A 55786-nucleotide genomic window follows, 5' to 3' on the forward strand; every position below is an offset into this window, starting at 1 on the left:
TGGCCTCGGAACGCGTGGACCTGGGGGTGCTGGTGACGCACCAGTACAAGCTCGATGACATCGTAGCGGCCTATGACCTGTTTGCAAACCAGCGCGATGGCGTGCTGAAGATCGCCATCACGCCGTAATCCGGTCCGGGGATATGCATGCGCTCCTGCGTGCGCCCGATATACGGGGAGCACGCAGGACGGTACCGGGCAGGCGCGCTGTGAACAAGGCCTGCCTGCCGTTGCCGTCGCCTTGAGACAACGCCACGCTTGGCACCTGCAAAATCACTTGCAGGCAGTAGGTTCTTTCGCTAAAATAATCGCCTTGCTGGCAAACCCCGTCGGCCTGATCAACTGTAGACGGGGACATTTTTTGTGGGCTGTCCCGCAGGCCCGATCTTCCTGCGGCAAACTCCTGCATCTTTCGGAAACCATTAGCTAATGACCACTATCCGCGTAAAAGAAAACGAGCCTTTTGAAGTTGCCCTGCGTCGCTTCAAGCGCACCATCGAAAAACTGGGCCTGCTGACCGACCTGCGTGCCCGCGAGTTCTACGAGAAGCCCACCGCCGAGCGCAAGCGCAAGAAAGCTGCTGCCGTCAAGCGCCACTACAAGCGCGTGCGCTCCATGCAGCTGCCCAAGAAACTGTACTAATCCTGCAGCTTCGGCACTGATCAAAACCCGCCTCGGGACGCCGACGCGGGTTTTTTGTTTCCCCTTTCACCCGATACACGAAGGAAATTTCCCATGTCCCTCAAAGCACAGATTACCGAAGACATGAAGACCGCCATGCGCGCCAAGGACATGGAGCGCCTGGGCACCATCCGCCTGCTGCAAGCCGCCATCAAGCAGCGCGAGGTGGACGAGCGCATCGAGCTGGACGACGCTGCCGTGGTGGGCGTGGTGGACAAGCTGATCAAGCAGCGCAAGGACAGCATCACCGCTTTCGAGCAGGCCGGCCGCCAGGATCTGGCCGACAAGGAAAAGGCCGAAATGGCCGTGTTGCAGGTGTACCTGCCGGAGCGCATGGGCGAGGCCGAGATTGCCGCTGCCGTGCAGGCGATTGCCGCGGCGTTCGAAGCCGAGCAGGGCCGCAAGCCGGGCGCGCCGGACATGGGCAAGATCATGGGCGCAGCCAAGGCACAGCTGGCCGGCAAGGCGGACATGGGTCAGGTGTCTGCAGCGGTGAAGGCGGTGCTGGCGGGCTGACGCCCGCCGCGGGCACGCGAAGCACCAGTGGCTCTGGGGTTACCGCATGCCTGCTCTGGAATTGCGCCCGGGGGCGCCGGATAATGGCGCCATGCAATCCAACCCCTCCTCCCGGGACGCGTGCTGTGCTGCGTCCGGACATGATGAGTCGCCTGCTTCGTGCTGTGGACCGGCGCCCGCGGCTGGCGCGACCACGGGATGCTGCACGCCGGAATCGGCAGCTCCCGCTGCCACGACGTGCTGCGGCTCCAGTTGTGCTGCCCCCCGTGAAGAATCCGCGCCCCTGCCTGCTGGCAGCTCCGGCACCTGGGTGCGCATCGCCAATATGGACTGCGCCACCGAGGAAGGCGAAATCCGCCGTGCGCTGGCCAGGCTGGACGGCATCCGCAGCCTGCAATTCCGCCTCGGTCAGCGCCAGCTGCTGATCGATGCCGATGCCCCGGTGCTTGAACAGGCGCTGGCCGCCATCCGCAAGGCCGGCTTCAATCCGGTGCCGCTTGCCGCGACGCCCGCAGCGGGCTCCGTGACGGCAGAGGCCTCCTGCCAGAGTTGCGACAGCGATCATGACGAGCACGACCATGTCCATGGGAATGCAGGTGACAGCGTGTGGAAACTCGGCCTTGCGCTGGCGCTGGCCATCGCCGCCGAGCTGCTGCATCTGTGGGGAGAAGACATGCCGATGGCGCGCTATGCCGGCATGGGCCTGGCAGTGGCGGCCATTGCCCTGTCGGGTTTTTCCACCTACCAGAAAGGGCTGGCAGCACTGCGCCATGGCCGGCTCAGCATCAATGCGCTGATGACGGTGGCCGTGACCGGGGCCTTCCTGATCGGGCAGTGGCCCGAGGCGGCGATGGTGATGGCGCTGTATGCCATCGCCGAGCTGCTGGAGGCACGCTCGGCCGCGCGTGCGCGCAATGCCATCGGGCAATTGCTGGAACTGGCTCCTGAACAGGCCGATGTGCTGCAGGCGGATGGCCAATGGCTGACGCTGCCGGTAGCGCAGATCCAGCCGGGTGCAGTGCTGCGCGTGAAGGCTGGCGAGCGCATTGCGCTCGATGGCGTGATCACTGCGGGGAACAGTGCCATCGACCAGTCTTCGGTGACGGGCGAGAGCATTCCGGTGGACAAGGGCACCGGGGATACCGTGTTTGCCGGCACCATCAACGGCACCGGCGTGCTGCAGATGCGCAGTACTTCGACGGCCGGCAATACGACGCTGGCGCGCATCATCCATGCCGTGGAAGAAGCGCAGCACACGCGGGCACCTACGCAAGGCTTCGTCGATCGCTTCGCGGCGGTCTATACGCCGCTGATCTTTGCGCTGGCCGTGGCGGTGGCGCTGGGCGGCCCGCTGCTGATGGGCTGGAGCTGGCTGGATGCCATTTACAAGGCCCTGGTGCTGCTGGTGATCGGCTGCCCCTGCGCACTGGTGATCGCGACGCCGGTGACCATCGTGAGTGCGCTGACGGCGGGTGCCCGCCGCGGTTTGCTGTTCAAGGGGGGCATCCATCTGGAGCAGGCTCGGCTGCTGAAGGCCGTGGCGCTGGACAAGACCGGCACGCTGACGCATGGCCGTCCGCAGCTGATCCATAGCGAGTGGTTTGTGGCGCCCGAGCGTGAAAGCGAAGTGCGCGCACTCGCCCTGGCGCTTGCGGGCGAATCCGACCATCCGGTGTCGCGTGCGATCGCAAGCGGCTTGCTGGCACGGGGGGCGCATCGTTATCCCGGCGTGCTTCAGCAGATCCATACCGTGCCCGGCCATGGGGTGCAGGCGCAGCAGCCAGAGGGAGAGGCGCTGCTGCTGGGACAGTCCGGCTGGATCGAGCAGCAGCATGGCGGCATGGATGCCGTGGTGCAGCAGGCCGTGACGCACCAGCTGGCCGAGGGCCGCACCGTGACGCTGCTGGCCAACAGGCATCAGGTGCTGGCGCTGTTTGCGGTGGCCGACCAATTGCGGGCGCAGGCCGCACAGGCCGTGGGCGAGCTGCAAGGGCTCGGCCTGCATACCGTGATGCTGAGTGGCGACCACCAGGTGACGGCCGATGCCATTGCGCATCAGGCCGGCCTGGCGCAGGCGCGTGGCAATCTGCTGCCGGAGCACAAGCTGGAGGCCATCCGCAGCCTGCAGCGCAGTCACGGCCCGACCGCCATGGTGGGCGATGGCATCAACGATGCACCGGCGCTGGCCAGTGCCGACATGGGGATTGCCATGGGCGGTGCCGGTACCGATATCGCCATGGAAGCCGCCGACGTGGTGGTGATGAACGACGACCTGCGCCGCGTGCCTGAGGCGATCCGCCTGTCACGCTACACGCATGAAGTGCTGTGGCAGAACATTGCGCTGGCCCTGGGCATCAAGTTCGTGGTGTTCGTGCTGGCGCTGATGGGCCATGCCAGCATGTGGATGGCGGTGTTTGCCGATATGGGGGCCAGCCTGATCGTGGTGTTCAACGGGCTGCGGCTGCTGCGCTGGCGACAATGAGCTGGTGAAGATGGTGCCAGCCGGCAAGCGCTGGATGCTGATGGCTACGCAAAGTGCACAGGGCAAACGCCCTGACGCCCTGCTCCTAGCGCCCTGCTCCTAGCGCCCTGCTGCCGGCGGCTGCCGGAACCACTGCCAGACCCAGAACGCCAGGAACAGCACCAGCCACAGGCCGCCGAAGGTCATGGCATTGGGTGGCAGTGCCACCAGCGGCGCGCCACAGCTGAGCGCCTCGCGGTTCTGCAGGGCCAGCTTGAGCAGGATGGGAAAAGGCATGATGGAGATGCTCTCGCAGGCGACGATGGCCGGCGAGAACAGCGCCGCGATCAGACCGGAGCGCAGCAGCGAACGCCACACCGGCCGCCAGCCCGCCGTCAGCAGCCACACCAACGCCACGGCCAGCAGCCCTGCAGCCAGCCAGGCCCAGAGCAGCGGGGAATGCGTCCACCGCCCGTCGGCCAGATGGAAGGCCCAGTCGGGGGCGTGGCCCTCGGCCAGTACCAGCGCGTCCTGAGCGTTTGCCATGTCAGCTTCCTGCCACTTTCATGCGGTTGATCAGCACCGAGCCCGTGGTCTTGGCGCCCATGGTGTAAATATCGGAGCCGATGGCCTCGATGCCCATGAACATGTCCCTGAGGTTGCCGGCGATGGTGATTTCCTGCACCGGGAACTGGATCTGGCCGTTTTCCACCCAGAAGCCGCTGGCGCCGCGCGAGTAGTCGCCGGTGACGAGGTTGACGCCCTGCCCCATCAGTTCGATCACGAACAGGCCGGTGCCGAGCTTGCGCAGCATCGCATCGAGGTCGTCCTGTGCCTGGGTGAGCGTGCTGGTGAATGTCAGGTTGTGGCTGCCACCGGCGTTGCCGGTGGTGCGCATGCCGAGCTTGCGGGCGGTGTAGGCGCTGAGGAAGTAGCCCTGCACCTTGCCGTCTTCCACGACGTCGCGCGCCTGTTCGCGCACGCCTTCGTCATCGAACGGGCTGCTGCCCTTGCCGCCGATGATGAAGGGATCTTCGCGCATCCGGATATGTTTGGGGAATACCTGCTTGCCCAGGCTGTCGAGCAGGAAACTGCTCTTGCGGTAGAGCGAACCACCGCTGACGGCGTGCACGAAGCTGCCCATCAGGCCGGCGGCCAGCGGTGCCTCGAACAGCACCGGGCATTCGGTGGTCGGGATCTTGCGTGCGTGCAGGCGGCTCAGCGCGCGTTCGGCGGCGTAGCGGCCGATTTTCTTCGGGTCGGCCAGATCGGCCGGATTGCGCATGGAGCTGTACCAGTAGTCGCGCTGCATCTCGTCGCCGTGGCCGGCGATGGGAGCCACGGAAATCGAATGGCGCGAACTGGCGTAGCCGCCGCGGAAGCCGTGCGTGTGGGCACTGAAGAAGTGGCTCTGCTGCGCCGAGACGCTGGCGCCCTCGCTGTTGGTGATGCGCGCATCGCAATCGAGCGCGGCAGCCTCGCAGCGCAGCGCCAGGCGGGCCGCGCGGTCGCTGTCGATGGCCCAGGGATGGAACAGCTCCAGCTCGCGCGGTGTGGTTTCCACATCACGGTCGTCCGGCAGGCCGGCAGCCGGGTCCTGGGCGGTGTAGCGGGCCACGTCGTAGGCAGCCTGCACCGTCTGCTCGATCGCCTTGCGGGAAAAGTCGGACGTGCTGGCATTGCCGCGCTGGTGGCCGATATAGACCGTCACACCCAGCGATTTGTCGCGGTTGCGCTCGACGTTTTCCAGCTCGCCCTGCCGCACCGACACGGACAGGCCGCAGCCTTCGGAGGCTTCGGCGCCGGCGTCGGTTGCGCCCAGTTTTTTCGCATGGGCAATGGCGCTATCGACCAGTTCCTCGAAGAAGGCGCGGCTGTAGGCGAAGCCGGTGAGCGGCTGATCGGCCGCAGAGGCCTGCTCGGGGGCAGCGGATCGGGGGGCTGTCTTTTTCATAGGACAAGTATGATACTTGCCTATTTCCTTCCCCAAGAATTTTACGGACACCCATGTCACGCAAACCCAAACGCGGTTACTACGTCAAAGGCCATTTTGTGCACGAAGGCAGCGAGCTCGATCTGGAGCTCAAGCGCCAGGCCAAGGGCGACACCGACATCAGCAAGAGCGACCTGAAGCGCGAGAGCGAAGCCCTGCAGGAACTGGGCGAGGAGCTGCTCACGCTGCGCTCCGACCTGATGGCTCCGCTGGAGCTGCCGGACAAGCTGCTGGAGGCGCTGGCCGATGCCAGACGCATCAGCAACTTCGAAGGCAGGCGCCGCCAGATGCAATTCATCGGCAAGCTGATGCGCAAGCTGGATGACGAGGTCATCGAGGCGATCCGCGCGGCCCTGCAGGTGCAGCGCGATGGCAGCGCCAGCGAACTGGCGGCATTGCATCAGGCCGAGCACTGGCGCGAGCGCCTGCTGGCCGAGGACGGCGGCGATGCGGCACTGACGGAGTGGCTGCAGCAGTACCCGGCTACCGATATCCAGCAACTGCGCGCCCTCATCCGTCAGGCGCGCAAGGATGCGCAGGCGGCACCCAAGGAGCAAGCCGGTGCGGCACAGCGCCATGGCCGTGCCTATCGTGAACTTTTCCAGCTGGTGAAGGTCGAATTGCTGCATGCCAACTCTGCGGTCGCTCCGGCGGCAGAGCCGGATGACTCCGAACCCGATTGAAGCCCGTTGGCGTTACGGCTTGTTGGAAGAACCACAGTGGTACCACCGCCCCGTGCGTCAATCCGCTAGTGTTGCCCTCCTGTTTTTTCTACAATGGTTAGCCCTCCGCGACCCATGAACCCCGTCTGAACATGCCTGTATTCGCCCAGTCCACCCCTACTTTCGCTGCCCGGCAGCTCGCCGTGCTGTGCCTGGCCGGTGGCGCGCTGCTGGCCGGTGCGCCGGGCATGGCCGCTCCGGACACGGCGGCTCCTGCTGCCTCGCCGGCCCTGACGGCGCCGCTCACGCAGTTGCGTTTCCGCACCACGCAGGCCCATCTCACCCACACCGTGGGCGATGTGAAAGTGAACGGGCAGCCGGTGCATGCCGGCGTGCGCCTGGAGGAAAGTGCGCGCATCAGCACCGGCGAATACAGCTCGGCCGTGCTGGTGCTGGCCGATGGTTCGCAGGTGAAGCTGATGCCGCGCACCATTGCCGACATCACGCTGAACCGCTATTACATCGCCCCGGACCAGCACGGCAGTGGCCGCATGATGGACTGGTTCGCAGCCAAGATGCGTCTGGTACAGGGTGCGCTGGAGGCGGCGGTGAACAAGGTGGCGCCGCGTGCCAAGCCGCTGGAGGTGGAAACCACCACCTCGCTGATCGGCGTGCGCGGCACGCGCTTCCGTGTGGCCGCAGCCGATTCCACGGCCCGCCAGGACCGTGCCGAGGTGCTGCAGGGCGTGGTGAACAATGAAAACACCTGGAAGCGCTCGGCCATCCTGCTGCAACAGGGCCAGGGCGCTGCGGTGGATCCGAACCGTGCAGACATCACTGCCGTGCCGCTGCTGCCACCCGCCCAGCTTGGCACCACGGTTGAAACCCTGATGCAGCCCAATGCAATCTGGACCTTCCCGGCAGTGCCGGGGGCAAGCGCCTATCGCGTGATTGCCTCCAGCGATGCGCAGTTCGAGAGCGTGCACCTGAGCGACAAGCTGGCAGGCACGGCGGTCAATCTCAATGGGCTGTCTCCGGGTACCTGGCATGTACGCGTGCGTGGAGTGGATGCCTTCGGTCTGGAAGGGCAGGATGCCGATACGCGGGTCGTGGTGCGTGCGCCCGAATCGCTGCTGCTGCATCCCTCGCTGTTCCTGCAGCCGTCCGGACTGACGCTGCGCTGGACTGCGGTGAATTTCCGGCAGGCGAAACAGGCGCCGAAGGCCCCCAATACGGTCGATGCGGCGGTATTTGCCGATGCCGGCCTGTCCCGCCCGATGGGTGCTGGCCATTCCGACGGCGCTGGCGAACTGGCGTTGCCTGCCATGGGCCCCGGCACCTACTACCTGCGGGTGACGGCCCGCAACCCGGAACTGGCCCAGCCGGAGCAGCAGACCTACCGCATCCTGGTACCGGCCAATGTCGGCAGCCTGCCCTACCATGTGCTGCTGGAGCGGATGCCGGCGTCCTGATCGCCGTCGCGCCTCCATACAGAAAAGCCAGCGTGCTCACGCTGGCTTTTTCGTATGGGAGGGAAGCGGTCTTACTTGCCGAGCAGATCGTTGAGGCGCTGTACGTCGGAAGGCTGATCCTCGATGGCCGCCTCGTCCGGCAGGCAATCGCTTTCCTTGAGCTGCGTGGCCAGTTTTTCGACCGTCTGCCACAGCAGCGCGATCTGGTGTTCCTGGCTGGCCGCGCTGTCGATCAGGCCACGCATGGCCAGGCTGTAGGGGTCGTCGCTCTGCGTGACGCCATAGGCCGAGAAGCCCATTTGCGAAGCGGCTGCCTCGCGCTTGGCATCATCATCGGCCTGGATGATGCGGGCCGGGTTGCCGACGGCTGTGGCACCGGCCGGAACCGGCTTGGTGACCACCGCACCGGAACCCACCTTGGCGCCAGTGCCGACCGTGAAGCCGCCCAGGATACAGGCATGGGCGCCGACGATCACGCCCTCTTCCAGAGTGGGGTGGCGCTTGACGCCCTTGGCCAGCGAGGTGCCGCCCAGCGTCACGCCCTGGTAGATGGTGCAGCCATCACCGACTTCGGCCATTTCTCCGATCACCACGCCCATGCCGTGGTCGATGAAGACGCGGTCGCCGATCCTGGCGCCGGGGTGGATCTCGATGCCCGTGAGCCAGCGCCCCCAGTGCGAGATCCAGCGCGCCAGCCAGGTCCAGCCGCTGCTCCAGCAGCTGTGGGCCAAGCGATGCAGGATCAGGGCATGGAAGCCCGGATAGGAAAACACCACGTCCCATTTGCTGCGCGCAGCGGGATCGCGTTCGAGAATGCACTGGATGTCGGACCGGATACGGGAAAACATGAAACTAGTGTACTTGCAGCCGGTGCACCCACCGGGCTCAGGGTTTTGGAATGGCGGCGGTTTTCTGCATGGCACGCGCAATGCCGCGCAGGATGTGGATTTCTTCCTGGCGCAGCTCGGCGCGGTGGAACAGCTGCTGCAGGCGCGGCATGAGCTTCCTGGGCGCTTGCGGATCGAGGTAGCCGATCTGCACCAGCGCCTGCTCCCAGTGGGCCAGCATGCCTTCGACGTCGGCGGCATCGGCGCGCTGCTCCGGGCTGGACACGGCCGGCAGCGGGCTGGCAAAACCGCCCAGGGCCATGCGCAGCTCGTAGGCCAGCACCTGCGCAGCTGCAGCCAGGTTGAGCGAGCCATAGTCCGGATTGGTGGGAATGCTCAGGCAGGCGTGGCAGCGATAGACCTCCTCGTTGCGCATGCCGTAGCGTTCGCTGCCGAACACCAGCCCCAGGCTGCGTACGGGCAGTATCCGGCTCGTGGCTGGTGCCGGCCCGGCCTGGGCCGCAGCGGCAGCGCCGGCATCTGCGTCCGGCGGCTTGTCCACCATGCTGGCGCTGTGGGGAGCAGAGCTTCGGCCCCGGCTGACCAACTGCGCGAAATGCGTGCGCGGCTCGACGGTGGGCGGTCCGAAATCACGCGGCGTCATGGCAGTGGCGCACAGGTAGTCGATGCCCTGGACGGCCTCTTCCCAGCTCTGCACGCTGCGCGCCTTGCGCAGCACGTCATCGGCACCGCTGGCGCGCTCGATCGCCTCCTCGCGCTGCAGCACGTCATGCCAGCGCGGCTGCACCAGCACCAGGTCGTCAAAGCCCATCACCTTCATGGCGCGCGCGACGGCACCGACATTGCCGGCGTGGCTGGTCTGCAGCAGGATGAAGCGGACGTGCATGGAAAGAATCAGGTCGGCGCCAATGGCCGTTGGGTCAGCAAGGTTGATGCCCGTCATGGGCAGGGGGAAGGGAGATATTCTAGACTGCCCGCATCGCCACTGAAGGAATTGTCATGTCCGAGACCTCCCGCCACAGGCCCGAAGGCCCCGAACCCAACCCCTCTCCGTGGTGGCGCGCCACCCTGATCGCCACCTTTGTCTGGCTGTGCGTGGCCTACCTGATCGGCAACCGGTGCGGCGGCATGGGGCTGATCGGCCCTTGCAAGATGGTGATGTACGAATCCCCCCTGACCGCCTACATGGGCATTGCCTGGGTGGCGATGGCCATTTTCTTCATCCCGATCCTGGCGCTGGTGGCGCTGGTCAAAACCTACCAGCGCGCGGTACGGCCACTGCCGCCGGAGCGGCTGGAGGCCCCGCAGGAACGCTGAACCGGACTTGGTTACGGCAGCAGTCCCTTGAGCGCATAGAGCGCATCCAGCGCTTCGCGTGGCGTCATGGCGTCCGGGTCGAGCCGGGCCAGTTCGTGCTCGATGGCGCTGGGCACCGGCTCCGGCTCGGCTGCAGGCAGCGGCGGAGCTGCGAACAGATCGATCTGGGCGCGGCTTTCCAGCTGCTGGCTTTCCAGCGCCTGCAGCGCATGGCGTGCGTGGTGGATCACGGCCGCCGGCATGCCGGCCAGGCGCGCCACCTGGATGCCGTAGCTGCGGCTGGCCGGACCCGGCTCGATGGCATGCAGGAAGACGATGTCATGTCCTGCTTCGGCCGCACTCACGTGCACGTTGACGGCGGCGTGCTGCTGCTTGGGAAACTCGGTGAGCTCGAAATAGTGCGTGGCGAACAGCGTTAGCGCCTGCGTCTTGTCGTGCAGGTGTGCCGCAATGCCGCCCGCCAGCGCCAGACCGTCGAAGGTGCTGGTGCCGCGGCCGATTTCGTCCATCAGCACCAGGCTGTGCGGCGTGGCGCCGTGCAGGATCTGCGCGGCTTCGGTCATCTCCAGCATGAAAGTGGATTGGGCGTTGGCCAGGTCATCCGCCGCGCCGATGCGGGTGAGGATGGCATCGATCGGGCCGACGCGGCAACTGCTGGCGGGCACGTAGCTGCCCATGCTGGCGAGCAGCACGATCAGCGCCACCTGGCGCATGTAGGTGGATTTGCCGCCCATGTTGGGGCCCGTGATGATCTGCATGCGCTGCCTGGGGTTGAGCAGCGTGTCGTTGGCGATGAAGCTGGCGCCGGTGGTTTCCATCAGGCGCGATTGCACCACGGGGTGGCGACCGGCACTGATCTCGATGCAGGGCTCGATGGCGAAAGTGGGCGCGCACCAATCGAGGGCCAGGCTGCGCTCGGCGAGGGCGCACAGGGCATCGAGGGTGGCCAGGGCGGTTGCCAGCGTCTGCAACTGACCGACATGCGGCTGCAGCGATTCGATCAGCTGCTCGTACAGCCATTTCTCGCGCGCCAGGGCACGGTCCTGGGCCGACAGTGCCTTGTCCTCGAAGGCCTTGAGTTCGGGCGTGATGAAGCGTTCGGCGTTCTTGAGCGTCTGGCGGCGCTGGTAATCGGACGGCACCTTGTCGAGCTGGCCGGTGGTGACCTCGATGTAGAAGCCATGCACCCGGTTGTACTGCACGCGCAGGTTGGCGATGCCGGAACGCTCGCGCTCGCGCGCCTCCAGCGCCAGCAGGAATTCGGCGCTATGGGTCTGGATGCCGCGCAGCTCGTCGAGATCGGCATCGAAGCCGTCGGCGATGACGCCGCCATCGCGGATGTTGACGGCGGGGTCGGGTTGCAGCGTGGTTTGCAGCAGGCGCAGCACCTCGGCGGGCGGCTGCAGCTGGCTGGCGATGACAGGCAGCAGACCATCGCACTCCTCGCCCAACACCTGCTGCAAGCGGTTGCGCAGGCCTTCGGCCTGGCCCAATGTGCGCAGCAGGCCGGCCAGTTCGCGCGGCTTGCTCTGGCGCAGCGCCAGGCGTGCGCTGATACGCTCCACGTCGCTGATGCCATGCAGCGCGGCGCGCAAATCCTTCAGGCCGCGTTCGCGCAGCAGGCCGATGGCCTGCAGGCGCTGCTGCGCCGCAGTGCGGGCGCGCTCGGGGTGCAGCAGCCAGTGTTTGAGCGCGCGGCTGCCCATGCCGCTTTCACAGGTGTCGAGCAGGCTGAACAGCGTCGGGCTGGTTTCGCCGCGCAGCGTCTGCGTCAGCTCCAGATTGCGCTGGGTGGTGAGCGGCAGATTGATCAGCGAATCGTCGCGCTGCACCTGCAGGCTGTGCAGGTGTGTGACGGCGCGGCCCTGGGTGTGCTCGGCGTAGGCCAGCAGCGCGGCGGCGGCGGCGTGCGCCTGCGGCACGTCATCGGCCTGCCAGGCGTTGAGGTTGGGGCTGCGCAGCTGCTCGGTCAGCTTGCGAAGGCCGAGGCTGCTGTCAAAGGTGAAGCCGGGGCGTTCGGTGATGATGAAGCGCTGCATGGCGCCGTGCTGCTGCCATTGCTGCAGTTGGGCGCGCTGCGTGGTGCCGATGTCGGCGCTGTAGAGCACCTCGGCGGGCTGGATGCGGCTGATCCAGGCCTCGATTTGCTCAGGCGCGCATTCGACCAGCACCATGCGGCCCTGCGTCAGACTCATCCAGGCCAGACCGGCGTTGCCCGAAGCACCCCTGCCCGTGCGTTGCGGCAGATGCAGGGCCAGCAGCATGGCTTCGGTCTTGTCGCCCAGCAGTTCGATATCGGTCAGCGTTCCCGGCGTGACCACGCGCACCACCTTGCGCTCCACCGGACCCTTGGACGCCCCCACTTCACCCACCTGTTCGCCGATGGCGACCGACTCGCCCATCTGGATCAGCTTGGCCAGGTAGCTGTCCACCGCATGCACCGGTACGCCCGCCATGGTGACCGGCTGGCCGGCCGACTGGCCGCGCGTGGTCAGCGTGATGCCCAGCAGGCGCGCGGCCTTGGTGGCGTCTTCGTAGAACAGCTCGTAGAAGTCGCCCATGCGGTAGAACAGCAGCGTGGTCGGGTGCGCTTCCTTCATCTGAAGGTATTGCGCCATCATGGGCGTGTGGCCTGGCAGGTCGGAGCGTGGGGTGGAGGTGGCACTCATGCGGAAACTGGCAATGAAGGCCTCTTGCAGGGCGAGGTCAGTTTGACGCGCTCGCTTGCTTGGCCTGAAGGTCTGAGTCCTGCATTGTAGGATGCTGCCTTGCCGCAGGCAGGGTGCAGTTTCCGGCCTTCATGCGGGGGCACTTCGCACCCGGGCAAGGCCTCAGCGCCTCGACCCCACCCTCTGCGCCTCGCGCAAAGCCCGCGCGAACGGCCGGTGCTGCTCCAGCTCCTCGCAGATGTAGTCATGAAAACGCTGCGCCGCCGGAGACAGCGTGCGCCCGCGCCGCCGGAAGATGTAGAAACCGCGCAGCACCACCGGATCGACGACCGGGCGCAACACGAGGCCGTATTGCTGCACCATCTCTGCCGCATAGGGAATGCAGATGGTCAACCCCAGTCCCGCCGCCACCATGCTGAGCGCCGTGGACATGAAAGCCACCTCGTTCGCCGGCTCCAGCGTCACGCTGCGGCGTGCCGCGCCCAGATCGGTGGCCAGACGCTCGGTGAACTGCCCCTGCAGCGTGATCAGCGGATCGCCGGCCAGATCGGCCCAGCGCAACTCGCGCTGGCAAGCGAGCCGGTGATCCGCGGGCAAGGCCGCCATGAAGGGCAGCTCGAACAACTGGGTTGCCTCGATATCCGAATTGGGTGCCCGCTCCGGGCCCAGGCCGAAATCCACCTCCCCGGCAAACACGCGGTTGATCACCTGCTCCACCAGCGTATCCACCAGCCGCAATTGCACCTGCGGATGATCGTGGCGGAAGGATGCCATCAGCCCCGGCATCAGCGTGCAGGCCATCAACTGCGGCACCGCGACCCGCACCAGCCCGCGCTGCAGCGCCTTGAGCTTGCCCACCTCGTCGATCACGCCATCGAGATCGAGCAGAATCTTCTCGATATGCGTCACCAGGTCGCTGCCGGCGTCGGACAGCTGCAGCCGCCGCGTGCTGCGGTCGAACAGGCGCAGCCCGAGCGCCTGCTCCAGCTCCTTGATCAGCCCGCTCAGCGCCGACTGGGTGATGAACAGGCTTTCAGCCGCAAGCGTGAAGCTGCCGGTGCGCGCCACGGCCACGAAGGCGCGCAATTGCCGCAGGGTGACATTCATCAGTTAATCCGATAAATACATGGATAAATACTGCTTGCATGATAAATCCCTTTGGCCTTTAATCACACCCAAGGCCCCGCCATCCACCCCCACGGAGACAACCATGAGCGAGAAGAAGTTTGCATCCCAGGCCGACCTGGAAGAAAAGCAGATCAGCTGGGACAAGCTGAGCGACAACGCCTATGCCTACACGGCGGAGGGCGATCCGAATACCGGCGTCATCATCGGCGATGACGGCGTGATGATCATCGATGCCACCGCCACGCCGGTAGCGGCCCAGGGCGTGATCAAAAAGATCCGCGAGATCACCGATCTGCCGATCAAGTACGTGGTGCTGACCCACTACCACGCCGTGCGCGTGCTGGGCGCCAGCGGCTACAAGAGCGAAGGTCTGGAGCAGATCATCGCCAGCCAGGACACCTGGGACCTGATCGTGGAGCGCGGCCAGCAGGACATGGATTCGGAAATCGGCCGCTTCCCGCGCCTGTTCCAGGCTGTGGAAAGCGTGCCCGGCCTGACCTGGCCGACGCTGGTGTTCAACGGCGAAATGACGCTGTGGATGGGCAAGCTGGAAGTGAAGATCAAGCAGGTGGGCCGTGGCCATACCAAGGGCGACACCATTGTCTACCTGCCGTCGCAGAATATCTGCTTCTCGGGCGACCTGGTCGAGGCCGATGCCGCCTGCTATACCGGCGATGCCTATCTGGCCGACTGGCCGCAGACGCTGGACAACCTGGCTGCGATGAACTTCGACAAGCTGGTGCCCGGTCGCGGCCCGGCGCTGATGGATCCTGCTGCGGTGCAGAAAGGCCTGGCCTATACGCGCGATTTCGTCAGCACGCTGTACCAGAGCGCGCAGGAAGCCGTGGCCCAGGGCATGGATCTGAAGGCCACCATGGCGCACACGCGCAAGGCGATGGATCCGAAGTTCGGCCAGGTGTTCATCTACGAGCACTGCCTGCCGTTCGACGTGACGCGCGCCCATGACGAAGCCAGCGGCATCCGCGATCCGCGCATCTGGACCGCCGAGCGCGACCAGCAGATGTGGCACGCGCTGCAGCAGGAGTGAGCAGCGACTGAAGCGCCAAACGGTCAGCCGTCACGGTCTGGCCGCGCATGAACAGCTCAACACCTCTCGGGCGCCTTGCCGGAACTTGAGAGGGATATTCAGGAGCGCCATAGCGGCGCACCACCCCCTTTCCCCAACAGGGCACGCAGCAACAGACTGCTCACGGCATCGACCGACTAGCCCGTCCGGAGACAACATCATGCTCAGTACCTACCAGTACCAGAAGTTCCCCTACGTCCAGCCGCCGGAGATCGCCGACAAGCGCCCCGGCCACTACCCGGTCGTCGTCGTGGGCGCCGGCCCGGTGGGCCTGTCCGCTGCCATCGACCTGGCTTCGCAAGGCCATGCGGTGGTTGTGCTCGACAATGACGACACTGTCTCGATCGGTTCGCGCGGCGTGTGCTATGCCAAGCGCGCGCTCGAAGTGCTCGACCGCATGGGCTGCGGCGAGGATTTCGTGGACAAGGGCGTTTCGTGGAATGTGGGCCGCACCTTCTTCCGCGAGGACGAGGTGTTCAACTTCAACCTGCGTCCGCAGGACGACCACAACCGTCCCGGCATGATCAACCTGCAGCAGTACTACCTGGAAGAGTATCTGCTCAAGCGCGCCCGCGAACTGCCCAACCTCGAGATCCGCTTCAGGAACAACGTGATCAGCGTGCTGCAGGACGAGGACAAGGCCACGATCCGCGTCGAAACGCCGGACGGCCCCTACTCCCTCACCGCCGACTGGCTGATCGCCTGTGACGGTGCCCGCAGCCCGATCCGCACCATGCTGGGGCTGGACATCGACGGCAAAATCTTCATGGACCGCTTCCTGATCGCCGACGTGGTGATGAAGGCCGAATACCCCGCCGAGCGCTGGTTCTGGTTCGATCCGCCTTTTCACCGCAACCAGTCGGTGTTGCTGCACCGTCAGGCTGACAACGTCTGGCGCATCGACTTCCAGCTCGGCTGGCAGGCTGATCCCGAAGAGGAAAAAAAGCCGGAAAACGTGATTCCGCGTATCCGCGCCATGCTGGGCGATGAACGCGAGTTCGAGCTGGAATGGGTGAGCGTCTATACCTTCCAGTGCCGCCGCATGGGCCGCTTCAACCACGGCCGCGTGCTGTTTGCCGGTGATTCGGCGCACCAGGTGTCGCCCTTCGGCGCCCGCGGTGCCAACTCGGGCATCCAGGACACCGACAACCTGGTGTGGAAACTCAAGCTGGTGCTGGAAGGCAAAGCCCCGGCCAGCCTGCTCGACAGCTACAGCGACGAGCGCGGCTACGCGGCGGACGAGAACATCCTCAATTCGACCCGCTCCACCGATTTCATCACGCCCAAGAGCAAGACCAGCACCACTTTCCGCAATGCGGTGCTGGAGCTGGCCGGTGACTATCCGTTTGCGCGTGCGCTGGTCAACTCAGGCCGCCTGTCGGTGCCGAGCTATCTGACCACCTCCGGCCTGAATACCCCGGACAGTGACAGCTTTGCAGGCAATATGGTGCCCGGCGCGCCGATGGATGATGCACCTGTTGCATGCGCCACTCTGCAAACGTCATCTGGCCGCACCAACGGCGCGAGCCATTCCGAGGGGGCCGGCAACGCCCCATCCTCGGGCGGCCAGCGCCCCTGGCTGCTGCAGCACTGCGGCAACCGTTTCCAGCTGCTGCACTACATCGAAGACGCTTCTGCCCTCGATGCCGCCACCGCACAGGCACTCTCTGCGCTGGAGCAGGGCAGCATACCGGTTGAACCCCTGATCATCGCCCAGCGCGGCAGCGCCGCCGCCGGCCTCGCCACCCTGATCGACAGCAAGCAGCGCATCCGCGAACGCTACGACCTGCAGCCCGGCACCAGCTACCTGCTGCGCCCCGACCAGCACGTCGCCGCCCGCTGGCGCCAGTTCGACGCCGACAAGGTCCGCGTCGCCCTAGCCCGTGCCACCGGCAACGCCTGATCCGAAGGAGACATCCATGCCCCTGAACACGCAACCCAACTTCTCCGAGCAAGGCAAGCGCTATTTCCAGCTGTTCTCGCCCGGCGACGACTTCTACGAAGCCCTGATCGACATGCACCGCGACCTGAGCGACGAGCAGAGCGCCATGGTCAACGCCCGCCTGATCCTGCTGCTGGCCAACCATATCGGCGACATCGGCACCCTGCGCGAAGCCATGGCGATCGCGCGCAACATCACCCCATCCCCCACCCCCGCTGCTGCGCAGCTCTAAGGAGAACGCCATGAGCCTGATCCGCAAAATCCACCATGTGGCCTACCGCTGCAAGGATGCCAAAGAGACCGTCGAATGGTACGTCAAGCACCTGAAGATGGACTTCGTGCTCGCCATCGCCGAAGACGAGGTCCCGTCCACCAAGGCGGCCGACCCGTACATGCACGTGTTCCTGGATGCCGGCAACGGCAACATCCTGGCCTTTTTCGAGCTGCCTACCTGCGCCCCCATGGGTCGCGACGAAAACACCCCCACCTGGACGCAGCATCTGGCGCTGGAAGTCGACTCCGTCGAGACCATGCTGCAGACCAAGGCAGAGCTGGAGGCCGCCGGCATCGAGGTGGTGGGCCCGACCGACCACACGCTGTTCCAGTCGATCTACTTCTTCGATCCCAACGGTCACCGTCTGGAACTGGCCGCCAACACCGCCACGCCCGAGATGAACGCAAAGCTCGACGCCGTGAAGTGGGAGATGCTGAACGAGTGGGCCGAAACCAAGCGCGCTCCGCACCACGCCCGCTGGATGCATGATGGCAGCTATGCCTACGACAAAAGGACCCAAGCATGAAACTCGCCACCCTCAAGCAAGGCGGCCGTGACGGCACGCTCGTCGTCGTCAGCCGCGACCTGACGCGCTACCGCTCCGTCCCTGCCATCGCGCGTACCTTGCAAGCCGCGCTGGACGACTGGGCCAGCATCGAGCCCCAGCTGCGCCAGACCTACGAAGCGCTGAACAGCGGCACCATCGAGGGCGAACCCTTCGACGAGGCCGCCTGCCACTCCCCGCTGCCGCGCGCCTACCAGTGGGCTGACGGCTCGGCCTACATCAACCATGTGGAGCTGGTGCGCAAGGCACGCAATGCCGAGGTGCCGCAGTCCTTCTACAGCGATCCGCTGATGTACCAGGGCGGCTCCGACGGCTTCGTCGGCCCGCGCGACAAGGTCATCGCCAAGCCCGAATGGGGCATCGATTTCGAGGCCGAAGTCACGGTCGTGACCGGTGACGTGGCCCAGGGCGCCACGCCGCAGGAAGCCGCCAGCGCCATCCGCCTGATCATGCTGGTCAACGATGTGTCGCTGCGCAACCTGATCCCGAACGAACTGGCCAAGGGCTTCGGCTTTTTCCAGAGCAAGCCGGCCAGCGCGTTCAGCCCGGTGGCCGTCACGCCGGACGAACTGGGCGATGCCTGGAAGGATGCCAAGGTGCACCTGCCGCTACTGGTGCACCTGAACGGCAAGCTGTTCGGCCAGCCCAACGCTGGCCAGGACATGACCTTCGATTTCGGCCAGCTGGTAGCCCATGTGGCCAAGACGCGCACCCTGTGCGCGGGCAGCATCATCGGCTCCGGCACCGTGTCGAACAAGCAGGACAGCCTGTGGGGCTCGACCGTGGACAACGGCGGCGTAGGCTACTGCTGCCTGGCCGAAGTGCGCACCTACGAGACCATCGAGCAGGGCAAGCCGGCTACGCCCTTCATGGACCACGGCGACGTGGTGCGCATCGAGATGTTCGATGCCCAGGGGCAGAACATCTTCGGAACCATAGAGAACACGGTCGATACGGCAACCGCCCGCTGACCGACCCATTCGCCATCATCGTCCGTGCGCACTCCGGTGTTTGCGGACGCACCGCTTTACCCCGCAGCTCCTCACCATGCCCAAGCTTTACACCTACTTCCGCAGCTCGGCAGCCTACCGCGTGCGCATCGCGCTCGCGCTGAAAGGCGTGGCCCACGAGGCCATTCGGGTGCATCTGGCACGCAACGGCGGCGAGCAGCACAGCCCGGCCTACCGCGACAAGAACCCGCAAGGCCTGGTACCCGCCTTCGAACTCGACGAAGGCACCGTGCTCACGCAGTCGCTCGCCATCATCGAGTATCTGGACGAAACCCAGCCCGGCCCTGCCCTGCTGCCCGCGGATGCTGTCGGCCGCGCCCGCGTGCGCGCCATCGCACAGGGCATTGCCTGCGACATTCACCCGATCAACAACCTGCGCGTATTGCAGTACCTGGGCGGCCAGCTGGGTGCCACGCAGGAGCAGAAGGACGCCTGGTACCACCACTGGATCGCCACCGGCCTGCAGGGCCTGGAAGCCATGCTGGCCGGCCACCCCGACACCGACCGCTTCTGCCATGGCGACACGCCCACGCTCGCCGACTGCTGCCTGGTACCACAGCTGTTCAATGCGCGGCGTTTCAATTGCCCGCTGGACGCCTACCCGACCCTGCTGCGCATCGACGCGGCGTGTGCGGAACTGCCCGCCTTCCAGCAGGCTGCACCCGGAGCACAAGCCGACGCCGAGTGAGCAGCGGCTGTTACCAGCAGCGGCCGCCTTTTGACATACGCTCTCCAGAAAACAAAACACCCCGAACAGGATCAAACCTGCCGGGGTGTTGTTGTTTCAACTGGTTGTACCGGATTTATTCTTCGCTGCCATCCTCGGCGGCCACCTGCTGCTGCGCCGCCTCTTCGGCCTCGCGCGCCGCACGGCGGGCGGCCTTGGCTTCTTCGGTATAACGGCTGTACTTGCTCAGCATGTTCACCATCAGGCCGTAGATCTTCGGGTTGCCGGCAATGCATTCCTCGGCAAACAGCAGGTCGTCCGCCTCGCCGGTGAAGTTGCCCACCAGGCCACCGGCTTCCTGCACCAGCAGGCTGCCCGCGGCCACATCCCACGGGCTCAGGCCTGTCTCGAAGAAGCCATCGCTCATGCCGGCGGCCACATAGGCCAGATCCAGCGCGGCAGCGCCCGGACGGCGGATGGCGGTGGTCTTCTTCATCATGTCGGTGAACATCTGCATGAACTGGCCATAGTCCTGTCCCGGACGGAACGGAAAGCCCGTGGTGATCAGGCAATCTGCCAGGCGGATGCGCTTGCCCACGCGGATGCGTCGCTCGTTCATGTAGGCGCCGCGGCCACGCGTGGCGGTGAACAGGTCATTGCGGTTGGGATCGTAGATCACCGCCTGCTCGATCTTGCCGCGCACCGCCAGGGCGATGCTCACGCAATACACTGGGAAGCCATGGATGAAGTTGGTGGTGCCATCGAGCGGATCGATGTACCAGATGAAATCGCTGTTCCTGTTGCCGTGGCGCTGGCCGGATTCTTCGGCGTAAATGCCGTGCTGGGGATAGGCGCCCAGCAGGGTTTCGATGATGGCGGCCTCGGAGGCCTGGTCCACTTCGGTCACAAAGTCGTTCGCCTGCTTCTGCGAAACGCGCACCGACTCGACGTCGAGCGAGGCACGGTTGATGATGGCGCCAGCGGCGCGGGCAGCCTTGATGGCCACGTTGAGCATGGGATGCAGGTTGGAAGACATGTGAATTGTGGGTAAGAGCGGCAACAAAAGACACCGTCGATGCGGTGCCTCGCAATCGCGCTATTCTACGATGATGCCCATTTTTGCGCACCCCCTGCGTGGATGTCGCCCCACACATTCCCGGCAGGAAATGCAAAATCGCACGACAATACGATTCTTTCCCACTGCAGGCAGATTGCCCATGACCTACTGCGTTGCCATCAAGCTCAAGGCCGGACTGGTGTTCCTGTCCGACTCGCGCACCAATGCCGGCGTCGACCAGATCAGCACCTTCCGCAAGATGATGGTCTATGAAAAGACCGACGACCGCTTCATGGTACTGCTCTCGGCCGGCAACCTCAGCATTGCCCAGTCGGTGCGCGAAATCCTGCAGACCCAGGTGCTGCGCGACGAAGCGCCGCACGACGGCAGCAGCAGCGGCCTGACGATCTGGAATGCCACCAGCATGTTCGATGCCGCGCGCGTGCTCGGCTGCGCCGTGCGCCACATCCACAAGCGCGATGGCGCCGCCCTGCGCGCCGCCAATGTCGATTTCAATGTTTCGCTGATCTTTGGCGGCCAGATCAAGGGCGAAGGCATGCGCCTGTTCCTCGTGTATTCGGCCGGCAACTTCATCGAGGCCACGGACGAAACGCCCTTCTTCCAGATCGGCGAATCCAAGTACGGCAAGCCCGTGCTCGACCGCGTGATCCATCCGGACATTCCGCTGGATGAGGCCGCCAAGTGCGCGCTGGTATCCATGGATTCCACGCTCAAGTCCAACCTCTCGGTAGGCCTGCCGCTGGATCTGGTCGTGTACGACGCCAATTCGCTGCGTGGCGACAAGATCGTGTGCATCGACCACACCAACCCTTACTTCCGCACCATGCACGAGCAATGGGGCGTGAAGCTGCGCGAAGTCTTCGACAGCCTGCCGGACCCGGTCTGGAACGGCGAAAGCACCGACACCCCGCTCGTCATGCAGGACGGCGCCTATCCCCCTCTTGCCAAAATCCAGTCCCCCGAGGATCGGGTCATCTGATGGAAACACCACGCACGCCCCCCGCACAGATCGTTTTTTCGCACGGCAACAGCTTTCCTGCCGGCACCTACCGCGTGCTGCTCGACCAGCTCGAGCAACAGGGCCATGAAGTCCATGCGCTGGACAAGTACGGCCACGACCCACGCTACCCTGTCAGCAACAACTGGCACCACATGGTGGAGCAGTTGATCGACTTCTGCGACACCCTGCCCCAGCCCGAAGACAAGCCGCGCTATCTGCTCGGCCACTCCATGGGCGGCATCCTGAGTCTGATGGCGGCCGCGCAGTCACCCGAACTGGCCAAGGGCGTGGTGATGCTGGATTCGCCCGTGCTGGGCGGCTGGCGTGCCGGTCTGGTCAAGCTGGGCAAGCAGACGCCATTGCTGCAGCGCTTCTCGCCCGGCGCCACCAGCCAGCGCCGCCGCCAGGAATGGCCCAGCGCCGATGCCGCGCACCAGCACTTCGCCACCAAACCGGTATTTGCCGCCTGGCACCCGCAGGCACTGGCCGACTATATCCGCCACGGCACCGAAGAGGCGCCGAGCGAAGAGTTGCCGGAACGCCGCCGCCTGGCTTTCGACCGCGAAGTGGAAACCGCCATCTACAACACGCTGCCGGACAATATCGGACCCTGGCTGCGCCAGCATCCGCTGCAGGTTCCGGCCGCGCTGATCGGCGGCAGCGCCTCGCGCGAACTGAAACAGGTCGGCCTGGGCGCGAGCAAGCGCGTCACCCAGGGGCGCATCTACACGCTGGAAGGCGGCAGCCACCTGTTCCCGCTGGAGCAGCCCGAGCAAACGGTAGAGCTGATCGGCAAGGCGCTGGAAGACATCCAGCCGTCCCGCACGGACAGGAAATGAAGCCGGACCTGCAGGCTGGCTGGCGCACGCTCCGGCCAGCCACTTGCAGGAGCGCGGCCTGAAATCCCTCCCGCAACTCAGCGTTTGGGCACTACCTTGGCGCCGGTATCACTGTCGAACTCGACCGTGCGAACCTGTCCATTGGTGCCCGGGAAGCGGTCGAACACCGATTCCATCAAGTACGGCATGACGGAAGGCAGCTCTACCGGGTTGCCCACATATTCCGCGGTCGACTCGAATACCTTGGGCGCGGTCTGGCCCTTCAATGCCTGGGCGTGGTCGGCGATACGCACCCTGAGCTGGTAGAAGTGCACGGGACGCGTCACCAGCTGCTCGCCCAGATACACCGGCGCCATGCCGCCCATGCCGAATACGCCATCCTCGTAGTAGTCACCCGGATTCCACGGCCCACCCCAGGCTGCCCCCGGATAGTAGGGCCAGGTGCCGAAGCCGCCCCATGGAATGTGGCGATACACCGGCACGCTGAACTGGCGCAACTCGCGCTTCACGTTGACGGCCATGTCGGCCTGCATGCGCGCCTGGGCCGGCACCGCTGCCGGCACCATGCCCTGTGCCTGCAGGTGCTTCGCCAGGTAGCCCTCGTAGGTCTTGCGTTCCAGTTCGCCCAGCGCCACGCCCTCTCCGGTGGCAGGCTGCACGGCAAAGCTGGCGCCTGCGGCATTGGCCGGCCATTGGTTGAAATTGCTGACCTTGGTGCTGAAGGTGCTTGCACAGCCGGCCAGTGCCGTCACGCCGGCGAGTGCCAGCGCGGAAACCAGCGTGCGCAAGCCGCTGCGCGGAGCGGAATGGGACAGGGTCTGTTTCATGGCGCCTCCTGCTTGCAATCGGGAATGTGTTTCTGTTGTACAGGATATTGGACTTGCGCGGCCAGGAAAAAGTTCACCCCGCAGTGAGCAAATGTCACTGCGGGGTGTCTCTCGATCCAGGCGGATTGCCGCTCGCGCCGGAGGAGCGTGAGGCTATCGGCCGCTTGCGCCGAGTCGCCAGCCGCCGTATCGCATCACTCCGCCCACACCACGGCGCCCGTCCACCAGGTGAGCAGCACGATCACGCCGAACACGATGCGGTACCAGGCAAATGGCACAAAGCTGTTGCTGGAAATGAACTTGAGCAGCCAGCGCACGCACAGCCAGGCGCTGATGAAGGCAAACACCAGCCCCACCAGAAAGACCGGCAGCTCGGCCATGGTCAGCACGTCGCGCGCCTTGTACAGGCTGTAGACGCCGGCGCCGATCAGCGTCGGGATCGCCAGGAAGAAGGAAAAATCGGTGGCCGCCTTGCGGTCCAGCCCCAGCAGCATGCCGCCGATGATGGTGGCGCCGCTGCGGCTGGTGCCGGGAATCATGGCAAAGCACTGCACCAGGCCGACCTTGAGCGCGTCCCAGGCCGTCATGTCGTCCACGCTGTGGATGCGCGCGGTGTTCTGGCGCTTCTCGGCCCAGAGGATGACGAAGGCGCCCAGGATGAAGGTGGTTGCCACCACCTGCGGCGTGAACAGGTTGGCCTTGATCGCCTTGCCGAACAGCAGGCCCAGTACCACCGCCGGCAGAAAACCGATGATCACGTTCAGCGCAAAGCGGCGCGCCTGCCCCGAACTGGGCAGCTGTACCACGGTGTCGCGGATCTTCTGCCAGTAGACCAGGATCACGGCGAAAATGGCGCCGGTCTGGATGGCGATGTCGAAGGCCTTGGCCTTTTCGGGGGTGAAGGGCGGCGCCGAGAAGTTGAGCAGCGAGCTGGCAAGAATCAGGTGGCCGGTGGACGAAATGGGCAGGAATTCGGTCAGGCCTTCCACGATGCCCATGATGGCAGCCTTGATCAGCAATAAGGTATCCACACTACTCCCGGTGGTCAAAGAACGTCAGGCTGGCGTACGGACAACGGCCGCGCCAGTGCAAACGGCGATTATCGCAGGGCTTTGCTGCCACGCAGCACCGCACCCTGTTTCGCATGCAATGGCGGCAGACGGTCCGGCTGATGCCTCCGGTAGCCCTGGATGGATCAAACACCCGCGCAAGAATCCACGCGCATAAAAAAACCGGGCACGAAGCCCGGTTTCAAAATCCAGTGCCTTGCGGCACTGGCACAGGTTGCCTGGTTGGCTTAGTGGTCGGACGCCTTGGCAGCACCCAGACCGGTCTCGGAACGCACCTGCTGGGCCGGGAAGGCAGCACGCTCGGCGGCAGCCTGCTTGCTGCGGTCCATCACGGAGAACAGCCAGATACCGACGAAGCCGATGATCATGGAGAACAGGGCCGGCGAGGTGTAGGGGAACAGCGCGGAACCCTTGGGGTTGCCCAGCACAGCTTCCCACACGGAGGGCGACACGATGGTCAGCGCCACGGAGGAGATCAGGCCCATGAAGCCGCCGATCACGGCCCCCTTGGTGGTCATGTCCTTCCACATGATGGACAGGAACAGCACCGGGAAGTTGGCGGATGCGGCGATGGCGAAGGCCAGCGATACCATGAAGGCGATGTTCTGCTTCTCGAACATGATGCCCAGCAGCACGGCGATCACACCCAGTGCCAGCGTGGTGATACGGGACACCTTCAGCTCGGAAGCGCTGTCGGCATTGCCGTTCTTGAACACGGTGGCGTACAGGTCGTGCGACACGGCGGAGGCGCCAGACAGCGTCAGGCCAGCCACCACGGCCAGGATGGTTGCGAATGCCACGGCAGAGATGAAGCCGAAGAACACGTCGCCGCCCACCACTTCAGCCACCAGCACGGCAGCCATGTTGGCCGTACCGGCACCGCCCTTGATGACGCCCTTGGTGGTGTCAGCCAGTTGCGGGTCGGTCAGCACCAGGGTGATGGCGCCGAAGCCGATGATGAAGATCAGCACGTAGAAGTAGCCGATCCAGGTCGTGGCCCAGGCCACGGACTTGCGTGCTTCCTTGGCGTTCGGCACGGTGAAGAAGCGCATCAGCACGTGGGGCAGACCGGCGGTACCGAACATCAGGGCCATGCCGAAGCTGATGGCGGAAATCGGATCCTTGATGAAGCCGCCCGGACCCATGATGGCCAGACCGGTCTTGGCTGCCGCTTCAGGAGTAGCACCGCCGGCAGTAGCGATCTGGGTTTTCACTTCCACGGCGTGGCGGAACAGGGCTTCGGGGCTGAAGCCATACTTGTACAGCACCATGAAGGCCATGAAGGTCACGCCGGACAGCAGCAGGCAGGCCTTGATGATCTGCACCCAGGTGGTGGCCGTCATGCCGCCGAACAGCACGTACACCATCATCAGAACGCCCACGATGATCACGGCGAAGATGTAGTCCAGGCCGAACAGCAGCTTAATCAGCTGGCCGGCACCCACCATCTGGGCGATCAGGTAGAAGGCCACCACCACCAGCGTGCCGCAGGCGGCAAACGCACGGATCGGGCCCTGCTTGAAGCGATAGCCGGCCACGTCGGCAAAGGTGAACTTGCCCAGGTTGCGCAGGCGCTCGGCCATCAGGAAGGTGATGACGGGCCAGCCCACCAGGAAGCCGATGGAGTAGATCAGGCCGTCATAGCCGCTGGCCATCACGGCCGCGGAAATGCCCAGGAAGGAAGCGGCGGACATGTAGTCGCCAGCGATGGCCAGGCCGTTCTGGAAGCCCGTGATGCCGCCACCGGCGGTATAGAAGTCGGCAGCCGACTTGGTCTTGGAGGCGGCCCACTTCGTGATCCACAGCGTGGCCAGCACGAAGACGCCGAACATGATGATGGCAGTCCAGTTGGTGGACTGCTTGGCGGTTTCGCCTACGTCACCGCCTGCCGCCAGTGCGGCGCCGGCAGCCAGCAGGGTACCCAGTGCAAAAACGGTTTTTTTCATTTGCTGGCATCCTTCAGGATTTCTTGGGTCACTGCGTCGTATTCGGTGTTGGCACGACGCACGTAAATGACGGTGATGATGATGGTGAAGATGATCACGCCCATGCCGAGCGGAATGCCCAGCGTGGTCACGCCACTGCCGATGGGCTGCGCCAGAAATTCCTTGTCAAAGGCGATCAGCGCGATGTAGCCGTAATAGACGATCAGCATGATGATCGCCAGGGTCCAGCCAAAGCGGTTGCGTTTGGCCTTGAGTTCCTGGTATTTCGGGTTGTTGCTGATCTTTTCCACGATGGGGTCACTCATGGTTGTCTCCTCCTAGATGTGAACGATGGGCAATCGTGGCACCCGAAACATGCTGTTAACTTACAAACTGTCAGGGAAGGCGCCGATTTAGGGTTCGCCATCATGGTGCAAACCCTAGTTTCGATTGCAGATTGTTGTATCCCTCAAACGAATGTCAGGCATGTGACAAAAGCGGTTTTGTATCCCTTTCCACTCAGAAACCGCCTCCGCACCACGACGTTTACGTAAACGTAAGGCAACAAGCCGGAGACCGTCCGAACGGTCGTGATGCCCGACACTTGCGCAAGAACCTGTAAGGCTGGCGTAACAGTCTGCCCATTAGACTGGCAGGATTCCGGTGCTCCAGCCGGGCGTCTGCGCGGCCGGATCCCGAGAATCGGGAGCATCCGCCCTCCTGCCGCCCTGCGCATGGCCGGCCTACTCCATCCGTCCATCCCGACACCATGCCCAACGCCTTCAATTTCTCGGCCTCTCCTTTCGACAGCCTGACCAAGGCCGAGCAGGCCGAAGTGCGCGACAACGTCGACATTGCCTATTTCCGCCGTGGCGAGGTGATCCTGGACGTGGGCGACAAGCCGCGCTTCCTCTACGTGATCATCAAGGGCCGGGTGGTGCAGCTCGAAGGCGAGGACATGCTGCACGTGTACGGGCCGGACGACACCTTCGACGGCCGTGGCCTGGTCGCCGGCAAGGCCAGCCACCGCTTCCAGGCGCAGGAAGAAGTGGTGGCCTACGAGCTGGCCGAAGAAACCGTGCTGTCGCTGATCGCCAGCAACGCCACCTTCAGCGCCCTGCTGTTCTCCAAGCTGGGCGACAAGCTCACCGCCCTGTCGCAACGTCAGGACCAGCAGGAAATGCAGTCGCTCACGCTGTCGCGCCTGGAAGAAGCGTTGCTGCATGCGCCGCACTACGTGGATGCCGATACCGACATTGCCGCCATCGCCCGCATGTTCGACAAGGAGCGCATCTCGCACGTGCTGGTGCGCGATGCCAGCGGCACGCTGCCGCGACTAGGCATCTTCTCCAGCACGGCGCTGCCCAAGGCCATCATCGACGGCCGCCCGCTCGATGATCTGCCCGTGGGCGACCTGGCCACCTACAACCTGATCACCCTGCCGCCCAATGCGCTGATGGGCGACGCGCTGGCCAAGATGCTGCGCCACCGCATCCACCGCATCGTGGTGGCCGAGGGCGACACCGTGCATGGCGTGGTCGAGTCGCTGGACGTGTTCAGCTTCCTGTCCAACCACTCGCACCTGATCCTCACCCGCATCGACCAGGCCGACAACCTGGAGGCGCTCGAAGGCGCCGCCAGCCAGACCACGCGCATGGTGCAGCAGCTGTATCGCAGCGGCACCAATGTGGGCCTGATCGGCGATCTGGTGCAGGAAGTGAATGCGCGCCTGTTCGAGCGCACCTGGGAGATGATCGCCCCGCCAGAACTGGTGAAGAACAGCTGCCTGATCGTGATGGGCAGCGAGGGCCGTGGCGAGCAGTTGCTCAAGACCGACCAGGACAACGGCCTGATCCTGCGCGACGACTACACCCCGCCCGCCAACCTGCAGGAAATCTGCGACCGCTTCTCGGCCGAGCTGGAGCGTTTCGGCTACCCCGAGTGCGCCGGCAAGATCATGCTGAACAACCCGGACTGGCGCGGCACCGTGAGCGAATGGAGCGAGCGCACGCGTACCTGGCTGATCCAGAGCAGCCCCGAAAACCTGATGAACCTGGCGATTTTCCTGGACGCGCATGCCGTGACCGGCGACGAGCGCCTGCTGGACCGCGTGCGCGACCGCCTGTGGGAACTCTCCACCGACAACGAGGCCACGCTGAGCCGCTTTGCCAGCGCCATCGACGCCTTCGGCAGCGGCAGCAGCTGGATCGGCCGCATGTTTGCCCTGGGCGACAGTGGCGAGCTGCTGCACATGAAGAAGCTGGGCATCTTCCCGATCGTGCACGGCATCCGCAGCCTGGCGCTGGCCAACCGCATCAAGGCCACCAGCACGGTGGAGCGCATCCGGGCGCTGGTGCAGATGGGCAAGCTCAAGCAGAGCTGGGGCGACAACCTGATCAACAGCCTGCACATCTTCATGGGCATGCGCCTGAAGGTGGGTCTGCAGGAGCTGGAGGCCGGCAAGCCGGTGAGCGGTCATGTGGACGTAGGCCAGATCAGCAGTCTGGAACGCGACCTGCTCAAGGACAGCCTGGGTATCGTCAAGCGCTTCAAGGCCACGCTGCACCAGCGTTTCCGCCTGGACGTGATGTAAGCGCGGGGCCGTTTCATGGGACTTTCGAGCTTCACCCCGCGCACCTGGATGGAGAGCGCCCGCCAGCGCTGGCAGAAGGGCCACCTCAGCCGGCCCGAATTCAACTTCGTGTTCGACGAGCCTCCGCCGGACGAGTATGTGGCCCTCGACTGCGAAACGACCGGCCTGAATGTGCGCAGCGACGACATCATCTCGATCGGCGCGGTGCGCATCAAGGGCAATCGCATCATGAGCAGCGAGCGGCTGGAACTGCTGGTGCAGCCACAGGGCAATGTGTCGGCCGAGAGCATCCGCGTGCACCGCCTGCGCGAGATGGACGTGGCCGATGGCCTGCCGGTGGAAGAAGCCATGCGCCAGCTGATCCACTTCATCGGCAGCCGGCCGCTGGTGGGCTACTACCTCGAGTTCGACGTGGCCATGATCAACCGCGCCATGAAGCCGCTGCTGGGCATCAGGCTGCCGCAGAAGCAGATCGAGGTGTCTGCCCTCTACTACGACTACAAGTTCAGGCAACTGCCGCCCTACCGGCAGCAGGACAACGCCGACATCGACCTGCGCTTCGATACGCTGATGAAGGATCTTGCCCTGCCCACGCGCGACGCACACGATGCGCTGAACGATGCGGTGATGGCGGCGCTGGCCTTCATCAAGCTGAAGGAACTGGGGCAGGCCTGAGCACGAGGTTCGTTGCTGCCCGTTGTGGGCCGATGCACGCCGGCTGCCTCGGGGGTGGGGATTGCGCCGCCATCCCCTGCGCAAGGGGCTGCGAGCGCCTAAAATCTCCCCCATGACTACCACACCCAACAACATCCCTGCCAGCGCAGCAGAAGACTCCGTCAAGCCCAGCAACTTCCTGCGCCAGATCATTGAATCCGACCTGGAAAAAGGCAGCTACGCCGGCCGCAAGTGGAATGGCACGCCCGGCAATGCCGCGCATCAGCAGGCCGGCGCGATCGACCCCGCCCGCATCCGCACGCGTTTTCCGCCCGAACCCAACGGCTACCTGCACGTCGGCCATGCCAAGAGCATCTGCCTGAACTTCGGCCTGGCGCAGGACTACGACGGCGTCTGCCACCTGCGTTTTGACGACACCAACCCGGAGAAGGAAAGCCAGGAATACGTGGACGCCATCATCGAGGCGGTGCACTGGCTGGGCTTCGACTACAGCAGCAACTACGACGGCAAGCAGGAAAACCACCTGTACTTCGCCAGCAACTACTTCGAGGACATGTACGCGGCGGCCGTGTACCTGATCGAACAGGGCCTGGCCTATGTGGACGAGCAAAGCCCGGAAGACATGCGCAAGAACCGCGGCGATTTCGGCACGCCCGGCACCGACAGCCCGTTCCGCACGCGCAGCGTGGCCGAGAACCTGGCGCGTTTCACCGAAATGCGCGAGGGCAAGCTGGCCGACGGCGCCGCCGTGCTGCGCGCCAAGATCGACATGGCGCATCCCAACATCAACATGCGCGATCCGGCCATCTACCGCATCCGCCGTGCGCACCACCACAACACGGGCGATGCCTGGTGCATCTACCCGATGTACACCTTTGCGCACCCGATCGAGGATGCGCTGGAAAACATCACGCACAGCATCTGCACGCTGGAATTCGAAGACCAACGGCCGTTCTACGACTGGCTGATGGAGAAACTCACGGCTGGCGGCATCGTCAACACACCCCCGCCGCACCAGCACGAATTTGCGCGCCTGAACCTGACCTATGTGGTCACCAGCAAGCGCAAGCTCAAGCAGCTGGTGGACGAGAACCACGTGAGCGGCTGGGACGACCCGCGCATGCCCACGCTGGCCGGCCTGCGCCGTCGCGGCTACACGCCGGCCGCCATCCGCCTGTTCTGCGAGCGTATCGGCGTGACCAAGGCCGACAGCTGGATCGACTACGGCACGCTGGAAGGCGCTCTGCGCGATGCACTGGATCCGGTGGCGCCGCGCGCCATGGCGGTGCTGGATCCGCTCAAGGTCACCATTACCAACTGGGACGAGGTGATGGGCGCCGGCACGCTGGACGAATGCAAGGCCCCGGTGCACCCGCACCACCCCGACATGGGCCAGCGCACCATGCGCATGGGCAAGCACGTGTGGATCGAGCGCGAGGACTTCATGGAAGTGCCGAGCAAGGGCTATTTCCGCCTGTTCCCGCCGCATGCCAGCCCCACCAGCAACCCGCCCGGCCAGCACAAGGACGGCAACAAGGTGCGCCTGAAATACGGCCATGTAGTGGAATGCACCGGTTACGAGAAGGATGCCGACGGCAAGGTGACGGAAGTGTTCGTCTCGCTGATTACGGACACCAAGAGCGGCACGCCCGGTGCCGACAGAGTGAAGGTGAAGGGCGTGATCGGCTGGGTCGGTGCCGAGGACGGCGTGCAGGCCGAGGTGCGCCTGTATGACCGCCTGTTTACCGAGGCGCAGCCGGATGCCGGCGGGCGCGATTTCCTGACGGTGCTGAATCCGGACAGCCTGAAGACGGTGCAGGGCTGGGTCGAGCCGAGCGTGGCGCAGGCGGGGCCGGAAAGCCACTTCCAGTTCGAGCGTCTGGGCTACTTTGCCACCGACCGGGTGGATCACGGCAACGGCAAGGTGGTGCTCAACCGCGTTTCAGGGCTGAAGGACTCCTGGGGCAAATAAGCCCTCGCACCCGGGTCAGAGCAGCACGCCCTCCTTCGCCTGCACTGGCTCGGGCAGTTCCGTCTCGCCCAGCTGCGCCCGCAAGTTGATGTCAATGGTGCGGCTGATGGCGTCCAGCGGCAGGTCGTTCGGCTCTTCGTCAAACGGATCGGCGATCTCGTCGCCCAGCGCGTCCAGCCCGAAGAAGGTGTACGACACCACGCCCACGATCACCGGCGTGAGGTAGCCGATGGTGTCGATCAGCGCGAACGGCAGCAGAAAGCAGTAGATATGCACCGTACGGTGCAGCAGCAGCACGTAGGTGTAGGGAATCGGCGTGGACTGGATGCGCTCGCAGCCGCCCAGCACGTGCGAGAGCGCGCCGATTTCGTGGTCAACCCGTGCCACCAGTTGCGGGTCCAGCCCCTCCTCGCCGAGCTCGCGGCTGGCATGCCCGAGTTCCATCAGGATGGCAGTGGGACGGTTGGGCGCGGCCAGCACCTTCTGCAGCAGATCGGGCGGCAGCAGCGGCGCCAGCTCGGCCGCCGGATCCTTGCCGCGCAGCTGGTTCTTGAGGGCGTAGGCAAAGGCGATTGCCAGATAGACACGGTGACGCGTGGCCTCGGCCCGCGGAGAACAGGGCAGCGTGATGAACTGGCGCGCCAGGTTGCGGCAGGTGATCAGCATTTCACCCCAGAGCTTGCGCCCCTCCCAGAAACGGTCGTAGCTGGCCGTGTTGCGAAAGCCCAGGAAAATGGCCAGCGTCAGGCCCATGATGGTGAAGGCCGTGGGCGTGAGCGTGACCTTGTGGTCATACACCTCGCCATGCGTCCAGTTGACCAGCACCGACAGCAGCATGGTATAGGCCACCCTCCGCCAGATCTTGGATGCAATGGAGCCCCGCAGCGAGAACAGGATGTGGAAAATGGTCGGATTGCGGGGCGGGATGAACATGGTCGGGCGGTACTGCAGGGCAAGCAGCGGATGCTAGCACGGAGCCCAAAAACCCCGCAAACAGGCCCCATTGGCATGCGGACAAGCGCCAGCCGGCCCGGACCGCCCTGCCCGGCCGGGCAGAATGGCGGCACAGATGTCAGGAGGAGAGACCATGCGGATGCTGATGATTGCCATGACCCTGCTGGCGGGTATCCTGATCCCGGTGCAGACAGCCATCAACAGCCAGCTGCGCCACGTGTTGTTCGGGAGTCCGGTGCTGTCCAGCCTGGTGTCGTTTGCCGTGGGCACGATCACGCTGGCGCTGCTGTATTTCGGGGTGCTGCGCGGCAGCCTGCCGGATGGCGCCATGCTGATGCGCACCAGCTGGTGGATGTGGATTGGCGGGATGATGGGGGCGTTCTTCGTGCTGTCCGGCATCGTGGCGGCGCCGCGCATCGGGGTGGCCACGGTGGTGGTGATGCTGGTGGCAGGCCAGCTGGCAATGGCGCTGCTGCTGGATCACTTCGGCTGGATCGGCTTGCCCGTGCGGGAGATTTCGCCGATGCGTCTGACCGGCGTGGCACTGGTGCTGGTGGGTGCCTTCGTCTTCACGCGGGGATGAGCGTGCTCCCCGCAGGATGGCCGGCACCGCCATGTGACGGCATGGCGGTGCCCGGCCGGTAGCGCTTACTGCGCCAGGTTGGTCGGTACGGCCGGCTGCACGGCCGCAGCGGTGCTGTCCACATCCTTCACGGCTTTGCTGGTCTTGGTGGATTTGCCGGTTTTGGCCTTCTTCACCGTTTTCTTGACGCTGGACTTCTTCACCGGCTTCTTGGCAGTGCGGCTCTGCTCGCTGGCAATCTCGTCAGGACCGGGCTCGGTGGTGCCTACGCGCTCGGCTTCCATGGACTTCGAAGTCGTGGCCGGCGTTGCGGACAGGGCACCCGGCTCGGTGCGCGCTTCGGCCGCATTGGCCGACGGGGTAGCGGCCATGGAGTCGGCAGCCTTGTCGCCCATGGAGGCCGGCGACGGCGTGGCCGGAGACGGAGCGGCTTCGGCAGCGGGAGACGGGGTGGCCGGAGCGTGGTCAGCCGGCTGGGCCATGGCGACGGAACCGGCCATCAGGGAAACGGAAGTCAGCAGAGCGGTGAGGAGTTTGTTTTTCAAAACGGGATCCTTGGGGTTGTTGAACACAGCCGGCGCAAACGCGACGACAGGGCGAACCTTAAAAAGGCCGTCGACCTGACCTTGTAGGACCAGTCCTATCCGCGTTTTCAAATGTTCGTTCCGTAACCGGAAAGCGACATTTGATTGACAGAATCCTGACGAAAAGCGCACGTGGGACTGTGACTTTTTCCCCGCAGGAAAACCCGGACATCGACGCGGCCATGCCACACCTTGCCTGTTTTTCGGGCAGCCGGCGCCGTTACAGCCGCTTACCGCTGCATGCCGGCCCGGATACCCTGGCCAGCCGCCGGATAATGCCGGAATGACGACTTTTTCCCTGTTTCCCCTGGGCTGGCAGCACTATCTGCTGGGTGGCCTGTGCATTGGCGGCGCGGTGGCGCTGCTGTTTATGCTCACGGGCCGCATTGGCGGCATGAGTTCGGTGTTCAGCAGCAGCTGGAGCTATGTGGTGCAGCGCCCTTTCTTTCAGCAGGCCAAGTTCACCGACACGCGCCGCTGGCGGCTGGAATACGCCGCCGGGCTGATCCTGGGCGCGCTGGTGTGGTGGCTGTGGCTGGGCGATGGCTCGCGCGAAACCACGCAGATGCCCTGGTGGCTGCTGCTGGCAGGTGGTTTCCTCACCGGCTATGGCGCGCGTCGTGCCAATGGCTGCACGTCCGGCCACGGCATTTGCGGGCTTGGCTCGCTGCAGCGCCCCTCCCTGCTGGCGGTGCTGACCTTCATGGGCACGGCCTTTCTGACGGCGAATCTGGTGACGAGGTGGCTGGCATGAGCATGGGCAAGACTATTGCAACCGTGGCAGCCGGTGCGCTGTTCGGCTTTGGCCTGGCACTGTCCACCATGATCCGGCCGGAAGTGGTGCTGAGCTTTCTGCAATTGCGCGACTTCGGTCTGGCGCTGGTGATGGGCGGCGGCGTGGTGGTGACGCTGCTGGCGTACAAGCTGCTGCCGCTGGTGCTGCGCCATCCACTGCTGGGCGGCGAGTTCGGCAAGCATCCGAGTGCCTGGGATCGCGAGACGCTGACGGGGTCGGCGATTTTCGGGATCGGCTGGGGGCTGACAGGGGTGTGCCCGGGCCCGGCGATTGCGGGCCTTGGCGCCGGCAACTGGACGCTGTTGTGGGCGGTGGCCGGCATTGCGCTGGGGGCGCTGGTGCAGGGCTGGCAGCAGGACCGGAACTGAACCTCTTTGCCCGCACGGTTTCAGGACGCTGCCTTGCCCCGCTGTTTCAGCACCTTGGCCAGTACGCTGAGGTGGCTGTGATCCGGATCCCTGGCGGCCGTCAGCAGGGTCAATGAGCCGAACTTGCGATGCAGGGCACGGATGCGCTTGAGAGCCTCCTGGGCGGCGTCGCTGTCTGCCAGCTCCTGCGTGAAGCGCGTGCCAAAGCTGTCGAAGCGCTCCTGCGGATCCTCATGGAACCAGCCGCGCAGTTCGTTGGAGGGCGTGGCATCCTTTTCCCATATGACGCCCTCGAGCCGCTGTTTGCGCAGGCCACGCGGCCACAGGCGATCGAGCAGAACGGCGTGTTTTCCGGATTCGGCATCGAAATCGTAGGCGCGTTGCAGGTGGTACATGGCAGAATTCCTTGCAGGGGACATGGGTCGATTGTGCGTCGCCCTGCATGTGCTGCCTGCCGGTGCGCCGGCATCCCTTCCGGCAATGCGGATATCAATCACGCTTTTTTACCGGCGCGGCGACGCATCGGGCGATTTTGGCCCTAGCATGACGGCAAGGTATTGAGGAGTAGCCATGACCTTCGCTTCCAGCTTGTATCCGCGCACCATCGCCCCCGTGGCCGAAGACGCGGACACCCTCTCCCTGCTGCCCCGTCGTGTGCTGCTGCAGGCCCTGCTGGCTACCGGCGCACTGGCCGGTGCGCGCGCTGCCATGGCTATGCCGCCGCTGCCTGCTCTGCCCCGGCAGGAAGCCGTGCCCGGCGGCGTGGCGATTGTGCCGCTGGGCCATATCGAGGGCGAAGCCAGGGTGAGCACGGCCGAAGGCACCCCGGTACTGCTCAGCACCGATACGCGCGGCATGGTGGCCGTGGTGGGCATTCCGCTGTCGGCCGAAGCCGGCAGTGCCCGCCTGACCCTGCGCGATGGCAAGGGCACGCGCACCATCGACTACGCGATTGCCCCCAAGGCCTACGCCGAGCAGCATCTGAAGGTATCGCCCAAGGTGGTGGACCTGTCGCCCGAGGACACGGCGCGCTACCAGCGCGAGGCGGCGCACCAGGCCAGGGTGAAGCGGGTGTTCAGCCGGGATGCTGCGTTTTCGCTGCGATTGCTGCAGCCGACCGCGGGTACGCTGAGCAACTCCTTTGGCAAGCGCCGCGTGTTCAACGGCCAGCCGCGTGCGCCGCACAGCGGGGCGGATATTCCGGCGCCGACCGGGCAGGCGGTGGTGGCGCCGGCGGATGGCACGGTGATCGATACCGGGGATTATTTCTTCAACGGCAACACGGTCTGGATCGACCATGGACAGGGGCTGCTGAGCATGCTGTGCCACCTGAGCCGCATCGACGTGAAGCCGGGGCAGACCGTGAAGCGCGGCCAGACGGTCGGTGCCGTGGGAGCCACTGGGCGCGTGACGGGGCCGCATCTGCACTGGTCGGTGCTGCTCAACCAGGCTTCGGTGGATCCGGGGCTGTTCCTGGAATAAGCCGTCGCGCGCTGTCGGTTCTCCGGCTTATTTCATCGCCTTGACCATCTGCGTCACGTTGTGGCGCATCATGTTCACGTAGCTGGTGGCCGGACCGCCGGCGGGGCTCAGGGCGTCGGCGTAAAGCGGCTCGGTCTGTACCGTTACGCCCGCCTCTTTCGCCAGCTGCTGCACCAGACGCGGATCCTTGATGTTCTCGACGAACACGGCCTTGACCTGTTCCTTCTTCACCTGCTGGATCAGCTTGGCCACCGTGCGGGCCGAGGCTTCGCTTTCGGTGCTGGTTCCCTGTGGCGACAGGAACTGCACCTCGTAGCGCTTGCCAAGGTAGGCGAAAGCGTCGTGGCCGGTCAGCACCTTGCGCTGTGCCTTGGGAATGGTATTGAATTGCTGGGCGGCCCAGTTGTCGAGTTCGCGCAGGGTCTGCTGGTAGTCGAGCAGGCGCTGGCCGTAGTAGAGGCGGCCTTCGGGGTCAGCAATGATCAGGGCGCCGGCCACGTTCTGGGCGTAGCGCTGCATGGCGGCAGGATCGGTCCAGACGTGGGGATCGACGTCGCCATGGTCGTGGCCGTGGTCATGCCCCTTGTGGTCATGGTCGTGATCATCCTCGACCTTGATGGTGGGGATGCCCTTGCTCACGGCCAGGTTGTAGACCTTGCTGTCGCGCACGGCGCGCTGGATGCTGGCGCCTTCAAAGCCCAGACCGTTGACCAGCACCACCTTGGCGGCGCGGATTTTCTGGATGTCGGCCGGCTTGGCCTGGTAGACGTGCGCATCCTGGTTGGGGCCGACCAGCGTTTCCACCTTCACGCGCTCGCCACCGATGGCGCGGGCCACGTCGCCCAGGATGCTGAAACTGGCCACCACGGGCAGCGGTGCGGCGGCAAACGCCTGTCCGGCAGCGAGGGTGCAGGTGGCTAGCAGCGTCTTGAGGTAACGGGTCATGGGGCATCCTTTCGGGGTGAGGTAAAACCGGCGCGCTGATGGCGGCGGTGGGAGAGCCAGCGCGGAATCATGCCGCCCTGGCTGGCGAACAGGAGGGAGAACAGGTAGACACCGCCGCACAGCAGGATGATGGCGGGGCCGGACGGCAGGTCGACATGGAAGGACAGCAGCAGGCCGCCGTAGCCGCATGCCAGCGCGATGGCCACGGCCAGCAGCATGATGCTGCCCATGCGGTCGCGCCAGAGCCGTGCGGTGATGGCTGGCAGCATCATCAGGCCCACGGCCATCAAGGTGCCGAGCGCCTGGAAGCCGGCCACCAGGTTGAGCACGACCAGCATCAGGAACAGCACATGCCAGAGCGTGCCGCGCGCGCCCACGGCCTGCAGGAAAACGGGATCGACGATCTGCACCAGCAGCGGCCGGTAGATAAGCGCCAGTACCACCAGCGTGATGCTGGCCACGCCGGCCACCAGCGTGAGCGTGGGCACGTCCACCGCCAGCACCGAACCGAACAGCAGGTGCAGCAGATCGACCTGGCTGCCCTGCCGGCTGACCATGAGCACGCCAATGGCCAGGCAGGTGAGGTAGAAGGCAGCGAAGTTGGCGTCTTCCTTGAGGCTGGAGTAGCGGCTGGCCAGGCCGACGCCCAGCGCCACCACCAGCCCGGCAACCAGTCCGCCCAGACCCATGGCGGTGATGTTGAAGCCGGCCAGCATGTAGCCGGCCGCCACGCCGGGCAACACCGCGTGGCTGATGGCGTCGCCCATCAGGCTCATGCGGCGCAGCATCAGCAGCACGCCGATGGGCGCGGCGCTGAGCGAGAGGAACAGCACGCCGGCCAAGGCACGGCGCATGAAGTCGAATTCGAGGAAAGGGCCGATCAGCAGATCGTGCAGCAGGCTGGCGTCAATCATGGTGGTGATGGGCATGCTGCGTGGGAGCGAGTTGTTCGGGCTGCACATCGCACCATTCGTCGGCGCGCTCTTCCTGGCGGAAGCCGTCGGCCTGGTGCAGGTTCCCGGGGGTGAGGACCTGGCGCGAGGGGCCGCTGGCGACCACTTCGCGCGCCAGCAGCAGGGTGTTGTCGAACTGGCTGCGTGCCTGTTCGCGGTCGTGCACCACGGCAATCACGCCCTTGCCGGCAGCGACGCAATCGCGCAGCACCTGCAGCAGGGCTTGCGTGGTGTGGGCATCCATGGCATTGAAGGGTTCGTCCAGCAGCAGGAAGCGCGCCTGCTGCACCAGCATGCGGGCGAACAGCACGCGCTGGAACTGGCCGCTGGAGAGGGCCGCGATCGGGCGCTGCGCCTGGGCGGACATGCCGACGCGCTCCAGCGCCTCGTGCACACGGGCGCGCTGCTGCGGACGCAGGCCGCCGAAACTGCCCATTTCGTGCCACAGGCCGAGCGCGGTGAGTTCGAACACGCTCATGGGCAGGGTGCGGTCGATTTCGGCCAGTTGCGGCAGGTAGGCCAGGTCGTGCCGCTGCAGGCCCTGCCAGTGCACGGTGCCGGTGTCTATGGGCAGCAGGCGCATCATGGCCTTGAGCAGCGTGCTTTTGCCGGCGCCGTTGGGGCCGAAGATGGCCCAGGAGCTGCCTTCGTCGAAGCGTGCGTAGACATGGTGCACGGCGGGCACGCTGCGGTAGCTGACGGTGATGTTGTCGAGCACGAGCGGCATGGTCAGACCACCGCAAAGTAGATGAGCCAGATCAGGGCAAGCAGCACGGCTACCCAGAGCAGGCGCCACAGCATGCCATCGAGCAGGAGGGATTTCATGGAAAAACGGGGAGAAAAAGGCAGCAAGGCATGGGGCGCATTACTGCAACAATGTTGCGATTGTAGCCGATGCACCGATCAGGGTGCGGGCCGCGCTGCCGGACGGAGGTGATCCGGCCAGCGCGGCGGCGTCCAGCGTGCGGCCTCGCGCTGGTGATAGGCCCGCAGGATCAGCCAGGCAGCCAGTCCGACGAGCAGCAGTTGCACGATGGCCGTGACCCACTCGACCTGCGTCATGAACAGCGCCTCCCGCAGACGGTTGGTCAGGATGGCGTCGAGGAAGGCGGTCTGGTTGTTCAGGGTATGCAGCGCAATCGCTGCTTCCAGCCCGCCCGTGCGCCAGCTGAGCCATCCGAACAGCAGGCCCAGGCCGAAGCGGGCCAGGAACAGGGGTCCGTCCTGCGGACCGTGCACCATGGCAAACAGCAGCGAGGGAATCAGCAGGGACATGGCGACCGCCACCCCGCGACGGCGCCACCAGCTGCCCACGATCTGGGCCGCCAGGCCACGGAATGCCATCTCCTCGCCCGCACATTGCAGCGGCGTGAGCAGCACCATCATCAGCAGCGGCCAGAACCATTCGCTGCGCAGGTTGATGGGATGGGGCGCGACCAGGAACAGATCCAGCAGCAACAGCGGCCCCATGGCCAGCCAGCCCACGGCCCAGGCGCGCAACAGCCAGCCCCAGCGCATGCGCTGCCATAGCGAGAGCAGGGAGCCCGCAGGGTGCAGAAAACCCAGCCGCACCGCCAGCAGGCTGGCGGGAATCAGCCCGATCAGCGACAGGTTGAGCAGAAGCAGCATTTGCGGCATCGCATCCATGCCGGGCGCCCAGCCGGACCAATCGATCAACAAGCGCAGGCCGTACAGCGTGCCACCGTAGAACAGGCCGAATACCAGCAGGGCCAGCCATGGATTCCACCAGCGGCTGCCCTGGGCGCGCTGCCATTGCGGGTAGCTGACGGATTCGGACAGGGTCGGAGCGCCGGGACGGTTCATGCCGCGATGGTAGCGCAGCCCATGCCCTGCCCTACTGGAAAACCTCAGTAGCCCCGGGCTGACCGGTTTTCTATGATACGACCGTTCTTTTTCGGGAGACGGTGTGGAGCGACATGCGGGCGATATCCTGATCATCGGAGCCGGACTGGCGGGGATTGTGTGCGCCCTGCGCCTGCTGGATCAGGGCCGGCGCGTGCTGCTGCTGGACCGCGACAGCGAACAGAATCTGGGTGGACTGGCGAAGGAGAGCTTTGGCGGCATCCTGCTGGTGGATACGCCCGAACAGCGGCGCCAGCGCATCCAGGATTCACCGGACCGCGCCCTGCAGGACTGGCTGCGCTTCGGCGCGTTCGGCCGCGACGAAAGTATCGACCACTGGCCCCGCCGTTGGGCCGAGCATTATGTGCACGACTGTCTGCAGGATGTGTACCACTGGCTGCGGGCGCAGGGGCTGTCATTCCTGCCGCTGCCGCTGTGGGTGGAGCGCGGCATGACGCCCGAGGGCGGCGGCAACACGGTGCCGCGCTGGCATGTGGTGTGGGGCACCGGGCATGGCCTGATGCAGACGCTGGTGCAACGCCTGCTGCAGCACCCGCAGCGCGAGCGGCTGACGCTGCTGTGCGGGCATCGGGTGGAGAGTCTGCTGACGAGCGCGGGAGGCGTCCACGGATGCAGCGGCCTGCGCGAGGATACCGGAGTGCCGTTCGAGGCCGAAGCACCGGTCGTGGTGGTGGCTGCCGGCGGCATCAATGGCAATCTGGATCTGGTGCGGCATCATTGGCATGCGGACTGGAGCCGGCCACCGCAGGGGCTGCTCAACGGCGCGCATCCTTTTGCCGATGGCCGGCTGCATCGCGCAGCGCAGCAGGCCGGCGCCGAGCTGACGCATCTGGACCGGCAGTGGAACTACGCGGCCGGCATCCGCCACTGGCGGCCGCGCAAGCCGGACCATGGGCTGTCGCTGGTGCCGCCGCGCTCGGCGCTGTGGCTGAACTGGCGCGGCGAGCGCATCTGGCCACCGCTGGTCAGCGGCTATGACACGCGCGATCTGGTGACGCAGATCTGCGCGCAGGAGCGCCCCTGGTCCTGGCAACTGCTCAACCGCCGCATCGCGCTGAAGGAGCTGGCGATTTCCGGGGCCGAGTTCAATCCGTCCATCCGCGAGCACAGCAAGCTGGGCTTGCTGCGCGAACTGCTGCTGGGCAACCGGCGGCTGGTGGACGAGGTGCTGGCGCACAGCACGGACGTGGTGGTGGCGCAATCGCTGGAGGAACTGGCCGAACGCATGAACGCCCTGCAGGGCGGCGATGCTGTCCAGGCAGAAACGCTGTGCGACGGGGTTGCGCGTTACGACGCCGAAGTCGCCAAGGGCGAGGCCAGCACCGATCCGCAACGCCAGCGCATCGCCGAACTGCGACGCTGGAAAGGCGACCGGCTGCGCATCTGCAAGGCCCAGCCGATTCTGGACGGAAAGGCGCTGCCGCTGATCGCCATCCGCGAAAACATCATCAGCCGCAAGAGCCTGGGCGGCATGCACACCAATCTGGCCTGCGAGGCACTGCGGCCGGATGGCAGCACCATTCCCGGCCTGTACGCGATTGGCGAGGCTGCCGGTTTCGGCGGTGGCGGCATGAACGGGCTGCGCGCGCTGGAAGGCACTTTTCTCGGGGGCTGCATTTACAGTGCGCAACGTCTTGCGCGTGCCCTTTCCGGCGCAGGCGGGTAGTATGGCCCCATCCCCCACGCAAACGCAGGCCCAGCCATGAAGAAGACCGCCGCACAACTGGCCGTGCATGCCCTGGAGCAGCTCGGCATTACCCATACCTTCGGCATACCCGGGGTGCACAACACCGAGCTGTACGACGCGCTGGCGCACAGCCGCCAGATCACGCCACTGCTGGTGACACACGAGGGCGGTGGCGCCTTCATGGCCGATGCCTTCAGCCGCCTGAACTGGGGTGGCATCGGCGCCGAAGGGGCAGCGCGCGCCATCGGCACGCTGGCCATCGTGCCGGCGGCCGGGCTGACGCACGCGGCCAGCGGCATCGGCGAGGCCTATCTGGCCGGCGTGCCCATGCTGGTGCTGACCGGCGGCACGCGCACCGACAGCGGCCGGCGCTACCAGTTGCACGGCATCGACCAGCTGGAGATGGCGCGGGGCTTTACCAAGGCCGCGTTCCGTGTGATGACGCATGAGCAGGTGGTGCCCACGCTGTTCGAGGCATACCGGATTGCCACTTCGGACGTGCCGGGGCCGGTACTGGTGGAATTGCCGGTCAACCTGCAGATCTTTACCGGCGATGCCGGCAAGCTGCCCGCATGGCAGTCGCCGGAGCCCCCTGCACTGCCCGATGCCGCGCTGGTCCGCCAGGCGGCCGATGTGCTGCTGCAGGCACGCCAGGCAGGTTTGTTCGTGGGCTGGGGCGCGCGTGGCGCACAGGTCGAACTGATGGAGCTGGCCGAGCTGCTGCAGATGCCGGTCAGCACCACACTGCAGGGACTGGCGGTTTTTCCGGGCAACCATCCGCTGCATGCGGGGTTTGGCTTCAGCCGCTCGGCCGTACCGGCGGCGCAGCATGCCTTCCGCCAGTGCGATGCCCTGCTGGCGGTGGGCGCGCGCTTTGCCGAAATCCCGACCGGCAGCTTTGGCGCGCGCGTGCCCCAGGCGCTGGTGCATGTCGATATCGACCCGGAAGTGCCCGGTGCCAACTATCCGGCCCAGGTAGCGCTGGTGGGCGATGCGCAGCCGGTGCTGCGCGCGCTGCTGCAGGAACTGCGCGGCCGCAAGCCGGAGCGCAGCCCCAATACCCGGCTGCAGCACCAGATTGCCGGCGACAAGGCTGCCTATCTGGACGGCTGGCTCAAGCAGGGAGACCCCGCGCGCGTCAATCCCGCAGCCTTCTTTGCCAGCCTGCGCAAGCAGATGCCGGCCGACAGCATCACCGTGCTGGACGATGGCAACCACACCTTTCTGGCGGCCGAGCTGTACGCCTGGCCGCAAGGCAGTGCACTGCTGACGCCGAGCGATTTCAATGCCATGGGTTATGCCGTTCCGGCCGCCATCGGGGCGCGGCTGGCGCATCCGGAGCGCGAGGTGGTCGCCATCGTCGGCGATGGCGGCTTTGCCATGAGCTGCATGGAGATCATGACCGCCACGGCCAATGGCCTGGGGGTGGTTTTCTGCGTATTCAACGATGGCGCGCTGGCACAGATCGCGCAGGCGCAGCAACTGCCCTACCAGCGCCAGACCTGCACCCTGCTGCCGCACCGCATCGGCCTGCAGGGCGTGGCGCAGGCCACGGGCGCCGCCTATGTGCCCATGCCGGACAACCACTGCATCGACAGCGCCATCGCCGAAGCGCGCAAGCTGGCAGCGCAGGGGCGGCCGGTGATCGTGGATGTGGCGATCGACTACAGCCGGCCCACCACCTTCACGCAGGGCACGACCAGGACCAACTTCCGCAGCTTCCCGCTGGGGCAGAAGCTGCGCTTCCTGCGGCGGATCGTGGGACGCAAGCTGGGGCGCTGACCATGGCGGACGGCTTCAGGGTCATCGTGTTTGCCTCGCGAACCCACAGGCACGCCCCTGCGACTCAGGCCAGCTTGCCATCCCGGAAATCCCGCAGCGCCTGGTAGACCTGCTCCTGCGAGTTCATCACGAACGGACCGTACTGCACGATGGGCTCGCCCAGCGGCCGGCCGGCAATCAGCAGCAGGCGGGCATTTTCCGCCGCTTGCAGGCGCACGCCATCGGCACCAGCGGCATTGTCCAGAATCGCCATGCGCTGCGCAGGCACCATGGTGTCGCCGATCTGCACGCTGCCCTCGTAGACATGGACAAAGGCGTTATGCCCTGTCGGCAAGGCCTGGGCAAATCCGGCGCGTGCGGGCAGGTGGATGTCGAGGTACAGCGGCTGTGTTGCGGCGCGTGTCACTGCCCCTGTCACGCCGTGGCTTTCGCCGGCAATCACCGTCACCTCCGCCCCTTCTGCCGTACGCAAGCGCGGCAGCTCTTCGGCCTTGAAGTCGCGGTACCACGGTGCGCTCATCTTGTCGGACGCTGGCAGGTTCAGCCAAAGCTGGAAACCCGCCATGCGCCCTTCTTCCTGCTGCGGAATCTCGGAATGGATCACCCCGCGCCCGGCTGTCATCCACTGCACGCCGCCACTTTCCAGCAGGCCCTCGTTGCCCGCGCTGTCGCGGTGCAGCATGCGCCCGGCCAGCATGTAGGTAATGGTTTCGAAGCCGCGGTGCGGGTGGTCGGGGAAGCCGGCGATGTAGTCGTCCGGATGGTCGCTGCCGAAGGCGTCCAGCATCAGGAACGGGTCCAGGCGTTGCTGCAGTTCCTGCGTGAGCACGCGGGTGAGGCGCACGCCCGCGCCGTCGGACGTGGCCATGCCCGTCACGAGGCGCTCCACCCCGCGCGATTGCTGCACGGTTGCGGCCAGGGGGTTGGAATCTGTCATGGTGTTCTCCTCGTGCGCGGCAGCGCCGCCGTTGTCAGGCCGTGCCTGACGATGGGTTTACTTTATAGGGGAAAAACTTGATTCCCGCCCGTTTGCGCCCATGTCCCATTGCAAGCACTCTTGCCGGCGCGCACAATGAAATCATGAAAACCTTGGCCACTACCCCCTTCTCCATGCTTGATCTGGTCGCCGTGCGTGAAGGCGGCAGCGTGGCCGATGCGCTGGCGATTGCCCTGCGCACCGCGCAACACGCCGAGCAGTTGGGCTTCACGCGCTATTGGCTGGCGGAGCATCACAACATGCCCGGCATCGCCAGCTCGGCCACTGCCGTGCTGGTGGGGCATATCGCCGGCGGCACGCAGCGCATGCGCATCGGCTCGGGCGGCGTGATGCTGCCCAACCACGCACCGCTGGTGGTGGCGGAAGCCTTTGGCACGCTGGCCGAGCTCTATCCGGGCCGCATCGACCTGGGCTTGGGTCGCGCGCCGGGCACCGATCCCGTCACCATGCGTGCGCTGCGCCGCGACCGCACCGAAACCGCCGACGATTTCCCGCGCGAAGTGGCCGAGTTGCAGCATTATCTCGGCGCGCCGCAACCCGGCCAGAAGGTCATCGCCAACCCCGGCGCCAATACGCAGGTACCGATCTGGCTGCTGGGCTCCAGCCTGTTCAGCGCCCAGCTGGCCGCCGAGCGGGGCCTGCCCTACGCCTTTGCCTCGCACTTTGCCCCGCAGATGCTGCTGCAGGCGCTGGATCTCTACCGCCGCAACTTCAAGCCCTCCGCACAGCTGGACAAACCCTATGCCATCATCGGCGTGCCCCTGGTGGCAGCGCCCACGGATGAAGAAGCCCACTACTTGGCCAGCAGCCTGTTCCAGCGAGTGATCGGCATTCTCACCGGCAAGCGCGGCCTGTTGCCACCGCCGCGCGAAAGCTATCTGGATTCGCTCTCGCCGCAGGAAATGGCGGGCTTGCAGCAATTCCTGTCCTGCGCCGTCATTGGCAGCCCGGATACCGTACGCAATGGCATGCAGCAACTGCTCGACGCCACCCAGGCCGACGAGATGATGCTGGTGTGCGATGTATTCGATCCGGCCTTGCGGCTGCGGGCCCTGGACCTGGCGGTGCAGGCGCGCGGCTGAGCCTGCGATTCGGGGAACCGATCCGCGCCCTGCCCGTTCTGCATGGACCATAGCGGAACTCCACCGGGATGCCCCACAGGCGCGCTACCATAGCGCGCTATGCCGAAATCCTCTCCGCTGCCGCGCCTGCTGCTGGCCTCCCTGCTGGCCTGCTACCTGATCTGGGGCTCCACCTATCTTGCCATCCGCTTCGCGCTGGAGAGCTTCCCGCCGTTCTGGGGGATGGGCACGCGCTTTCTGGTCGCCGGCAGCCTGCTGATGGGCTGGATGCTGTGGCGGGAGGGGCGTGCTGCGCTGCCTGCACCGCGCCAGTGGCTGCATGCCCTGGTAATCGGCGCCATGATGCTCGGCGGCGGCATGGGGCTGACGGCCAATGCCGAGGTCTATGTCGGCTCCGGCCTGATTGCCACCTTCATCGCCGTGGTGCCCATGATGGTGAGCGCGCTCGGCCTGCTGTTCGGGCAGCGTCCGAACCGGCTGGAAGTGGCAGGGATGCTGGTCGGCCTGGCCGGCGTGCTGCTGCTGATGCGCGGCGCCAGCTTCAGCGGCGAGCCGCTCGGCATCCTGTTCATCGTCGGCGCCACCCTGCTCTGGTCGCTCGGCTCGGTACTCTCGACCACGCGCACGCCGCTGGCTTCGGGGCCTGCCGGTTTCGCCAGCGAAATGCTGTGCGGCGGCCTCGTGCTGATGCTGCTCTCGGTCCTGGCCGGCGAGCCGGCGCCGCTCTGGCCGCCCACCCCGGCGGCGGCCATCGCCTGGATCTACCTCGTCGTGTTCGGCTCGCTGATTGCCTTCAGCGCCTACCTCTACCTGCTGGCCCACGCCTCGCCCGCACTGGCGACCAGCTATGCCTTCGTCAATCCGGTAATCGCACTGCTGCTGGGCGTGTGGCTGGGCGGCGAGGTGGTGACGCGCGGGGAATGGCTGGCCTCGGGCGTGATCCTGCTCGGCGTGGTGCTGATTTTCCGGGGCAGGCAAGTGCGCCCTGCCATCGCTTCAACACCTGGCACAGGCGCCGCCACAGACGCTCCCTCTGCCGTGACCGGCGCGGCCAGAGTCCCATCCGCCACCGACCATTGACCCGCATCAAGCTGCGCAGCACCGGGGCTGGCTACACTGCCTCGCCATGCATTACGACATTCTGATTGTGGGAGCCGGCCCGGCCGGACTGATTCTGGCGCGCGCACTTTCCGGCAAGGGCCTGCGCATCGGCATACTGGAGCAGCAGGCGCAGCAGGCCATCGCCGAACCCGCCTTTGACGGCCGTGAAATTGCCCTGACGCACCGCTCCGCCAACACCCTGCGCCAGCTCGGCCTGTGGCAGCGCATCGAGCAGATCGAACCCACGGCCTTCTCGCAACTGCGCGACGCCAAGGTGCTGAACGGGCCCAATCCGCTCGGCATGGTCATCGGCCATGAGTTGTCGCCGCGCAGCGAACTGGGCTGGCTGGTGTCCAACCACCTGATCCGCCAGGGCGCCTGGGATTGCGTGCAGGACAGCATCGCCATCCATCAGGACATCACCCTCCTCACCGGACAGAAAACCGGCCGCATCTGGAGCGACGAACAGGCCGCGCATGTGACGCTGGAAGATGGCCGCGTGCTCAAGGCGCGCCTGCTGGTGGCGGCCGACAGCCGCCTCTCCACCACGCGCCGCGCCATGGGGCTGGCGGCCGACATGTACGATTTCGGCCGCAGCATGCTGGTGTGCTGCATGCTGCACCAGAAGCCGCACCATCACGTGGCCTGGCAATGGTTCGACTATGGCCAGACGCTGGCGCTGCTGCCCATGAACGACGATCCGGCCACCGGCATGCACCGCTCCTCCATCGTGCTGACCCTGCCCAGCCACGCCATCGATCCGGTTGCCAACATGGCTGCGCCGGCCTTCAACGCCGAAATCGCCCGCCGCTTCGCCCAGCGTCTGGGCAGCATGACGCTGGCCAGCACGCGCCATGTCTATCCGCTGGTCGGCGTCTATCCGCGCAGCATCGTGTCCCGGCGCTTTGCCTGCGTGGGCGATGCCGCCGTGGGCATGCATCCTATTACCGCACACGGCTTCAACTTCGGCCTGCTCGGCGTCGAAAGCCTGAGCAAGGCCATCCTGCAGGTCCACGCGGCCGGGCAGGACTTTGCCAGCCCCGCCGTGCTGCAGCGCTACCAGCGCGAGCACCAGCTGGCCACGCGACCGCTGTACCTGATCACCAAGGGACTGGCCCGGCTCTACACCACCGAACATCCGGCTGCCAGGTTGGTGCGCGACGCGGCAGTCCAGATCGGACAGCGCATCACGCCCTTCAAGCGGGCGATTGCGGCCTCACTCACCGGCATGCGTTGAGGATTGCGGCTTCACTTACCGGCGTGCATTGAGACCTGGCTCGGGCTATTTGTGCTGCCGATGTGTTCTCCGGAACCGGCTGCCGTAACAGCCCGAGCCGGGCGCCCTCCGGGCCTCTACAATGGCCCGCATGTTGCACCGCACCGCCCTCCTTCGTCTGGCCGCTGCCAGCCTGCTGACCCTGCCGCTGGCCGGCTGCGGCGTCACCACTGTCGTAGGCGCTGCAGCAGGCGCGGCGATTTCCGTGACGGGCGCTGTCGTCTCCACCGGCGTCAAGGCGGTGGGCGCAGGCATTGATCTGGTAACACCGGATCGCGACGACGAGAAAAAGTAAGCCGCGCGGCTGATGGCTGCGCCTCTGGCCGCCTGCCCGGTTGAAAGGCTTGGACCGCGCGACCTGGCAGCGCTGAAAAAACGTAGCCAGGGTCGGCCTTATTTGCCAGCGGCTCCTCCCTCCCTAATCCGCGTCCCTTCCACAATCCGGTCATCCGGCTGCACGATCACCTGATCGCCTTCCTTCAGCCCTTCCAGCACCTGCGCCGCCGTGGCCGAGCGCAAGCCCAGCTTCACCGGCGTGCGCCGCGCCTTGCCTTGTTCGATGCGATACACGGCCCAGCCTTCACCGGCGCGGAACAAGGCACTGCCCGGCACCTGCAGCAGGTTCTCCTGCCGCTGCACCAGGAACTGCACTTCCACCCGGTAGCCATCGCCCAGCCGCTGCCACTGTTCGTGCGGCGAGGCAAAATCCAGCACCACGCGCGTGCGCTGCTCTTCCACGCCCAGCGCCGACACCTTGGTAAAGCCGCCCGGCTCCACGCGCCGGATGACCGCCTGCAGAACGCCCTCGCCACCCCAGCGCAGTATGCGCGCCGCCATCCCCGGCGCCAGCCGCACGGCATCGGTGGACAGCACTTCGGATTCGATTTCCAGCGCCGCCGGATCGCCCAGCTCCATCAATGGCTGCCCCACCGGCACCGGCGCCGCACTCTCCACCAGGCGCCGCAGCACCACGCCATCCACCGGCGCCGCCACCGCACGCGTCTTGCTGCTGGACGCACGCCCCTCCTCCGCCAGCACCGCACGCGCAGCAGACAGACGCTCGCTCGCCACGCGTTCATCCGCCCGCGCCGACGCCACATCGGCAGCGGTCGTCACGGCGCGGCTGCGCATCAGGTCAAGATCAGCCTGGGCGATGCCGCCCGTAGGCGCCACTTCACGCCCCCGCTGCAGATTGCGCTGCGCCAGCGCCTGCGCCGCCTGTGCAGCCGTAATACGCTGTCGCGCCGCCGCCAGAGCCGCCTCCGCCCCGCGCAGTTCGGCCTGCGCCTGGCTGCGCGAGCGTGCGTCCAGCAGGCCGCTGGCGGCCGGATCGATCTCGGCCACGCTCTGCCCCGCCTGCACCGGGTCACCCGGCTGCAGCACGATGCGCCGCACCACGCCCGCCACCGGCGCCGTCACCACATAGCGCTGCTGCAGCCGCGTCTTGCCCTCCTCCACGAAGCTGACCTCGATCGGCCCGCGCGTCACCCGTGCCAGCGTCGCCAGCTGCTGCGGCTCGCGCAGCACCAGCCAGAGCAGCAACAGCACGGCTATTGCACCCAGCAACAGGAAAACGAGCGTCTTGCGGGAAGGTTTCTGCATGTCAGTTCACTCGATGTTAACGCGCGCGGCGCTTATTCACGCGTCTTCAGCACGCCGATCAGATCCAGCTGCCGGATGCGCCGGTACACCGCCAGCGCGGAAACAATCGCCGACAGCACCGTCACCAGCGCGGTAAATGCATACGCGGATGGCTCCAGATGCACCGGCACCCGGTACAGATCCGACTCCATTCCATGCACCATGAACAGGATCAACCCATAGCCCGCCACAAAACTCAGCGGAATCGACACGATCACCAGCACCGCCAGTTCGCCCAGCAGGATGTAGCTGACCTCGCCCTGCGTGAAGCCCAGCACGCGCAGGCTGGCCAGTTCGCGCCCGCGTTCGGCCAGCGCGATGCGCGCCGAGTTGTACACCACGCCAAAGTTGATCACCAGCCCCATCAGCACTGCCACCCAGGTAAACAGCCCGCTGGTTTCGGCAATGGTGCGATACAGCGCACGGATCGCCGCCAGTCGCGACTCGGCGCCCACCACGCCGGGCCGCCGGTCCAGCTCGCGGAAAACGGCATCCTCGGCATCGTCATCCACGGTCAGCAACGCCCCGCTAACCACATCGCCATCGCGCATGGCGCGGTTGAGCGCATCCAGGTCCATATAGGCCATGGTGCCCACATACTCCTGCATCAGCCGCGCCACCGGCAGCCGCAACTGCGTCTGGCGACCTTCCATTTCCTCCACCTGCAGATAGTCGCCCGGCTGCACGCCCAGCTTGCGCGCCACGTAGTCATTCAGCACCAGCCCGTCCGGCGGCAGTTCGATGCGCCGCAGCCGCGTATCCACCGGCCGGCTGAGCGAGCCCTCTGCCGGCAGCCCCTGGATGCTGGTCAGCACCATGCGGTTCTCGTTGCGCAGCCGCACCGCCACATTGCGCACGCCATCCACCTGACGCACGCCCGGCAAGGCGCGCAACTCGTCCACCACCTTGCGGGGCGCCATCTCGATGAAGCTGGTGCTGATATCATGCTGCTGCGCCAGCCGGTACTGCACATCCACCATGTAGTCGATCGAGCCGGTCTGGAAGCGCGCCATCATCACGATGGCCCCCGCCAGCGCCAGCCCGACGATGCTCATTAGCGCCTTCAGCGGCCGCCGCTCGAGTTGCCGCAGGATCATGCGCGTAGGCTGCGAGAGCCAGCGCGTCAGGCCCGCGCGCTCCACCAGCGTGCGCCGGAAGCGCTCGGGCGCCGGCGGCCGCATGGCCTGCGCCACCGGCTCGCGCGCCGCGGCAAACACGGCCCAGCCGGTGCCGCTCAAGGCCGCCAGCAGGCTCACGCCTGCGCCCGCCAAGGCCACCTGTGGGCTGAGCGTGAAATCCAGGAACGGAAAACGGAAATTGAGCTGGTACAGCCCCGCCAGCGCACTGCCCAGCCACACACCCAAAGCCACCCCGAGCACCGAACCCAGCACCCCGATCAGCGTCACGATCAGCCCGTAATGCAGCGCCACATCCAGCGTGCTGTAGCCGAAGGCCTTGAGAATCGCCACCTGATCGCGCTGCGTGCCGATCAGCCGCTTGAACACCACGTTCAGCAGAAACGCCGCCACGCCAAGGAAGATCAGCGGGAACATCCAGGCCATGGTGGCCAGCCCGCGAAACTCCTCATGCAGATAGCGGTACGAGAGCTGGTCCATGCGCCCAATGGCCCCCCGGCTGCCGTAGCGCGCCAGGATCCGGTCCATGGCCGACAGCGTCTCCGCCTCGCTGGTGCCCGGCGCCAGCTTCACCGTGATCTGGTTGAAGGCGCCCTCCATGTTCATCGCCGCCCCCAGCGCACGCCGGTGCGTCCAGAGAATGGCGTAGCGTTCGTAATCCGGAAACAGCGCGCCCGGCTTGATCTGGTACAGGTACTCCGGCGACACCGCAATGCCCACCACGGTGAACTGCTGCGAGCGCCCGTAAACGGTGGCCCGCAGCGTGTCGCCCGGCTTGAGCTTGTGCGCCTCGGCAAACGCATCGCTCACCAGCACCTCGCCCTGGGCAAACGGCGCCAACATGCGTCCGGCACGCAGATAGAGCCGGTTCTGCTGCGGCTCGCCCTGGTCCGGCAGCGACAGCAACAGCGCCTCGATCGGCTTGTCGAAACCCGGCAAGGCCAGCTTGCCGCCCGCAATCACGCGCGTTTCCACCTCGTTCACGCCCGGCAGCTCGGCCACGCGTGCCGCCACGCTCTCCGGCGCCCGCCGCACCTGCGCCCACACGTCGGAAAAACGGTAATCCTGGTACAGCCGCGTGCGCGTGTCCTGCAGCGAATCCAGCGTGGCGCGCGACATCACCAGCATGGCAATGCCCGAGGCAATCACCAGCGCAATCGCCATCGCCTGCCCGCGCATGTGCCACAAGTCGCGCAAGGCCTTGCGGTGGATGGCGGACAGCCCGATCACCAGTGCAGCTCCCGCGCCGGCAAGCGCTGCGCATTCACCTGCTCGCCCACGATGCGCCCATCGGCCATGGTGAGCACGCGATGCGCCATGCGCGCAATGTCGGCGTTGTGCGTGATCACCACGGTGGTGGTGCCCATGTCGGCATTCACCTGCTCCAGCGCCTCCAGCACGCGCACGCCGGTGGCCGAATCAAGCGCGCCGGTCGGCTCGTCGCAGAGCATCACCACCGGCCGCTTGGCAATGGCGCGCGCAATCGCCACGCGCTGCTGCTCGCCGCCCGACAGCTGCGCCGGAAAATGGTCCAGCCGCTCGCCCAGCCCCACCAGCGCCAGCGCCTCTTCCGGCCGCATCGGGTCCGGCGCAATCTCGGTCACGATGGCCACGTTCTCGCGCGCCGTCAGGCTGGGAATCAGGTTGTAGAACTGGAACACGAAGCCCACATGCTCGCGCCGGAACTGCGTCAGCCGCGCATCGCCGGCGTGCGTCAGATCCTCGCCGTGGTACCAGACCTCGCCGCTGCTCGGCACATCCAGCCCGCCGAGAATGTTGAGCAGGGTCGACTTGCCACTGCCCGAGGGCCCCAGCATCACCACGAACTCGCCGCGGTACAGTTCCAGGTCCACGCCGCGCAACGCATGCACCTCCACATCGCCCATGGGATACACCTTGCCCAGCTGGCGGGCACGGAAAATCACCTCGGCGTTCTGGGATGGCGGAGTGGCAACAGGCTTCATCGACAATATCCGGACCCGGCAGACAACGGCGCGGACGGCCGCATACCGCCGCCCCGTGTTCCCAATCTACCACCTTTGTCCGTCATGTCCCACCGCGTTATCCTGTTGCCTTCCGGCGAGCAATTTCCTGCCGATGCCGACACGCCGCTGCTGCTGGCCGCCGAACAGGCCGGGGTTGCCCTGCCGAGTTCCTGCCGCAACGGCAGCTGTCGCACCTGCCTGTGCCGGCTGGTGCAGGGAGACATCCACTGGCGCATCGACTGGCCCGGCCTCAGCCCGGACGAGAAACGCGCAGGCTGGATCCTGCCCTGCGTAGCCAGCGCCCGCAGCGACCTGGTCCTTGAATCGACGCCGATCCGCTGGGATTGACAGCCCCAGCAGCAGGTGCCGATGCGCGAGTGATCCACCACCCGCGGGCAGCAAGTCGGGGAGCCCTCTGACACGGGCAGTACGCCCGGCATCCTAGAGTGATATCCATCCCGTATTTCGCATGGGTTCACTATGGACACGACATCGCCTCCCCTTCCAGTCGACGACACAAAAGCGCGCCGACCATCGGCCACAGAGCCTTCCGGCCCATCCACGGACAACGCTGATGCGCTCCAGCGGGAACTCTCTGTGGTTACAGACGCCAATCTCGACACTGATGCACCCGACGCCAGGCCACGCTCCCTCGCCAAGCGTCTGACCCACCCCTTCCTCTATGTCTGGTACCTGGTCTGGACCAGCGCCAACGAGTGGATCAACGACGACTGTCCCCGCTACGGTGCCTCGCTCTCCTACTACACGGTGTTCAGCCTGGCCCCCCTGCTGGTCATCCTTGTCGGCCTGGTGGGCCTGTTCTACGGCGAGGGCGTGGCGCACCAGCAGCTGGTGCAGGAAGTCACCCAACTGGCCGGTGCCCGCGCGGGCCAGCTGATCGACTCGCTGCTGCAGGCCGCCAACAAGCCCGGCGAAGGCGGTTTTGCCTCGCTGCTGGCCGCCGCCATCCTGATCGTGGGCGCCACCGGGGTACTGGTGGAATTGCGCGAGGCCCTGGACAACATCTGGCAGGCCAAACCCGCGATCCCGAAAAACGAGCGTTTCCTCCTCACCGTCTGGCGCCTGATCCGCACCCGCCTGCTTACCTTCGGCATTCTGTTCGCCATCGGCTTCTTGATGATCATGTCGCTGGTGGTCTCGGCCTACCTGGCCGCGCTGGACGAATGGGTCACATCGCATACCTCCGGCATGCTGGTGCTGGCGAAAATCCTCAACCCGCTGCTCTCCTTCGCCATCCTCACCTTCTTCTTCACCATCCTGCTGATGGGCCTGCCCTCCCAGCGACTCGGCTGGCGCCAGGTGCTGCCGGGCGCCATCCTTTCCTCGCTGCTGTTCACCGTGGGCAAGAGCCTGATCGGCATCTATATCGGCTCCACCTCCACTACCTCCGTGTATGGCGCAGCCGGCTCACTGGTGGCACTGATGGTGTGGGTGTTCTACTCCTCGCAGATCCTGCTGATGGGCGCGGAGTTTGCCTGGGTGCTGCACATCACGCCCAAGGGCGAACTCCCCGGCTCGCCTGCCTACGTGGAGGCGCACAAGCAGAAGCAGCGCGAGCGCGAGGCGCGCCTGGAAGCAGTCGAAGCGCGCGACGACACGGTGAATGTCCAGAACACACCGATTGCCCCTGCCAGCGAGGATATCGTCGAAGGCAAACTGCCCTCCGAACAGCCTACCGAAGCACGCAAGCTCTCGGAGCGACGCAAGACCTTGCGCCAGGGGCGCGAAGAGCTGAGCGAGGAAGAATGGGAAGCGCTTGCGCGCGACTGCAGGGATGACAAGCCCTCTGCCACCTTGCCCTGGGTGGGTGGCGCCATCGCCGGGGCCGCTGCCACGCTGGCAGTACAGCATCTGCGGCAGCGCGGGGACGACGGGAATGGATGAAGCAGCGAATGTCGCTTGACGGGCAGGCGGGCTGGCCCATGCTCCCCGCGGGCAACATCGCTGCGCGCCCCCTGTCGTTCACGCCCCGTCCGGAATCCGCTCAATCCCCTGTTCGGCCACAGCAGCCAGCTGTGCATCGCTGACCAGCCCCGGCGCGATTTCATGCAGCGGCACCAGCACAAACGCGCGCTGCATCATGCGTGGATGGGGCAGTATCAGTTGCGCGTCGTCCTGTTGCAGATCGCCGTACATCAGCAAATCCAGATCCAGCGTGCGCGGTGCATTGCGGTAGGGGCGTTCGCGCCCTGCCTGCAACTCGATCTGCTGCATGGCGCGCAGCAACTCCACCGCGCTCAGGTGCGTGTCCACGGCCACAACAGCATTGACATAGTCCGGCCCGCTGGAGTCAATCGGCGCCGTCCGATAGAGTGACGAACGCGCAAGCACATGCGTTTCCGGCACGCCGTCGAGGCTGTTCATGGCCTCATGCACCGTGGCTGGCGCATCGCCGAGATTGGCTCCCAGGGCGATATACGCACGCACGGGAGCGGCGACGGCCGCATTCATTCTTCAGCCGCACCGTTCCCCGAAGCGGCCTCGCCCGCGGCGGGCTTGCGGCGACGCGGGCGACGACGCTTGGCTGGTACTTCACCGTCACCAGCAGCTCCGACTTCAACGTGAGCATCCGCAGCCGTCCCCTTGGCGCCAGCCGGAGCATCTCCGGTAGCAGCATCCGCAGCACCCATCACACCGTCCCCGGCTGCCGCGCTCTTGGGCTTGCGCCGGCGGCGGCGCTTCTTGGCCGGCGCCGCTTCACCGTCAACGTCAGCGGCCTCTTCCAGCCCCGCCTCCTCGGCCTCCAACTGCTGTTGCGAAGCCGCCGAAGGCACACGATGCACCCGCCCGGTCGGCTTGGAGGGCGCCCCCTTGCGCTGCTGCGCCTTCTGCGCCTCGCGCTGCTGCTCCCTGGCCTGCGCGATCAGATCGTCACGCTCGTAATCCGGCGCCGTACTGAAGGCCTGCCACCACTCGGCCAGCGCCTCGTCGATCTCGCCATTCGCCGCACGCAGGCGCAGAAAGTCGAAACCGGCACGGAAGCGCAGTTGCGCAATCAGGCTGAACGGGCTGTTGCCGGTACGCTTCTCGAAGCGCGGCTGCATCATCCAGATCTCGCGCATGTCCGCCGCTAGCTTGCCGCGGCCGGACACATCGCCAATGCGTGCATCGAACACCTCGTCGATCGCCTCCTGCAGCCCCACGAAGGGCGGCTTGCCCTTGGCCGTCTTGCGCGCCCAGGCCTCGCGCACGTCCTGCCACAGCAGCGAGGCCAGCAGGAAACTCGGCGCCACCGGCTTGCCCTCGCCCACGCGGCGGT

General features: G+C 65.8%; 54 protein-coding genes (2 of these 54 cut by a window edge). 30 read left to right on the plus strand and 24 right to left on the minus strand.

Annotated features, from left to right (window positions below):
* The 4 genes from KKQ75_RS06725 to KKQ75_RS06740 form a co-directional block, all read left to right on the plus strand.
* On the plus strand, positions 1 to 128 hold the 3' portion of the coding sequence (locus tag KKQ75_RS06725; protein ID WP_213361143.1) for an NAD(P)-dependent alcohol dehydrogenase. The gene continues 970 nt to the left of window position 1, outside the view; 128 of the gene's 1098 nt are visible here — the last part of the coding sequence; its start codon lies off the left edge, out of view; its stop codon occupies positions 126 to 128.
* Between the two features lie 300 nt (positions 129 to 428).
* Positions 429 to 641, plus strand: coding sequence for a 30S ribosomal protein S21 (rpsU, locus tag KKQ75_RS06730; RefSeq protein WP_091813978.1), 213 nt, complete (start codon positions 429 to 431; stop codon positions 639 to 641).
* A gap of 93 nt (positions 642 to 734) precedes the next feature.
* The gene (locus tag KKQ75_RS06735) at positions 735 to 1196 is read left to right on the plus strand and encodes a GatB/YqeY domain-containing protein (protein ID WP_213361144.1); all 462 of its coding nucleotides are present in this window, start codon (positions 735 to 737) and stop codon (positions 1194 to 1196) included.
* A gap of 91 nt (positions 1197 to 1287) precedes the next feature.
* Positions 1288 to 3678, plus strand: coding sequence for a heavy metal translocating P-type ATPase (locus KKQ75_RS06740; RefSeq protein ID WP_213361145.1), 2391 nt, complete (start codon positions 1288 to 1290; stop codon positions 3676 to 3678).
* Positions 3679 to 3777: 99 nt separating this feature from the next.
* On the opposite strand, the gene KKQ75_RS06745 is transcribed toward KKQ75_RS06740, so the two are convergent.
* Both KKQ75_RS06745 and pmbA read right to left on the minus strand, forming a co-directional pair.
* Positions 3778 to 4203 (minus strand): hypothetical protein, encoded by a 426-nt coding sequence (locus tag KKQ75_RS06745; protein WP_213361146.1) that lies wholly within the window; start codon positions 4201 to 4203, stop codon positions 3778 to 3780.
* 1 nt (position 4204) lies between these two features.
* Positions 4205 to 5611, minus strand: a complete 1407-nt coding sequence (pmbA, locus tag KKQ75_RS06750) for a metalloprotease PmbA (protein WP_213361148.1) — start codon at positions 5609 to 5611, stop codon at positions 4205 to 4207.
* A gap of 53 nt (positions 5612 to 5664) precedes the next feature.
* On the opposite strand from pmbA, the gene yjgA reads away from it, so the two are divergent.
* Both yjgA and KKQ75_RS06760 read left to right on the plus strand, forming a co-directional pair.
* Positions 5665 to 6333 (plus strand): ribosome biogenesis factor YjgA, encoded by a 669-nt coding sequence (gene yjgA / locus KKQ75_RS06755; RefSeq protein WP_213361149.1) that lies wholly within the window; start codon positions 5665 to 5667, stop codon positions 6331 to 6333.
* A gap of 131 nt (positions 6334 to 6464) precedes the next feature.
* Positions 6465 to 7784 carry a FecR family protein gene (locus tag KKQ75_RS06760; protein ID WP_213361150.1) on the plus strand — a complete coding sequence of 440 codons (1320 nt, stop codon included), beginning with the start codon at positions 6465 to 6467 and terminating at the stop codon, positions 7782 to 7784.
* A gap of 71 nt (positions 7785 to 7855) precedes the next feature.
* Here the strand turns inward: KKQ75_RS06760 and cysE are convergent, their stop codons facing one another.
* Entirely contained in the window at positions 7856 to 8632 is a 777-nt protein-coding gene (cysE, locus tag KKQ75_RS06765; RefSeq protein WP_213361151.1) for a serine O-acetyltransferase, read from the minus strand.
* Between the two features lie 37 nt (positions 8633 to 8669).
* Positions 8670 to 9518, minus strand: a complete 849-nt coding sequence (locus KKQ75_RS06770) for an RNA methyltransferase (RefSeq protein ID WP_213362704.1) — start codon at positions 9516 to 9518, stop codon at positions 8670 to 8672.
* Positions 9519 to 9631: 113 nt separating this feature from the next.
* Between KKQ75_RS06770 and KKQ75_RS06775 the strand changes: the two genes are divergently transcribed.
* A complete protein-coding gene (locus KKQ75_RS06775) occupies positions 9632 to 9949 on the plus strand; it encodes a hypothetical protein (RefSeq protein ID WP_213361152.1) in 318 nt (105 codons plus the stop codon).
* Positions 9950 to 9960: 11 nt separating this feature from the next.
* On the opposite strand, the gene mutS is transcribed toward KKQ75_RS06775, so the two are convergent.
* Complete coding sequence (mutS, locus tag KKQ75_RS06780; RefSeq protein WP_213361153.1) at positions 9961 to 12618, minus strand: DNA mismatch repair protein MutS; 2658 nt, start codon at positions 12616 to 12618, stop codon at positions 9961 to 9963.
* Between the two features lie 162 nt (positions 12619 to 12780).
* Positions 12781 to 13725, minus strand: a complete 945-nt coding sequence (locus tag KKQ75_RS06785; RefSeq protein WP_213361155.1) for a LysR family transcriptional regulator — start codon at positions 13723 to 13725, stop codon at positions 12781 to 12783.
* Positions 13726 to 13828: 103 nt separating this feature from the next.
* Between KKQ75_RS06785 and KKQ75_RS06790 the strand changes: the two genes are divergently transcribed.
* The 6 genes from KKQ75_RS06790 to maiA all read left to right on the plus strand — a co-directional run bounded on the left by KKQ75_RS06790 (position 13829) and on the right by maiA (position 19312).
* Positions 13829 to 14794 carry an MBL fold metallo-hydrolase gene (locus tag KKQ75_RS06790; protein WP_213361157.1) on the plus strand — a complete coding sequence of 322 codons (966 nt, stop codon included), beginning with the start codon at positions 13829 to 13831 and terminating at the stop codon, positions 14792 to 14794.
* A 199-nt stretch (positions 14795 to 14993) separates the two neighbouring features.
* Positions 14994 to 16736, plus strand: a complete 1743-nt coding sequence (locus KKQ75_RS06795) for an FAD-dependent oxidoreductase (protein WP_213361158.1) — start codon at positions 14994 to 14996, stop codon at positions 16734 to 16736.
* Positions 16737 to 16752: 16 nt separating this feature from the next.
* Positions 16753 to 17007: a DUF2783 domain-containing protein gene (locus KKQ75_RS06800; protein ID WP_213361159.1), complete on the plus strand. Its 255-nt coding sequence runs from the start codon at positions 16753 to 16755 to the stop codon at positions 17005 to 17007.
* Positions 17008 to 17017: 10 nt separating this feature from the next.
* Positions 17018 to 17575, plus strand: a complete 558-nt coding sequence (locus KKQ75_RS06805) for a VOC family protein (RefSeq protein ID WP_213361160.1) — start codon at positions 17018 to 17020, stop codon at positions 17573 to 17575.
* Positions 17572 to 18585, plus strand: a complete 1014-nt coding sequence (locus tag KKQ75_RS06810; protein WP_213361161.1) for a fumarylacetoacetate hydrolase family protein — start codon at positions 17572 to 17574, stop codon at positions 18583 to 18585. The genes KKQ75_RS06805 and KKQ75_RS06810 overlap by 4 nt, the downstream gene beginning before the upstream one ends.
* Positions 18586 to 18661: 76 nt before the next feature.
* Complete coding sequence (gene maiA / locus KKQ75_RS06815) at positions 18662 to 19312, plus strand: maleylacetoacetate isomerase (protein WP_213361162.1); 651 nt, start codon at positions 18662 to 18664, stop codon at positions 19310 to 19312.
* 115 nt (positions 19313 to 19427) lie between these two features.
* On the opposite strand, the gene KKQ75_RS06820 is transcribed toward maiA, so the two are convergent.
* Complete coding sequence (locus KKQ75_RS06820; protein ID WP_213361164.1) at positions 19428 to 20327, minus strand: inositol monophosphatase family protein; 900 nt, start codon at positions 20325 to 20327, stop codon at positions 19428 to 19430.
* Positions 20328 to 20508: 181 nt separating this feature from the next.
* On the opposite strand from KKQ75_RS06820, the gene KKQ75_RS06825 reads away from it, so the two are divergent.
* The gene (locus KKQ75_RS06825) at positions 20509 to 21348 is read left to right on the plus strand and encodes a proteasome-type protease (RefSeq protein ID WP_213361166.1); all 840 of its coding nucleotides are present in this window, start codon (positions 20509 to 20511) and stop codon (positions 21346 to 21348) included.
* The gene (locus KKQ75_RS06830; protein ID WP_213361167.1) at positions 21348 to 22208 is read left to right on the plus strand and encodes an alpha/beta fold hydrolase; all 861 of its coding nucleotides are present in this window, start codon (positions 21348 to 21350) and stop codon (positions 22206 to 22208) included. The genes KKQ75_RS06825 and KKQ75_RS06830 overlap by 1 nt, the downstream gene beginning before the upstream one ends.
* A gap of 77 nt (positions 22209 to 22285) precedes the next feature.
* Here the strand turns inward: KKQ75_RS06830 and KKQ75_RS06835 are convergent, their stop codons facing one another.
* The 4 genes from KKQ75_RS06835 to KKQ75_RS06850 form a co-directional block, all read right to left on the minus strand.
* Positions 22286 to 23035 carry a DUF4136 domain-containing protein gene (locus KKQ75_RS06835; RefSeq protein ID WP_213361168.1) on the minus strand — a complete coding sequence of 250 codons (750 nt, stop codon included), beginning with the start codon at positions 23033 to 23035 and terminating at the stop codon, positions 22286 to 22288.
* Positions 23036 to 23229: 194 nt separating this feature from the next.
* On the minus strand, positions 23230 to 24066 hold the full coding sequence (locus KKQ75_RS06840) for an undecaprenyl-diphosphate phosphatase (RefSeq protein ID WP_213361169.1): 837 nt from the start codon (positions 24064 to 24066) through the stop codon (positions 23230 to 23232).
* A 266-nt stretch (positions 24067 to 24332) separates the two neighbouring features.
* Positions 24333 to 26051 carry a cation acetate symporter gene (locus KKQ75_RS06845; RefSeq protein WP_213361170.1) on the minus strand — a complete coding sequence of 573 codons (1719 nt, stop codon included), beginning with the start codon at positions 26049 to 26051 and terminating at the stop codon, positions 24333 to 24335.
* Positions 26048 to 26356, minus strand: a complete 309-nt coding sequence (locus KKQ75_RS06850; protein WP_213361171.1) for a DUF485 domain-containing protein — start codon at positions 26354 to 26356, stop codon at positions 26048 to 26050. The genes KKQ75_RS06845 and KKQ75_RS06850 overlap by 4 nt, the downstream gene beginning before the upstream one ends.
* Before the next feature lie 443 nt (positions 26357 to 26799).
* Between KKQ75_RS06850 and KKQ75_RS06855 the strand changes: the two genes are divergently transcribed.
* The 3 genes from KKQ75_RS06855 to KKQ75_RS06865 all read left to right on the plus strand — a co-directional run bounded on the left by KKQ75_RS06855 (position 26800) and on the right by KKQ75_RS06865 (position 31270).
* Positions 26800 to 28623: a DUF294 nucleotidyltransferase-like domain-containing protein gene (locus KKQ75_RS06855; protein WP_213361172.1), complete on the plus strand. Its 1824-nt coding sequence runs from the start codon at positions 26800 to 26802 to the stop codon at positions 28621 to 28623.
* 48 nt (positions 28624 to 28671) lie between these two features.
* A complete protein-coding gene (locus KKQ75_RS06860) occupies positions 28672 to 29298 on the plus strand; it encodes a 3'-5' exonuclease (RefSeq protein ID WP_250131122.1) in 627 nt (208 codons plus the stop codon).
* A gap of 112 nt (positions 29299 to 29410) precedes the next feature.
* Positions 29411 to 31270: a glutamine--tRNA ligase/YqeY domain fusion protein gene (locus KKQ75_RS06865; RefSeq protein WP_213361177.1), complete on the plus strand. Its 1860-nt coding sequence runs from the start codon at positions 29411 to 29413 to the stop codon at positions 31268 to 31270.
* 15 nt (positions 31271 to 31285) lie between these two features.
* Here KKQ75_RS06865 and KKQ75_RS06870 read toward each other — a convergent pair whose 3' ends face one another.
* Complete coding sequence (locus tag KKQ75_RS06870; protein WP_213361179.1) at positions 31286 to 32203, minus strand: bestrophin family protein; 918 nt, start codon at positions 32201 to 32203, stop codon at positions 31286 to 31288.
* 154 nt (positions 32204 to 32357) lie between these two features.
* Between KKQ75_RS06870 and KKQ75_RS06875 the strand changes: the two genes are divergently transcribed.
* Positions 32358 to 32807, plus strand: a complete 450-nt coding sequence (locus tag KKQ75_RS06875) for a DMT family transporter (protein ID WP_213361180.1) — start codon at positions 32358 to 32360, stop codon at positions 32805 to 32807.
* Between the two features lie 65 nt (positions 32808 to 32872).
* Here KKQ75_RS06875 and KKQ75_RS06880 read toward each other — a convergent pair whose 3' ends face one another.
* Complete coding sequence (locus KKQ75_RS06880) at positions 32873 to 33352, minus strand: hypothetical protein (protein ID WP_213361181.1); 480 nt, start codon at positions 33350 to 33352, stop codon at positions 32873 to 32875.
* Positions 33353 to 33674: 322 nt separating this feature from the next.
* Here KKQ75_RS06880 and KKQ75_RS06885 point away from each other — a divergent pair, with 322 nt between their 5' ends.
* Positions 33675 to 34145: a YeeE/YedE family protein gene (locus KKQ75_RS06885; RefSeq protein WP_213361182.1), complete on the plus strand. Its 471-nt coding sequence runs from the start codon at positions 33675 to 33677 to the stop codon at positions 34143 to 34145.
* Between the two features lie 2 nt (positions 34146 to 34147).
* Complete coding sequence (locus KKQ75_RS06890; RefSeq protein WP_213362705.1) at positions 34148 to 34555, plus strand: DUF6691 family protein; 408 nt, start codon at positions 34148 to 34150, stop codon at positions 34553 to 34555.
* 20 nt (positions 34556 to 34575) lie between these two features.
* Here KKQ75_RS06890 and KKQ75_RS06895 read toward each other — a convergent pair whose 3' ends face one another.
* Complete coding sequence (locus KKQ75_RS06895) at positions 34576 to 34950, minus strand: DUF488 domain-containing protein (protein WP_213361183.1); 375 nt, start codon at positions 34948 to 34950, stop codon at positions 34576 to 34578.
* Positions 34951 to 35125: 175 nt separating this feature from the next.
* On the opposite strand from KKQ75_RS06895, the gene KKQ75_RS06900 reads away from it, so the two are divergent.
* Positions 35126 to 36037, plus strand: coding sequence for a peptidoglycan DD-metalloendopeptidase family protein (locus KKQ75_RS06900; protein ID WP_250131024.1), 912 nt, complete (start codon positions 35126 to 35128; stop codon positions 36035 to 36037).
* Between the two features lie 27 nt (positions 36038 to 36064).
* On the opposite strand, the gene KKQ75_RS06905 is transcribed toward KKQ75_RS06900, so the two are convergent.
* The 4 genes from KKQ75_RS06905 to KKQ75_RS06920 form a co-directional block, all read right to left on the minus strand.
* Positions 36065 to 36982 (minus strand): metal ABC transporter solute-binding protein, Zn/Mn family, encoded by a 918-nt coding sequence (locus KKQ75_RS06905; protein WP_213361184.1) that lies wholly within the window; start codon positions 36980 to 36982, stop codon positions 36065 to 36067.
* Positions 36979 to 37911, minus strand: a complete 933-nt coding sequence (locus KKQ75_RS06910; RefSeq protein ID WP_250131025.1) for a metal ABC transporter permease — start codon at positions 37909 to 37911, stop codon at positions 36979 to 36981. The genes KKQ75_RS06905 and KKQ75_RS06910 overlap by 4 nt, the downstream gene beginning before the upstream one ends.
* Complete coding sequence (locus KKQ75_RS06915) at positions 37889 to 38662, minus strand: metal ABC transporter ATP-binding protein (protein ID WP_213361185.1); 774 nt, start codon at positions 38660 to 38662, stop codon at positions 37889 to 37891. Before KKQ75_RS06915 ends, KKQ75_RS06910 begins: the two co-directional genes overlap by 23 nt.
* Before the next feature lie 176 nt (positions 38663 to 38838).
* A complete protein-coding gene (locus KKQ75_RS06920; protein ID WP_213361187.1) occupies positions 38839 to 39759 on the minus strand; it encodes a CPBP family intramembrane glutamic endopeptidase in 921 nt (306 codons plus the stop codon).
* A gap of 103 nt (positions 39760 to 39862) precedes the next feature.
* On the opposite strand from KKQ75_RS06920, the gene KKQ75_RS06925 reads away from it, so the two are divergent.
* Complete coding sequence (locus KKQ75_RS06925) at positions 39863 to 41485, plus strand: FAD-binding dehydrogenase (RefSeq protein ID WP_213361188.1); 1623 nt, start codon at positions 39863 to 39865, stop codon at positions 41483 to 41485.
* A gap of 36 nt (positions 41486 to 41521) precedes the next feature.
* Positions 41522 to 43288 carry a thiamine pyrophosphate-binding protein gene (locus tag KKQ75_RS06930; RefSeq protein ID WP_213361189.1) on the plus strand — a complete coding sequence of 589 codons (1767 nt, stop codon included), beginning with the start codon at positions 41522 to 41524 and terminating at the stop codon, positions 43286 to 43288.
* 64 nt (positions 43289 to 43352) lie between these two features.
* Here the strand turns inward: KKQ75_RS06930 and KKQ75_RS06935 are convergent, their stop codons facing one another.
* Complete coding sequence (locus KKQ75_RS06935) at positions 43353 to 44225, minus strand: pirin family protein (protein ID WP_213361190.1); 873 nt, start codon at positions 44223 to 44225, stop codon at positions 43353 to 43355.
* 143 nt (positions 44226 to 44368) lie between these two features.
* Here KKQ75_RS06935 and KKQ75_RS06940 point away from each other — a divergent pair, with 143 nt between their 5' ends.
* The 4 genes from KKQ75_RS06940 (at position 44369) to KKQ75_RS06955 (ending at position 48039) form a co-directional block, all read left to right on the plus strand.
* The gene (locus tag KKQ75_RS06940) at positions 44369 to 45367 is read left to right on the plus strand and encodes an LLM class flavin-dependent oxidoreductase (RefSeq protein ID WP_213361191.1); all 999 of its coding nucleotides are present in this window, start codon (positions 44369 to 44371) and stop codon (positions 45365 to 45367) included.
* Positions 45368 to 45466: 99 nt separating this feature from the next.
* The gene (yedA, locus tag KKQ75_RS06945) at positions 45467 to 46447 is read left to right on the plus strand and encodes a drug/metabolite exporter YedA (protein ID WP_213361192.1); all 981 of its coding nucleotides are present in this window, start codon (positions 45467 to 45469) and stop codon (positions 46445 to 46447) included.
* 46 nt (positions 46448 to 46493) lie between these two features.
* Positions 46494 to 47705 (plus strand): 5-demethoxyubiquinol-8 5-hydroxylase UbiM, encoded by a 1212-nt coding sequence (gene ubiM, locus KKQ75_RS06950; protein WP_213361193.1) that lies wholly within the window; start codon positions 46494 to 46496, stop codon positions 47703 to 47705.
* 130 nt (positions 47706 to 47835) lie between these two features.
* The gene (locus KKQ75_RS06955; RefSeq protein ID WP_250131026.1) at positions 47836 to 48039 is read left to right on the plus strand and encodes a hypothetical protein; all 204 of its coding nucleotides are present in this window, start codon (positions 47836 to 47838) and stop codon (positions 48037 to 48039) included.
* 98 nt (positions 48040 to 48137) lie between these two features.
* Here the strand turns inward: KKQ75_RS06955 and KKQ75_RS06960 are convergent, their stop codons facing one another.
* From KKQ75_RS06960 to KKQ75_RS06970, 3 genes are read right to left on the minus strand one after another with little or no spacing between them, the layout of a single operon-like run.
* A complete protein-coding gene (locus tag KKQ75_RS06960) occupies positions 48138 to 49346 on the minus strand; it encodes an efflux RND transporter periplasmic adaptor subunit (RefSeq protein WP_213361197.1) in 1209 nt (402 codons plus the stop codon).
* Positions 49347 to 49378: 32 nt separating this feature from the next.
* Complete coding sequence (locus KKQ75_RS06965; RefSeq protein ID WP_213361199.1) at positions 49379 to 51751, minus strand: ABC transporter permease; 2373 nt, start codon at positions 51749 to 51751, stop codon at positions 49379 to 49381.
* Complete coding sequence (locus tag KKQ75_RS06970) at positions 51748 to 52485, minus strand: ABC transporter ATP-binding protein (RefSeq protein ID WP_213361200.1); 738 nt, start codon at positions 52483 to 52485, stop codon at positions 51748 to 51750. The genes KKQ75_RS06965 and KKQ75_RS06970 overlap by 4 nt, the downstream gene beginning before the upstream one ends.
* Before the next feature lie 84 nt (positions 52486 to 52569).
* Here KKQ75_RS06970 and KKQ75_RS06975 point away from each other — a divergent pair, with 84 nt between their 5' ends.
* Both KKQ75_RS06975 and KKQ75_RS06980 read left to right on the plus strand, forming a co-directional pair.
* Positions 52570 to 52854: a 2Fe-2S iron-sulfur cluster-binding protein gene (locus KKQ75_RS06975; protein WP_213361201.1), complete on the plus strand. Its 285-nt coding sequence runs from the start codon at positions 52570 to 52572 to the stop codon at positions 52852 to 52854.
* A gap of 249 nt (positions 52855 to 53103) precedes the next feature.
* A complete protein-coding gene (locus tag KKQ75_RS06980; RefSeq protein ID WP_213361202.1) occupies positions 53104 to 54411 on the plus strand; it encodes a YihY/virulence factor BrkB family protein in 1308 nt (435 codons plus the stop codon).
* Between the two features lie 78 nt (positions 54412 to 54489).
* Here KKQ75_RS06980 and folK read toward each other — a convergent pair whose 3' ends face one another.
* Positions 54490 to 54978 (minus strand): 2-amino-4-hydroxy-6-hydroxymethyldihydropteridine diphosphokinase, encoded by a 489-nt coding sequence (folK, locus tag KKQ75_RS06985; RefSeq protein ID WP_213361203.1) that lies wholly within the window; start codon positions 54976 to 54978, stop codon positions 54490 to 54492.
* Positions 54975 to 55786, minus strand: the final stretch of a protein-coding gene (gene pcnB / locus KKQ75_RS06990) for a polynucleotide adenylyltransferase PcnB (protein WP_213361204.1). 943 nt of this gene lie beyond the right edge of the window; only the last 812 of its 1755 coding nucleotides appear in the window; the start codon falls outside the window, past its right edge — the gene reads right to left on this strand; its stop codon occupies positions 54975 to 54977. Before pcnB ends, folK begins: the two co-directional genes overlap by 4 nt.

Origin of the sequence: Brachymonas denitrificans (genome assembly GCF_907163135.1) — a bacterium.
Taxonomy (GTDB): Bacteria; Pseudomonadota; Gammaproteobacteria; order Burkholderiales; family Burkholderiaceae_C; genus Brachymonas; species Brachymonas denitrificans_A.

Coding starts and splice junctions, on each gene's coding strand:
- folK (WP_213361203.1), bottom strand. CDS start 54,978: ATGAATGCGGCCGTCGCCGCTCCCGTGCGTGCGTATATCGCCCTGGGA.
- KKQ75_RS06820 (WP_213361164.1), bottom strand. CDS start 20,327: ATGTCTTCCAACCTGCATCCCATGCTCAACGTGGCCATCAAGGCTGCC.
- KKQ75_RS06850 (WP_213361171.1), bottom strand. CDS start 26,356: ATGAGTGACCCCATCGTGGAAAAGATCAGCAACAACCCGAAATACCAG.
- KKQ75_RS06845 (WP_213361170.1), bottom strand. CDS start 26,051: ATGAAAAAAACCGTTTTTGCACTGGGTACCCTGCTGGCTGCCGGCGCC.
- KKQ75_RS06855 (WP_213361172.1), top strand. CDS start 26,800: ATGCCCAACGCCTTCAATTTCTCGGCCTCTCCTTTCGACAGCCTGACC.
- KKQ75_RS06885 (WP_213361182.1), top strand. CDS start 33,675: ATGACGACTTTTTCCCTGTTTCCCCTGGGCTGGCAGCACTATCTGCTG.
- KKQ75_RS06870 (WP_213361179.1), bottom strand. CDS start 32,203: ATGTTCATCCCGCCCCGCAATCCGACCATTTTCCACATCCTGTTCTCG.
- KKQ75_RS06900 (WP_250131024.1), top strand. CDS start 35,126: ATGACCTTCGCTTCCAGCTTGTATCCGCGCACCATCGCCCCCGTGGCC.
- KKQ75_RS06810 (WP_213361161.1), top strand. CDS start 17,572: ATGAAACTCGCCACCCTCAAGCAAGGCGGCCGTGACGGCACGCTCGTC.
- KKQ75_RS06940 (WP_213361191.1), top strand. CDS start 44,369: ATGAAAACCTTGGCCACTACCCCCTTCTCCATGCTTGATCTGGTCGCC.
- KKQ75_RS06960 (WP_213361197.1), bottom strand. CDS start 49,346: ATGCAGAAACCTTCCCGCAAGACGCTCGTTTTCCTGTTGCTGGGTGCA.
- KKQ75_RS06760 (WP_213361150.1), top strand. CDS start 6,465: ATGCCTGTATTCGCCCAGTCCACCCCTACTTTCGCTGCCCGGCAGCTC.
- KKQ75_RS06825 (WP_213361166.1), top strand. CDS start 20,509: ATGACCTACTGCGTTGCCATCAAGCTCAAGGCCGGACTGGTGTTCCTG.
- KKQ75_RS06865 (WP_213361177.1), top strand. CDS start 29,411: ATGACTACCACACCCAACAACATCCCTGCCAGCGCAGCAGAAGACTCC.
- KKQ75_RS06895 (WP_213361183.1), bottom strand. CDS start 34,950: ATGTACCACCTGCAACGCGCCTACGATTTCGATGCCGAATCCGGAAAA.
- rpsU (WP_091813978.1), top strand. CDS start 429: ATGACCACTATCCGCGTAAAAGAAAACGAGCCTTTTGAAGTTGCCCTG.
- KKQ75_RS06795 (WP_213361158.1), top strand. CDS start 14,994: ATGCTCAGTACCTACCAGTACCAGAAGTTCCCCTACGTCCAGCCGCCG.
- KKQ75_RS06775 (WP_213361152.1), top strand. CDS start 9,632: ATGTCCGAGACCTCCCGCCACAGGCCCGAAGGCCCCGAACCCAACCCC.
- ubiM (WP_213361193.1), top strand. CDS start 46,494: ATGCATTACGACATTCTGATTGTGGGAGCCGGCCCGGCCGGACTGATT.
- KKQ75_RS06935 (WP_213361190.1), bottom strand. CDS start 44,225: ATGACAGATTCCAACCCCCTGGCCGCAACCGTGCAGCAATCGCGCGGG.
- KKQ75_RS06860 (WP_250131122.1), top strand. CDS start 28,672: ATGGAGAGCGCCCGCCAGCGCTGGCAGAAGGGCCACCTCAGCCGGCCC.
- KKQ75_RS06975 (WP_213361201.1), top strand. CDS start 52,570: ATGTCCCACCGCGTTATCCTGTTGCCTTCCGGCGAGCAATTTCCTGCC.
- KKQ75_RS06830 (WP_213361167.1), top strand. CDS start 21,348: ATGGAAACACCACGCACGCCCCCCGCACAGATCGTTTTTTCGCACGGC.
- KKQ75_RS06735 (WP_213361144.1), top strand. CDS start 735: ATGTCCCTCAAAGCACAGATTACCGAAGACATGAAGACCGCCATGCGC.
- KKQ75_RS06915 (WP_213361185.1), bottom strand. CDS start 38,662: ATGCCGCTCGTGCTCGACAACATCACCGTCAGCTACCGCAGCGTGCCC.
- KKQ75_RS06835 (WP_213361168.1), bottom strand. CDS start 23,035: ATGAAACAGACCCTGTCCCATTCCGCTCCGCGCAGCGGCTTGCGCACG.
- KKQ75_RS06745 (WP_213361146.1), bottom strand. CDS start 4,203: ATGGCAAACGCTCAGGACGCGCTGGTACTGGCCGAGGGCCACGCCCCC.
- KKQ75_RS06905 (WP_213361184.1), bottom strand. CDS start 36,982: ATGACCCGTTACCTCAAGACGCTGCTAGCCACCTGCACCCTCGCTGCC.
- yjgA (WP_213361149.1), top strand. CDS start 5,665: ATGTCACGCAAACCCAAACGCGGTTACTACGTCAAAGGCCATTTTGTG.
- KKQ75_RS06805 (WP_213361160.1), top strand. CDS start 17,018: ATGAGCCTGATCCGCAAAATCCACCATGTGGCCTACCGCTGCAAGGAT.
- KKQ75_RS06785 (WP_213361155.1), bottom strand. CDS start 13,725: ATGAATGTCACCCTGCGGCAATTGCGCGCCTTCGTGGCCGTGGCGCGC.
- KKQ75_RS06930 (WP_213361189.1), top strand. CDS start 41,522: ATGAAGAAGACCGCCGCACAACTGGCCGTGCATGCCCTGGAGCAGCTC.
- cysE (WP_213361151.1), bottom strand. CDS start 8,632: ATGTTTTCCCGTATCCGGTCCGACATCCAGTGCATTCTCGAACGCGAT.
- KKQ75_RS06920 (WP_213361187.1), bottom strand. CDS start 39,759: ATGAACCGTCCCGGCGCTCCGACCCTGTCCGAATCCGTCAGCTACCCG.
- KKQ75_RS06890 (WP_213362705.1), top strand. CDS start 34,148: ATGGGCAAGACTATTGCAACCGTGGCAGCCGGTGCGCTGTTCGGCTTT.
- KKQ75_RS06955 (WP_250131026.1), top strand. CDS start 47,836: ATGTTGCACCGCACCGCCCTCCTTCGTCTGGCCGCTGCCAGCCTGCTG.
- KKQ75_RS06970 (WP_213361200.1), bottom strand. CDS start 52,485: ATGAAGCCTGTTGCCACTCCGCCATCCCAGAACGCCGAGGTGATTTTC.
- KKQ75_RS06740 (WP_213361145.1), top strand. CDS start 1,288: ATGCAATCCAACCCCTCCTCCCGGGACGCGTGCTGTGCTGCGTCCGGA.
- pmbA (WP_213361148.1), bottom strand. CDS start 5,611: ATGAAAAAGACAGCCCCCCGATCCGCTGCCCCCGAGCAGGCCTCTGCG.
- KKQ75_RS06800 (WP_213361159.1), top strand. CDS start 16,753: ATGCCCCTGAACACGCAACCCAACTTCTCCGAGCAAGGCAAGCGCTAT.
- KKQ75_RS06770 (WP_213362704.1), bottom strand. CDS start 9,518: ATGCACGTCCGCTTCATCCTGCTGCAGACCAGCCACGCCGGCAATGTC.
- KKQ75_RS06875 (WP_213361180.1), top strand. CDS start 32,358: ATGCGGATGCTGATGATTGCCATGACCCTGCTGGCGGGTATCCTGATC.
- yedA (WP_213361192.1), top strand. CDS start 45,467: ATGCCGAAATCCTCTCCGCTGCCGCGCCTGCTGCTGGCCTCCCTGCTG.
- KKQ75_RS06790 (WP_213361157.1), top strand. CDS start 13,829: ATGAGCGAGAAGAAGTTTGCATCCCAGGCCGACCTGGAAGAAAAGCAG.
- KKQ75_RS06910 (WP_250131025.1), bottom strand. CDS start 37,911: ATGCCCATCACCACCATGATTGACGCCAGCCTGCTGCACGATCTGCTG.
- mutS (WP_213361153.1), bottom strand. CDS start 12,618: ATGAGTGCCACCTCCACCCCACGCTCCGACCTGCCAGGCCACACGCCC.
- maiA (WP_213361162.1), top strand. CDS start 18,662: ATGCCCAAGCTTTACACCTACTTCCGCAGCTCGGCAGCCTACCGCGTG.